This window comes from Paenibacillus sp. KS1, assembly GCF_001680695.1.
Classification (GTDB): Bacteria; Bacillota; Bacilli; order Paenibacillales; family Paenibacillaceae; genus Paenibacillus_B; species Paenibacillus_B suaedae.
The window spans coordinates 1-42,773 of sequence record NZ_MAIS01000053.1; the positions used below are offsets into that span (position 1 = coordinate 1).

Here is a 42,773-nt window from a genome sequence, read left to right on the forward strand (position 1 = left end):
GGGACTACTACCCGGTGTCCTCGGCGCAGAAACGGATGTACATTTTGCAGCAGATCGACGGGGCAGAGCGGAGCTACAACATGCCGGGCGTTCTAATACTTGAAGGAGCATTGAATCGCAATCGCTTGGAAGAGGCATTCCGCAGTCTCATTGCACGTCATGAGACGCTGCGTACAGCCTTTGAGCTGGTCGATGGTGAACCAGTACAGCGTGTGCACCGGGACGTGGAATTTGCCATAGCGTATGCATGGGTACAAGAAGGGGAAGAGAAGGCGCATATTCAAGAGTTCGTGCGGCCGTTTGATCTTCGCCAGGCGCCACTTTTGCGGGTGGGACTTCTCGAACTGAAACCGGATCGCCATCTGTTGCTCTTGGATATGCATCATATCATCTCTGACGGAGCTTCCATGAGCATCCTCACTCAGGAGCTTGTTCAGTTGTATGAGGGAGCGGAGCTGCCGCCTCTACGCATTCAGTACAAGGATTATGCAGCATGGCAGCAAACGGAAGCTCAAAGTGAGCGGATGAGCAAGCAGGAAAGGTACTGGCTGGGTGTGTTTGCGGGAGAAATCCCGGTGCTCGATCTGCCAACAGACGATGCCCGGCCGCCGGTCAGAAGCTTTCAAGGAAATCGACTTGACTTCGTGATCGACGAGCGAAGAAGCGATGGATTAAGACAGCTGGCCTCGCAAACGGGAACGACGTTGTATATGGTATTGCTGGCGGTATATACGACCTTGCTGTCCAAGTACAGCGGACAGGAAGATATTGTCGTAGGAACGCCAATTGCAGGCAGGTCGCATACGGAACTGGAGCCGATTCTGGGGATGTTTGTGAATACGCTGGCGATCCGCAACACCCCGGTGGGGGAGAAGACGTTCCGAGAGTATCTGCAGGAAGTCAAAGAAAATACGTTAAGCGCCTATGAGAACCAGGATTACCCGTTTGAAGATTTGGTGAGCAAGCTGGATGTACCAAGAGATGTAAGTCGCAATCCGATCTTTGACACGATGTTTGTACTGCAAAACATAGAGCGAAGAGAACTGAGCCTGGAAGGCTTGAGATTTAGTTCCTATCCGTTCGAGTATAACTTGGCCAAGTTTGACCTGACATTCAGTGCGGCGGAGGAATCGGAAGGGATTGTATGCGGCATCGAGTATGCCACCTCCCTGTACAAGAAAGAAACGATCGAGCGGATGGCGGGGCATTTCAAACAGGTGATCGATGTCATCGTGAATGAACCGCAGACGAAACTGTCATGGATCGAGATCGTGAGCAAAGAAGAGAAGGCGCAGATTGTGGAGATATTCAACGATACGGCGGCAGACTCTCCGAGAGACAAGACGATTCACCAGTTATTTGAGGAACAGGTGGAGTGGACACCGAATCAAGTGGCTGTTGTATACGAGGGCAGCCAATTAACATACCGTGAATTGAATGAAAGAGCAAATCATCTGGCAAGAACGCTGCAAGCGGAGGGCGTAGAGCCGGATCAACTGGTAGGCATCCTGGTTGAGCGTTCGCTGGAGATGATTGTGGGTATTTTCGGGATCTTGAAAGCCGGTGGGGCGTATGTGCCGATTGACCCGGAATATCCAGCGGAACGGATTGACTATATGCTAAAGGATTCGGGTGCGAAGCTGCTGCTGACACAAAGTCATTTGGTAGAGCGTGTGACTTTTGCCGGCCAGTGTTTGATGCTGGATGACGAACAACTGTACATGGAAGACGGTTCGAATGTGGAATCGGGCGCAACAGCGGATCATCTGGCCTACGTGATCTACACGTCGGGAACGACGGGCAAACCGAAAGGGGTTATGGTTGAGCATCGCGGTTTGTGTAATTTGAAACAGATGTTTGCAAACACACTACAACTCGGAGAACAGGATCATGTAATCCAATTCGCGAGTTTGTCTTTTGATGCGTCGTGCTGGGAGATCATTCAGGCGTTATTTTTGGGTGGAACGCTCCATATTCCTACCAAATCGACGATTTTGGATCATCAATTATTTAAGAGCTATATGAACGACCATCAAATTACGACAGCAACTTTGCCCCCAACGTATGCAGCCTACTTACAACCAGATGATCTGCCGAGTTTAAAGAAATTGATCACGGCGGGCTCCGCTAGTTCGGTTCAACTTGTCAAGCAGTGGCAAGACAGCGTGATGTACTTTAATGCTTACGGTCCGACAGAAGACTCGATTGCAGCAACGATATGGCCAGCATCTACTGGCGCTTCTACCGGCAAGCTGGTACCTATCGGTCGTCCAATTCTGAACCATCGGATCTATATCGTGGATGAGAACGATCAGTTACAACCGATTGGCGTAGCCGGGGAATTATGCATTGCGGGCGTAGGATTGGCGAGGGGGTACTTGAATCTTCCAGAGCTGACGGCGAAGAAGTTTGTGAGCAACCCATTCGAACCAGGTACGCGGATGTACCGGACAGGCGATTTGGCCAAGTGGTTGCCAGATGGGAACATTGAGTACTTGGAGCGTATCGACGATCAGGTGAAGATTCGGGGTTACCGGATTGAGCTCGGTGAGGTGGAAGGTCAGCTGTTGAAGGTGTCGTCGGTTCAAGAAGTGGTCGTAGTCGCACGGGAGGATGCGGGCGGACAAGATCAGCTATGTGCGTACGTTGTATCCGATCGGAAACTGGCTGCAGGCGAACTGAGAGAACACTTGGCTCAGCGATTGCCGAATTATATGATTCCTGCGCACTTCGTGCAGATCGAAAGGATACCGCTGACGGCAAATGGTAAAATCGATCGAAAAGCGCTGCCGGCGCCGGAAGAAAACCTTCTAGCCGCGGCTGAATATGCAGCGCCCCGAACTCGCGTCGAAGCGCAGCTTGTGTACATTTGGCAAGAAATACTTGGTCTTGACCGTGTAGGTGTACGCGACAACTTCTTTGAAATCGGCGGTCACTCTTTGCGCGCTACGGCCATGGTGAGCCGTCTGCATAAAGAGCTGCAAGTGAACGTACCGTTGCGGGACGTATTCCGTTTCTCCACCATCGAGCTGCTGGCCGAATCCATTGCGGATAGAAAGCAGCAGACATTCATTGCTATCGAACCTGTCGAAGAGAAGAGGTATTATGCAGTGTCTTCCGCGCAAAAGCGGCTGTATATCTTGCACCAGCTCGAAGAAACGGGTTTGAGCTACAATTTGCCTATAGTGCTGGAACTCAATGGGGCGCTTGACCGGCAGCGGTTTGAATCCGCGCTTCACAAGCTTATTGCCCGTCACGAGACGCTGCGCACAAGCTTTCACATGGAAGAAGGCGAGCCTGTACAATGTGTGCATCATGAGGTTGGCTTCACTCCGGAATATGTGCAAGCAAGCGAATCGGAAGCCGCGGAAGCCGTTCGGACATTTATTCGCGCCTTTCATCTGGAGCAGCCGCCGATCTTACGCGTCGGGCTGATAGAGCTTACGTCTGAACGCTATTTGTTCGTGCTCGACATGCATCACATCATTTCCGATGGCGTATCGATAGGCATTTTGGTAGATGAATTTGCTCGCTTGTATGAAGGGGAAGAACTTCCGCCTCTGCGTATTCAGTACAAAGACTACGCGGCATGGCAGCAGTCCGAGACGCAAAAAAGGCGCAAGCAGCAGGAGGAGACCTATTGGTTGAACAGGTTCTGTGGACCTATTCCTGTTCTGGAGCTGCCAACCGATTATGTCCGGCCTGTGGTGCAAAGCTTCCAGGGAGAAGCGATGTCATTTATGCTTGGGACTCCGCTCCGCCGGAGCTTGAAACGAATAGCGGCAGAAACCGGAGCGTCTCTGTATATGGTACTGCTGGCGGTATATACAACTTTACTGCATAAATATTCAGGGCAGGATGATATTGTTGTCGGCACGCCGATTGCAGGCAGATCACATAGCGACTTGGAGTCACTGGTGGGGATGTTTGTAGGCACACTAGCGATACGCAGCTATCCGGCAGGCAACAAAACATTTTTATCGTATGTAGAAGAAGTAAAAGAAACGATGCTTGATGCATACGAGCACCAAGGCTATCCATTTGAAGAATTGGTCGAGAAGGTGCAGATCAAAAGGGATAGAAGCCGCAACCCAATTTTCGATACGATGTTCGTTCTACAAAATGTGGAGCAAAGAGATGTGCAAATCCAAGGTTTGCACATCCAGCCTTATACAATCGAACATTCCGTAGCGAAGTTTGACCTCACCTTCCAACTGGCAGAGATGGAGAACGGAATTTCGTGCAGCATCGAGTACGCTTCTTCCTTGTTCAAACGAGAGACCATTGAGCGGATGGCGAAACACTTCGAGCAGTTGATTCATGCGGTTACGGCAAATCCGCAGGCACAGATTGCGTCGTTAGAGATCCTAACTGCGAAAGAGCGCGCACAGCTTGCGGCAGGAAATGCAACAGCTTCGGAATATCCTCGGGAAGCAACGGTGTACCAATTGTTCGAGCGGCAGGCGGAAAAAACGCCAGAGGCGGTAGCCATCGTTCATGAAGAGGAGCAAGTGACATACAGCGAGCTGAATACCCGTTCCAATCGTTTGGCAAGGACATTGCGGGCAGCTGGCGTACGAGCAGATCAATTGGTCGGCATTTTGGCGGATCGGTCGGTGGAAATGATCGTCGGCATACTAGGTGTGCTAAAAGCCGGAGGAGCTTACGTGCCGATTGATCCGGAGTACCCGGATCAACGCATTCGTTACATGTTGGAGGACTCCGGTTCGCAGGTGCTTCTCACACAGCATCATTTACTGGCTCGCGTACAGTTTGAAGGAAAGCTTATCGATCTGAACGATCAGGCTGTCTACAGCGAAGAAGAATGGAATCTCGAGCCGGTATCAAGCGCCAACGACCTTGCTTATGTGATTTATACATCGGGAACGACAGGAAATCCGAAGGGAGCAATGATTACTCATCAGGGCCTAACGAATTATTTATGGTGGGCGAAAAACGTATATGCTGCTGGGGAAAGGCTGGATTTCCCGCTGTACTCTTCCATTTCCTTCGACTTGACGGTGACATCCGTATTTACGCCTTTGCTTACAGGCAGTCTGATTCGGATTTATAGCGGGGAAGACAAAGCGTTATTAATTGAGCGGATTGTAACCGATAATCAAGTCAACATTGTCAAGCTGACGCCTGCTCATTTACGTTTGATTAAGGAATTGAAGGTCACGCCCGGATCGAACATCCGCAAGCTGATTGTCGGTGGAGAGAATCTTGCCACGGATCTGGCGAGAAGCATCTATGAACAATTTGGCGGAGAAATCGAGATATTCAATGAATACGGCCCGACAGAAACGGTTGTCGGCTGCATGATTTATCGATACGATCCGGCAACAGATACGAGCGGGTCGGTTCCCATTGGCGTACCGGCTGCGAATGTTAGCATCTATTTGCTCAATTCTGATGGCAAGCAAGTTCCGATAGGGGTACCAGGAGAAATCTATATTGCTGGAGATGGGGTCGCGAGAGGGTACTTTAACCGCTCCGACTTGACGGCAGAGAAGTTCGTAGACCATCCATTCGCCCCTGGAAAGCGGATGTATCGCACAGGAGACTTGGCAAAAATGCAGTCTAACGGAAACATGGAGTATTTGGGGCGTGCAGACGACCAAGTGAAAATAAATGGCTTCCGTATAGAGCTGGGCGAAGTGGAAGCAGCTCTGGCGAAAGTGAAGGAAGTGAAGGAAGCGGCGGTCATCGCTCGCGAAAATGAAGCGAAGGAGAAGCTTCTATTCGCATATGTCGTAGCGGATACCGAGCTTGTGGCCGGAGAACTGCGGAGAGCCTTATCCAAGCAGCTCCCAGCCTATATGATTCCGTCGAGATTCGTGCAACTGGATATGCTGCCGCTTACAGCTAATGGCAAAGTCGATCGCAGACGCTTAGCTCATATACAGCTCAATGAGCCTCTTCAAGCGAATTATACAGCGCCAAGAAATACGTTAGAACAAGCGCTTGCCGACATTTGGAAGGAGATTCTCAGCTTAGAGAGGATTGGCATTCACGATAACTTCTTCGATATAGGCGGACATTCTTTGATGCTGATTCAGATGATTAGTGAAGCTCGCCGGAGATTGGAAGTGGACATATCGTTCAGTGCCGCCTTCGCTTACCCGACGGTTATGGAACTCGCTGATCACCTTCAAAGCGGAAGCAGCCCAGACGATCTAGCGAAGCAGCCAACGGAAGGAGTGTCCGTGTGGAATGAAAACAATGCAAACGGCATAATCTTGCATTGTTTCCCGCCTATCGTCGGTTTTGGTCAAGTATTTACGATGCTGGCGACATTGCTGCGAGATACGGCTGCTATATATGCCTATGATTTTATTAGCTGCGAAGATGTAGCCTCATACTTTGCACAAAGCGTTCACAAGCTGCAGCCTCAGGGTTCGCTCTATTTGTTGGGCTACTCTGCAGGAGGTAATCTGGCGTTTGAAGTGGCCAAGCAGCTGGAACAACAAAATCGCGAAGTAGCCGGCATCATTATGCTTGATGCCTACCCAAGAGATTCGCATTCCTTGAACATGCTGCAAGAAGAGTACCTGCAGACGCTGCAAGAAGAAATTTCTCTATTTCTTCGTTATGTTCCAGGACTAGACGAAGAAGAAGTTAGACAAAACATTATAGCTTACAAAAATTGGGTCGATAATAGGGAAACGACAGGAGAAGTTCGGGCAGACATCTATCTGATCCAATCGTCGGAAGCAATAGGCGAAGTAGAACGCGGATGGACGTCCTGGAGCGAGTTAACAACTGGACAGTTGCACTTCTATTCAGGAAACGGCAAGCACGAGCAGATGCTGGAAAGAGACTATGCTCCAGCAAACGCATCGCTCGTAAAAGCGATTTTGGAAAAATCCAAAGCTTACAAGTAAAGAAAAAAAGGGGCGTGCTTCTTCTATTTGGTGGCGGGCTGGCGGTTTCCTTACACATTCATCCGTTCGCATTATACAGTAACATGATTTTTTGGGTCTTTCCTTTGTCAACTTTCGTGATTTATCATAATCAAATATGTAATAGTAAGTGAATCTCAATCTTGCGAAAAAGAGTGATGGCGGCCCCTACATTGAAAAGTAGGGGCCGCTGTTCTGTTTACATTACATTTCTTTTATTTCTAGAATTCAATCTATAGGACAACTACTCCCCAATCAATCTCCAATCGTTTGTGAACAATTGATCGAGTCCACTACGAGACCATGGTATCACTACTTTTTAGTCAACTCGGTTGCATGTTTCCATAAATGACAAAGGTCAAAATTTTACCCACACTAGGTCATAATCCATCCTTTGTTCTCCCTTGCCTGCGGCTTATGATGAAGTCAACAAATTATAAGCTGAGGTGACATAAAAAGTGGAAGAGACAAAATCAAGTTATCAGCTTCCAAAGCAGCAGGCGGAGCGCGTAGTGAAAAAATTTTGGTCGCCACGGAGAAAGGAAGCATTAGTTGGTTGGCTGTTTTTACTGCCAGAAATAGTGGGCATGTTGATGCTTAATGTATTTGCCCTTGGGTTTTCATTGTACTTAAGTTTTACAGATTGGGATTTATTATCTGGGGTATCAGGTATTAAATTTGCTGGTCTGCAAAACTTCATTCATTTATTTCAAGACCCAACGATTTGGAAGGCATTATATAACAACTTAGTATATACGGTGTTAACCGTGCCAATTCCGATTGCGCTTGCGCTTGTATTAGCAGTTGTTATTCATAGTAAAGTCTACTTTAAGGATTACTTTAAAGTCGTATTCTTTATACCTTACATTTCTTCGATTATCGCTGTGGCAGCAGTGTGGAGCATCTTGTTCCACCCTTCACTAGGCCCTATCAATCAATTTCTAATGGATCTTGGTATATCGAATCCTCCGAAATGGCTCGTTGATCCGAAAACATCACTAATTGCGGTCGCTATTATTAGTGCGTGGGCAGGGCTCGGTTACACGATTATTATATACATGGCGGGATTGTCCAATATCTCCGAAGAATTATATGAGGCGGCAGAAATTGATGGGGCGACGGGGCTGAAGAAGTTTTTCAATATCACGATCCCGCTGCTCCGTCCAACGACGTTCTTCTTGCTTATTACGATGCTAATTGGTTCATTTAAAGTGTTCGATATTATTTCGTATTTGACCGAAGGCGGTCCTGATAATTCATCAACGGTAATTGTATTCCGCATCTATCAAGAAGGTTTCGTCAACTACAATATGGGCTATGCATCTGCAATCTCTTGGCTGTTATTTGCGATTATCGGTCTGATTACTGCGGCAACGTGGAAGATGCGCCAAGAAGAATCATTTTAATAGAAAGGGAGAATACGATGCTAACCTTACGTAATAAGATTACTAAAATTATCGCTACCGTGTTAATGGGGGCATTGTCTATACTTTTTATCTTTCCATTATTATGGATGGTGTCGTCAGCGTTTAAATTTGAAAAAGATGTTATGCGCTTCCCGATTGAATGGATTCCGTCTGCAACCAACTTTGTAAATAACTTCAAGGCAGTATGGATGCAAAAGGTACCGTTCGGTCAGATTTACTTTAACTCAATTAAAGTGGCAATTATCGTTACTTTACTCTCGCTACTTATATCAACGATGGCAGCCTATTCCTTTACGAAACTACAATTTCGCGGTCGAAACCTTGTATTTGCCGGGCTGTTAGCCATGATGATTATTCCTGATCAAGCGACGCTCATTCCTCGCTTCATGCTTATTCGTTGGCTGGGACTATATGACACCCATGCAGCGCTAATATTGATGGGTATGTTTTCGATTTACTTTACATTCTTGTTGCGTCAATTTATGGCCGGTGTGAGTGATGATATTTTGGAAGCTGCTAAAATTGACGGTGCAGGGCACCTTCGCAGCTTCACTTCGATTATGCTTCCGCTCTGTCAGCCTGTGATCGCGACGGTGGCGATTATTAAGTTCATCTGGTCGTGGAATGATTATCAAAATCCGTTAATCTTCTTGCAATCGAAATCTTTGTATACCGTTCCGCTGGGCATGACATTGTTTAGGGACGATTATACGACCAACGATGCGATTATGATGATGGCGGCAGTGTCAGCGATTATTCCTCTGCTGATTGTGTTTATTGTTTTGCAGAGACAAGTTATTAGTGGGATTGCTCTTGGTGGTGTGAAAGGGTAAGCAATACGGACTCATGATAAATCTGTAGACATTTCTAGTTGAGAGTCTTCTAATAAGTCAAAATCGTTATCGCACAAGCACAAAATTATACACGCAGGCAATTTGCAAACATTATATACTGTCTGTAAGCGCTAACAAGGCCTTGACTCAAAGCTTACTATCATTCATTTTAGGGGGAAGTTGCACATGGCAACTAAAAGTAAACGTTATTTTCTTCTGTCCACATGCCTACTACTAGCATTAATGATGTTTACAAGCGCTTGTGGAAACAAAGCTGACGAATCCGCACAATCGAACGGTACAGAGAAGAAGGAAGTGACCCTTAAGTACTATAACTGGGATAATGAGGCTCAACAAGAGGGTACAGACGCAATGCTGCGTGAGTTTGAAGCTGCCAACCCTGGTATTAAAGTGGAACATGTCGTGCTCGTTCCAGGTAATTCATTGGAAATGTTGAAGAAACTGGACTTCCTTATTTCGTCAGGAGATGAAGTTGACGTCGTTCAATTGCCAAGTACTTCAGCGGTTGTTGAAAGAGCGGTTCGCAGTGCATTTACGCCACTAAATGAATTCTATGATAAAGAAGGTTTGAAAGCGGAAGATGAGTATTATGTAAATCCGCAAATAGACGGCAAATATTACGGGATGCCATATACATCAGGTTATACCTATGTAATGCTCAATAAGAATGCGTTGGATGAAGCGGGACTGCCTGTTCCTAAATTCGGCTGGACATGGGATGACTATCGTGACTATGCGAAGAAGCTAACAAAAGGCGAAGGCGTAGACAAACGATACGGAACATACTTCCATACGTGGGAGTTGTATATGAATGCCCCAGCGCAAACGGTAATGAAAGATCCGTTCCGCTATGACGATGGCAGTACAATTCTGTCTGACCCAACCTATCCGTACTTCTTCCAACTGCGCAAGGACATGGAAAATTTTGACAAGTCAGCGAAACCATATGCGGATGTGCTAGCATCTAAGCTTAACTATCGCAGTGAATTTTTCGGTGGTAGTGCAGCGATGATCATGTCAGGCAGCTTCACGATTCCAGATCCAGGGAATCTTGAGCAGTACCCACATGATTTTGTGACTGCTTTCGCGCCAGTTCCTTTGCCTCCAAAGAATGCTTTGCCTAAAGATTATGAGGGCGGTAAATACTTTGTTGGCAGTTCACAATTAGCAATGGGTTCAACAACGAAGCACAAGGAAGAGTCATATAAGCTGATGCGCTTTATGTCTACAGCTGATTCAGCTAATAGACAAGAATTTTCCGGTTGGAAGAAAGCAGATCAGACAGCACTATTGGAGCGCATGATCGGCAAAAACAAGGACAAGTACGATGTAGAGTCGTTAAAGAACACGCTGTTTGGCGACGATATTAAGTATTTGGATGCTTCCAAGGTGCTTACCATTTCAAGTGCTGACTTAACAAAAGTTATCGACGATGGCTTCAGCAAATTTATGCTTAGCTCCGAGCCAATTGAGAAAGTACAAGCATGGATGGTTGAAGAAGCGACGAAGATAATTAATGAGAAAGAGAAGAAGTAACAATTCGTAAGTAACATAATAACTAGCAACGCTGAAACAAGGCGTCTCTATATTCCATGCTATATAAAGTGCAGATAGTGGGAAGAGGGACGCCTTTTCTGTATGGTGCTGAGAGAAGGGGTGAAGAGTGATGAAAAGAATACTAAGTTGGATACTAGCAGTTGCAATAGTAGTCACATTCTTGCCGGTTGGCACAGGTGTAGCGATGACATCAAATGTTAATAATTTATTTCCAAATGGCGATTTCGAATCAACTGCAGCGCCGAGCGGTACTTGGACTCAATATACGGATACGAACCCTGCGCCTGTTAATTGGGACACATGGATTCCTGTAGGTTCTGGTAAACCAGCTGGCAGGACAGTAAGTGTAACGGTCGCTACCTATCATTCTTATAGTGGTCAGCAATCGATGCTGATTGATGCTTCCCAAACAAGCCGCGTGTCAATTAATGCAAAGGCACCTGTTGCATCCGGTAAATCATACCGCTTGCAAGTTTGGTACAAAACCGAAAATATTGCAGGTGGCAGCGGCGCTTATTTCCGCACTTCTGTGCTGAATGCTTCTAACACAAAATTAATCGATGGACCTACTTCAACGAAGGTGTATGGTACGAACGATTGGGCGATGCAGCAAGTTTTTATAACGGTGCCGGCTGGTGGTGCCAAATTTTTTGTTGAATTGTTTTTAGAAAATAGCACCGGCAAAGTGTGGTTTGATAACATTCGACTGGAGGAATATGACGGCATAACGGGGTTAGCTCTTGAACCGACGGCAAGGATGATGACGGTTGGGGAGACGAAGCCGCTCACATTAACCGTCACTCCAAATAACCTGCCCTCTCCCAAAGTAATATGGAGTACTAGTGATGAGAACGTAGCTGCTGTTGATCAAGATGGCAATGTAACAGCAGTTGCTGCGGGTGTGGCAACAATCACTGTTGCAACAGAAGACCAGATGATAAAGGCACAAAGTACCATTGGTGTAGACTCCACAGAGACAGCAGCTGCTTACGACCAATTGCGTGAACGCTGGAAGCAGAAGTTAGTAGGTGCTGTAGACGATAACCTCGCTTCTGATCCCGCTATTCAGGGACTAGTAGCTGAGATGGACAATAGTGTATCCAATGCCGCTAAGACTGGTTATCTCGATACGCTTAGTGCTAATGATAGCAGCCGCAGATACTTATGGTCGGATCTTGTCGATAATGCTGACACGAAGGAGCAGCATGCCAACAACATCGTTAGCGAGTTTACTCGTATTAAAACACTTGCAACCGCTTACAACACAAGAGCTTCCCGTTTCTATCACGATCCACAGCTGCGGGATGTAATTATAGGTGCCCTGGATTGGATGTACGCTAAGCGTTATAACGAGCGTTTATCCTACAGCAGCGCCAGCAGCTGGTGGGGATTTGAAATCGGTGCACCGCAGCTGTTAAATGATTGTTTGATCCTTATGTATGATGAGTTGAACGATCAGCAAATAGGCAACTTCATGCGGACAATTGATAAGTATTGTCCTAATCCAACAAAGCGGGTGCAAAATAGCTCCGTGATCGAAACCGGTGGCAATTTGCTGGACAAAGCACTTGTTGTAACTCTTCGCGGCGTAATTGGTAGAAATAGCGCTAAAATTACGCAAGGACGGGATTCGATTGGTTCCGAATTTAACTATGTCACGAAAGGTGATGGTGTATATGAGGATGGTTCACTGGTGCAGCATGCGAATATCGCTTACACTGCTGGCTATGGTGCAGTCTGGCTCAGCCGCACGGCGGACATCACTTATTTGCTCAACACTTCACCATGGCCTGTGACTGATCCACGTGTGGCTAACATTTATAAGTGGGCAAGTGATACATTCGAACCAGTTATTTACAAAGGGCTGTACATGGATATGGTTAACGGGCGGGGGATCTCCAGAAAAGACTCGGGTACGGCTCGCGGCACGATTGTAGCTTTAGCAAGTTTAGCAGAGGGTGCACCACCAGAGGTTAGCGCTAATATTCGCAGTATGGTTAAGGAATGGGTAAGCAAAGATACAACCTTAGATGATTATTATAAAGGCTTGCCGATTTATAGTGTGATGTTGTTGAAGAAAGTAATGAACGATGATACTGTCGCACCGCGCGGTGAATTGTCGCGCAGTTATATGTTCAACAGTATGGCCCGTGTCGCGCATCATCGTCCGGACTACGCTTTTGGGCTAAGCATGTTCTCAGATCGCATTTCTGCCTTTGAAATGGGTAACAAAGAAAATATAAAAGGATGGGATACTGGCCTTGGCATGACCTATATCTATAACGGAGACTTATTGCAATATCGCGATGGATATTGGGCAACGGTTAATAGTTTCCGCTTGCCAGGCACGACGACAGACGGTTCTGGAGAAGGAAAGATGCCGGGCGAATGGGCGTACTATTACAATACGAAAAGTCATGTTGGCGGCGCAACTCTAGATCATTTGTATAGCGCTAGCGGCATGGATTTCTCATTAACGAAAGTAACGGGTAGTGATTTAAGTGGTAAGAAATCATGGTTTATGTTCGATGATGAAATTGTTGCCCTCGGTACAGATATTAGTAAAACATCGGCCGCTACAAAAACGGTAGAAACGATTGTTGATAATCGGAAGTTGAATAGCAGCGGTGATAACGCATTTGTGATTAACGGTGTACAGGTGCCTACAGCATTGGATTATGCAGCAGATATTAATGATGTAAACTGGGTGCACCTGGCGGGCAATGGTGCAGGTTCTGGTGCGGATATGGGCTATTACTTCCCAACTGCACCCACACTCCATGTCGTACGCGAGGCGAGAACAGGCTCTTGGTATGACATAAACAACGGTCAATCGCAAGATAAGCTGACGCGCAACTATGCCAGCATTGCCTTTGATCATGGGAATAATCCACAAGCCGCTAGTTACGAATATGTGTTGCTTCCAGGTAAGACAACGGTACAAACACAAGCTTATAGTGAACAACCGGCAGTAGAAGTGCTAAGCAATACATCAACAGTACAGGCTGTTAGCAATAAGCAGCTTGGCATCACAGCTGCGAACTTCTGGAGTGCGGATACTGCAGGAAGCATCCAAGCTAAATCTGCAGCTACGGTCATCATGAAAGAAGAGCGTGGCGAAATGACAATTGTGATATCCGATCCAACGCAAAAGCAAAACACAGTGACAATTGAAGTCCATCAACCGAACTTGACATTGCTAACTGCAGATACGGGGATGAAAGTTACACCGATACAAGATGGAGTTAGCATTGAAGTCAATACTTCGGGATCGCTCAGTAAGACGTACACAGCAACATTTGATCTCGGCAAGACTTACACCGTAACCATGGAAGGTGTAACAGCAGATAAACAGACTGCTAAGAAAGGTGAAACCGTAACTGTAGTACTAGATACGCCTGTGGGTAAAGTGTTCGACAAGTGGATCGTTACGCCAGCAAGCTTGACGTTAACCCAAGATACAACGAATAACAACATGTATACGTTCATCATGCCAGGTGAAGCAGTTAAAGTAACAGCAACGTATAAAGACGATGCACCGGTAGGTGGCGGATCGACGCCATCAGCGGATCCAACACCAACATCGCCGACACCAACACCTAAACCTAAACCAACTGAACCTGTGAATCCAGTGAAACCTACTGATCCAGTACCCCCTAAAGTAGATTTGTCTGATATCGCAGCTCATTGGGCTAAGGCTGCCATTAAAAAATCAGTTGAGCTTGGTTTTGTAAGTGGCTATGAGGATGGAACCTTTAGGCCGAATGGTACGATAACTCGCGGTGAGATTTCCGCAATGTTAGCTAGAGCGCTAAAGTTGGAACCAGTCAATACAGGGTTTATTTTTGCGGATCAAAGTCAAACACCAGTATGGGCACAGCCATACATTCAAGCGCTTGCTAAAGCGGGATATATATCAGGCTATGAAGATGGTACATTCCGTGCGAATAAAGAAATCACCAGAAGTGAACTCGTTGTTATGATTGTTCGTGCACGGGGTCTTGAAGTACATCCAAATGCAACTCTGACGTTTACAGATGCGGATCAAGTGCCAGCATGGGCTAAGCCTTATGTGGCAACTGCAGAAGAAGCAGGCCTGATTAAAGGAAATGGAGTTGGAAAATTCAATCCTAATGCTGCTGCAACCAGAGCTGAAGCACTTACTTTGATTCTAGGCATGTTAAATGATTTGAAATAAGAGATGCTGTCTATTCAAGCCATCTGCATTAGTCACGTCTTAAGGTCAACGACTTAAGTAGGTGCCAAACTGTATCATCTAAGTGAAGGTGGCTTCCCAGCAGGCTTGAGTTTAGATGAACATATTTCCAGTTTACAGTTAGTAGAGGTTAAAATAACCAATCGAGAGCCAAGGTCCGATTTTTAGGATCTTGGCTTTCGATGTTAAGGTCAAAATATTGCATATATATAAAAAAATAATGCGTGTTTCTACCTATCTTTGATTTGCTATTATTAGCCTAAGTTAGGTTGGGTTTTTAATTTCCATATAGATATGTATGATATCTTTTTATATTTTTCAAGATGTTGCAGCGGGAAAATGAGAGGGGGGAAATGGTAATGAACAGCAGTGGAGTTATAAAAACAGAGCAAGTTAAAGCGGCAGCGTTGGTGCGGCCGTCTGAGCGGCAGTTGGCGATACAAGAGATGGAGTTTTACGCTTTTGTACATTTTACAGTAAATACGTTTACGGACCAGGAATGGGGCAGTGGGCAGGAGCAGCCGGATATTTTTAATCCGACACAGCTGGATGCAAGGCAGTGGGTACGCGCTTGTAAGGCCGCAGGGATGAAAGGGCTGATTCTGACTTGCAAGCATCACGATGGGTTTTGTTTGTGGCCGAGTGAGTATACAGAGCATTCGGTGAAGAATAGCCCATGGAAAGATGGCAAGGGTGATGTCGTTCTTGAGGTGGCAGATGCTTGTCGTGAAGGCGGGTTGAAGTTTGGGATTTATTTATCGCCTTGGGATCGTCATGAGCCGTGTTATGGGGATTCGCCAGCTTATAATGAGTACTTCACCAATCAACTGCGCGAGCTGTTGACTAGGTATGGGGATATTTTCTGTGTGTGGTTTGATGGGGCTTGTGGTGAAGGTCCTAACGGCAAACGGCAAATATATGATTGGAATGGCTATTATGCACTGATTCGTGAATTGCAGCCAGAAGCGAGTATTTCGGTATGTGGGCCGGATGTGCGCTGGTGTGGCAATGAGGCGGGGCATTGTCGCAAGTCGGAGTGGAGCGTAGTACCTGCGCAGCTGCAGGATAAGGAGAGAATTCAGGAACATTCACAGCAGGAAGATAATGCTGAATTCGCCAAGCGTTTCACTTCAGAGGATGAAGACTTGGGTAGCCGCGACATTATCGCCTATGTATCGGAGCTTGTCTGGTATCCAGCGGAAGTGGATACGTCGATTCGTCCGGGATGGTTCTATCATGCGAGTCAAGATGATCAAGTCAAGTCGCTGGATGAGCTGCGGAATGTGTACTATGGTTCGGTCGGAGGCAATGCTACGCTCTTGCTTAATATTCCTGCTGATACGCGCGGTCTGCTCCACGAGAATGATGTGCAGCGGTTGGAGGAGCTCGGGGCTTGGATTAGCAATACGTTTGAGACGAATGTGGCACGCGATGCTGCTGCTACGGCTAGTGAAGCGATGGCTGGATATGAAGCGGCCAATATACTGGATGGCAATCGAGATACGTTTTGGGCTCCTGAGCAAGGTACAGAGGTGGCGAGTATCACTGTCGACCTAGGAACAGAGCAAACGTTTGACCATATCGTACTGCAGGAGTATCGCTATACGCAGAGGATTGAGAGTTTCAGCTTGGAGTATTGGCAAGCCGATGCTGCTGCAACGACAGAGGATTGTACGGATACTGCTGCAGGCAGAGGGACGTGGCAGCCCATTCTGGAGGGTACCATTATCGGTCACAAGCGGATCTGCCATTTCCCAGCCATAAGCAGCAGTCGCTTGCGTCTTCAGATCACTGGCTCCCGCTGGTGGCCAAACTTGTCCACATTCGAAGTGTACAACAGTCAGGATCAGGGTGGTGAAGGGGAATGAATAATCGAAATGCTCATCCGGAAGTGGTCACCTTCGGGGAAAGTATGGCCCTATTGATCGCCGAGGGGGGGAAAGGTCTTGAATATACATCGAATTTGACGCCTTCCTTTGGAGGAGCTGAGACGAATGTAGCGATCGGTTTGTCAAGGCTTGGACATTCCGTAGGCTGGTGCGGTCGGCTTGGAGATGATCCGTTCGGGCAGCGGATTTATAAGATGGTGCGGGGCGAAGGCGTAGATGTTACACGCGCTTCATTCACAGATGAAGCTCCAACTGGACTAATGATTCGAGAGAATGCGGCTGGAAGAAGCTCTGTCTATTATTACCGCAAGCTATCGGCGGCAAGTAAAATGACTCCTGAGCATTTGGATGAGGAATATATTGCTGGAGCAAAGATTTTACATATTACCGGGATTACACCTGCGTTAAGCGCATCCTGCGCGGAGACGGCGGCAGCGGCGATGGACATCGCGAAGCAGCACGGCGTCAAAGTGAGCTTCGATCCGAATTTGCGTTTGAAGCTATGGGATGTGAAAGCAGCCCAAAAGGTTCTGTTGCCATTGGCGCTAAAAGCGGATTATTTCTTACCGGGATTAGATGAATTGAAACTGCTGTATGAGACGGAATCGATGAATGAGATCGTTGCCAAGCTCAGTGAGCTGTCCGCGGTAAGCATTATTAAAGGTGGCGAGGACAAAACCTATATTCTGGAGAACGGTAAACTGTCATCAGTTCCTTACTATAAGGTTGATCATGTAGTCGATACGGTAGGAGCAGGAGATGGCTTTTGTGCTGGATTTCTAGCTGGTTTGCTGCGGGAATATAGCCTTGAAGAGGCGGTTCGTCTCGGTAATTTGATAGGCTCGCAGGTAATCCAGACGGTTGGCGATTGGGAAGGCCTCCCTAGTGGAGCACAAATCGAGCAATTTCTAGCTGGTAAGGTACATGTTGAGCGATAAGATGTGTTTAATTGAGAACTATTAATAGAAACGATATTCGATAAATGGGGAGGAGAACAATATGAAGAAAATGCAGATTATTCAGAAGATTATGCAGGAAGGTGTCGTTGCCGTACTTCGCGGGGAGACGGCAGAAGAAGTTGTTGCAATGGCCGAGGAAGCGATACGCGGCGGAATTAAAGTGATAGAGATTACGATGACAGTTCCGTTTGCATTGAAAGCGATTGAGACACTAGCTCAAAAATATAAATGGGATTCGTCGGATGAATCTACTTATGCGATTATTGGCGTAGGAACCGTACTGGATGCTGAAACGGCACGCGCGGCGATTCTTAGCGGCGCTCAATTCGTAGTGTCCCCTTTCCTTAGCGCTGAGACCGTAACCATGTGCAACCGATATCGCGTACCGGTAATGCCAGGAACGATGACCATCAAGGAAATTAATGAAGCGCTTGAGCTTGGAGCCGATATCGTCAAGCTGTTCCCAGGCAACCTGTATGAGCCATCCGTAATCAAGGCAATCAAAGGCCCATTGCCGCAGGCTAACATTATGCCAACCGGCGGTGTGTCGTTGGATAACCTTGGTGAGTGGGTGAAAGCCGGAGCGGTAGCGGTAGGGATCGGCTCCGATTTGACGAATGAAGCAGTTAAGAACAACGATTTATCGTTGATTCGGAAGAAAGCTGCCGCTTATGTAAATGCCTATCGTCAGGCAAAAGGGATCTAAAATATTCGAAATGATATACGCAGATCGGACGATTCAACATGTATGAATCGTCCGATTTTTTTGTGCGGCATGACCAGCAAATCGAGTGACAAGTATAGGTTGTTGCACGATTCGAATGGATCAGGATGTAAGCAACTGAAGCGTACGATATGTCAATAAACGACACATACATGGTCATAATCGTGCATCTATTTTTAAGTAGATTGTCGATATAATGGTGCGAAGTACGGTATAGGATAGGGGATAAGATACAAGCTATTACACATGATTCTTTGCAGAAATGAGGGTAGCTTAATGAATCATATAAGCAACTATTATTTGCTTGAGCGGACAGCGGCTAGTAAATGGACGGAAGCATTTCCGATCGGTAATGGGCGCTTAGGGGGCGTTGTATATGGTGGGATACAGCGCGAGCAGATTCAATTGAATGAAGATTCGATTTGGTATGGTGGTCCAAGGGATAACGATAATAGAGGTGCGCAAGCGGCGTTGCCGGAAATTAAAAACTTGTTGCTGCAGGGCAACGTGCGCAAGGCAGAAAAGTTAGTGTTGAAGCATATGACGAACGTACCACAATATTTCCACCCTTATCAGACATTAGGCAACTTGTTCTTGGATTTTGATACGGATATAGATGTTCATTCAATTCAGGATTATTGTCGTGAGCTAGATTTGGATAATGCTTTAGTTCAGGTGAATTATGAAGTGGGACGGCAAGACGCAATTCAGTACAGCCGTGAGATATTTTCTAGTGCCGCTGATCAAGTGCTGGTAATCCGGATGACTACGACCGACGCCGCAGGTTTAACCTTTGCAGCTAAATTTGACCGTAGACCATTCACCGGTGAAATCGTTCAGACAGATGATGGACAGGCTATTGCCATGAAAGGACAATTAGGAGCAGATGGTGTACGTTATGCCGTTGTGCTGCGGGCAGTAGTTGAGGGTGGACAATGTCAGACGGCGGGCAGTTATCTTGATATTCGTCAAGCTCGCGCAGTCACGCTTTTTGTAGCAGCGCAGACTTCATTTCGCTGCGCTGATGCTTATGCTGTTGCTTGGCAACAGGCAAAACAGGCAGCTCAAGTGCCATATGAGACATTGAAGCAGCGGCACTTGGATGATTATAAGCCGCTGTTTAACCGTGTGACGTTGGATTTGGAGGCGGGGGAAGGAGAGAGAACTGAGCCACCACAGCAGAAGATTACTAGAGAGCAATGCTTGTCCACGTCGCAGCGACTAGAACGATACCGGCAAGGTACCGCTGATAATGGGCTGGAGGCTCTGTTTTATCAGTACGGGCGTTATTTGCTGCTTGCCAGCTCCAGACCAGGAACTCTGCCAGCTAACTTGCAAGGAATTTGGAACGATAGTTTTACTCCTCCATGGGAATCGGACTATCATCTTAACATTAACTTGCAAATGAACTACTGGCTTGCCGAGACGGGGAATTTAGCGGAATGTCACCTGCCGCTATTTGATTATATTGAACGCTTGGTCATCAATGGACGCCAGACAGCGCGCAACATTTATGGTGCACGTGGATTTGTTGCTCACACGAGCAGCAATCTGTGGGCGGATACAGGCATTTACGGTGAATATGTGAGCGCCAATATGTGGCCGATGGGTGGCGCATGGATTGCGCTGCATATGTGGGAGCACTATTGTTATAACGGCTCACTTTCGTTCTTGCGCGAACGTGCGTATCCCGTGTTGAAAGAAGCGTCGTTATTTTTCATAGATTTCTTATTGGAGCTGCCATCAGGACAGCTGGTGACCGTACCATCACTATCTCCAGAAAACTCGTATCGTAGTGAACAGGGTGAAGTCGGGGCGCTATGCTATGGTCCATCGATGGACTCGCAAATTTTGTATGCGTTGTTTACAGCATGCATCCGTGCTGGTGAGCTGTTGCAACTGGATGAAGGGTATATGGAACAGGTGTGCCAAGAGGACAAAGATTTATTGGCACAGTGGAAGCAAGTACGCAGTAAGCTGCCACAGCCGCAAATCGGCCGCCATGGACAAATTATGGAGTGGGCGGTTGATTATGAGGAAGTAGAGCTGGGGCATCGCCATATTTCTCATCTGTTCGCTTTGCATCCAGGGGAACAGATCATTCCTCATCGCAGCCCTGAACTTGGACAAGCTGCTAAGTTCACGCTGCAGCGGCGCCTAGCCCATGGAGGCGGACATACGGGTTGGAGTCAAGCGTGGATTGCAAACTTCTGGTCAAGGCTGGATGAAGGAGAACAGGCACATCTGAGTTTACGCAATCTATTAAGCAAAGCGGTACATCCGAACTTGTTCGGCGACCATCCTCCATTCCAAATTGATGCCAACTTTGGTGGAGCAGCAGCGATGCAAGAGATGCTATTGCAGTCGCATGGGGATGAAATCCGGCTACTGCCAGCTCTTCCGCTTGCATGGCGGCAGGGTCATGTGACTGGCTTACGTGCCCGCGGTGGATTTACCGTTGATATGGCTTGGAAGGAAGGCAAGCTGCAGCAGGCGCAGATAACGTCTACGCTTGGTAAGCCTTGTGTTATTTATAGTATGGTTCCGCTTACTTTTTGTACTGGTAAGCCATCAATGGCGGTGGCCGTAACACAGCCCGCGCCACATATGTATCAGCTGGATATCCCGCTTGGAGCTACGGTTATAGCAAGCTTAGCGTAGGTTACTATTGAACTAATAACATAAAAAGGAAAAAGTAAAGTCAATTAAGCAAGAAAGTCAAAATTGTTCACAATCGAGCAAAATAATTGACTTACTATTGTTGGGTGCATTCACTATGATGGTTGTAGATCCAATATCGAATGATCGCATTGTTTATTGTGATGATTCCAAGTCTATGAAATCGGGAGGAATTAGAAAAAATGCAAACTATGGAGACGCGCTACGCGTATGCGCCACAATCGATCGCACGCATGACAACAGAAGAATTGCGCAAGGAGTTTCTAGTGGAGCAGGTGTTTGTTCCCGGTGAAATTCGCTTGACTTACTCGCATAATGACCGTTTGATTTTTGGTGGCGTAACACCTACGAAAGAGCAGTTGGAGATTAAGCTTAATAAAGATTTGGGTGTTGAGTATTTTCTAGAGCGTCGTGAACTAGGTGTCATTAATATAGGTGGTCCAGGGTTTATTACGATTGATGGTGTGCGTGAATCGATGAACAATCAGGATGGCTATTATATCGGCAAAGAAACGAAAGAAGTGCTGTTTGCTAGTGCAGATGCTAGTAATCCAGCGAAATTTTACATTGCTTCTAGCCCGGCTCATCACAAATATCCGAATGTACGTATTTCCATTGATAACATTAAGCCAATGGAGACAGGTGCAGATAACACAATGAATAAGCGTAAAATTTATCAGTACATTCATCCGAATGTGTGTCAGTCATGCCAGTTGCAAATGGGCTATACGCACCTAGAAGAAGGAAACGCTTGGAATACGATGCCATGCCACACGCATGAGCGACGCATGGAAGCGTATGTATACTTCGATATGGAAGGGGACAACAAGGTATTTCATTTCATGGGCAAACCTGATGAGACGAAGCATCTCGTTGTCGGCAATGAGCAAGCGGTTATCAGTCCAAGCTGGTCCATTCACACCGGTGTTGGCACTAGCAACTATACGTTTATTTGGGCAATGTGCGGCGAGAATATCACATACACCGATATGGATATGGTCGCTATGGACGATCTAAAGTAGATAGATGAATAGATAGGGTTTATAGAGAGGGGAGTATGAAGAGTTGTCACAATTTTCGGTAGATCAATTTCGCCTTGATGGCAAGGTAGCTCTCGTTACAGGTGCAGTGTATGGGATCGGATTGGAAATGGCATGCGCTATGGCGCGTGCGGGTGCAAAAATTGTATTTAATGCTCGTGAGCCAGAAACGGTAGAGATCGGTATGGCTGCTTATAAGGAAGCCGGCATTGAGGCGCATGGATATGTATGCGACGTGACCGACGAGCCAGGTGTACAAGCGATGGTGCAACAGATTGAAGCGGAAGTTGGAGTCATTGATATTCTAGTCAACAATGCTGGAATTATTAAGCGGATTCCAATGACAGAAATGACTGCGGAAGAGTTCCGTGAAGTCATTGATATTGACTTGAACGGACCATTTATAGTTTCCAAAGCGGTTATTCCAGGCATGATTAAAAAAGGTGGCGGTAAAATAATTAATATTTGCTCGATGATGAGTGAATTAGGACGGGAAACGGTGTCTGCTTATGCTGCTGCCAAAGGCGGCCTCAAGATGCTAACCCGCAATATCGCTTCTGAGTATGGCCAATATAACATCCAATGTAATGGTATCGGACCAGGCTACATTGCTACGCCACAAACAGCGCCGTTGCGTGAGCTTCAAGCTGATGGCAGCCGTCATCCGTTCGATTCATTTATTATTGCGAAGACACCTGCAGAGCGTTGGGGAGAAACTCAGGATTTAGCAGGTCCTGCGGTATTCTTAGCTTCGCCAGCTAGTGACTTTGTCAATGGACATATTTTATATGTTGACGGTGGAATCCTTGCCTATATTGGTAAGCAGCCTTAATTTCGAATAGTAAGATGAAAATATAGAGACTAACAGGAGTACGTTGCTGTTAGTCTTTGTAATTTATCTGATGTGTACGATGTGAGTTATGAGGTTTGTTGTGCTGTGAAAACTGTTGAAGGAAGCGTGAGTAATCGTGAAGGAGAAAATACGTAGCATGCAGTGGAATCATCGTGATGATGTTGCGGAAGCCCTGTTGATGTTAGTACAGCCGCTAAGGTCGCGGGCGGCAGAGCAGCCTGGACACTTAGCATTAGGAAGCCACGGCACGGTCTATACCGAAAATCGCAGAGATGCCGAAGGATTCTTACGAATCCTGTGGGGATTGGGGCCTTTCCTCGTTCATTATGATGACGAGCAGCTTCAGCATCAATGGATGCGTGGACTAGCGGAGGGGTGCAACCCACACAGCGAGCATTATTATGGCAAGACGATGGATGGCGATCAGCTGCTGGTCGAGATGGCTTCTATCGCGACTACACTGCTGCTTGCACCACACAAAACTTGGGATACTCTTTCGAAGACAGAACAGCAGCATTTGGCGGACTGGTTATGGCAAATTAATGAACGCCGTTTGGCACCGAATAACTGGCACTTCTTTCGCATCTTAGTGAATGTGGCACTGAAGCGACTTGGCATGAAGTATTCTCAGGAGAAGATCGAAGAAGATTTTGCCCTGATTGAGTCTTGCTATGTTGGCGATGGCTGGTACTTTGACGGTGTGGATCAGCAGTTTGATTATTACATCCCATGGGCGTTCCATTATTATAGTTTAATCTACGTTGCGTTTATGGCGGATGAAGATCCGGAGCGGGCAGCTAGGTTGAAAGAGCGGGCTATACTTTTTGCGCGCAGCTATCAGTATTGGTTCGATAGCAAGGGAGAGGCGATTCCTTTCGGTCGCAGTCTAGCGTATCGATTTGCGCAAGCAAGCTTCTGGAGCGCGCTTGTGCTGGCCGATGTTGAAGCGCTGCCATGGGGCGTCATTAAAGGATTGTATGCGCGCAATATGCGAAGCTGGATGAATCATGATATTTTTACGACAGATGGCGTGCTAAGCGTAGGCTATCACTATCAGAACTTGGTGATGGGCGAGGGCTATAACGGTGCGGGTTCCCCGTATTGGGCGTTCAAAAGTTTCTTATTGCTTGCAGTTTCGGATGAACATCCTTATTGGCAGGCAGAGGAAGTAGAGCAAGAGGTATCACCAGGCCGACTGCCGCTGCCGAGCATGAAGGCGATGATTGAACATACGCATCATTCACAACATGTGCTTATGTATCCAGTAGGTCAATTTATTGGCTATCAGAACCATGCTTGCGCCAAGTACTCTAAATTTGCCTATTCGACTGTATTTGGCTTTAGTGTGCCGCGCAGTAATTATTACTACTATGAAGGTGCTTTTGATAGTGTGCTTGCTGTTAGTGAGGATGGCGTACATTTTCGTGATAAGCCGCTCGATTCGAGCTATGAGCTGCATGAAGATCGACTTATACATAACTGGAAGCCGCAAGTCGGAGTTAAAATTCGCAGTACGATTATCCCTTGTGGCGACAGCCATGTACGCATACACGAATTGGAAACTAGCCGTGCCTTAATTGCCTATGATGCCAGTTTCTCAGCGCCGTTCGCCACGGTTAGCAGTGATGACGCAGCCGTTGTCAAGACAAGCTGGGCAAGTTACGATTCGCCTGTCGGGAGCACCATCGCCAAGGCGGTTAGAGGATTCACACAAGCGGAGATGATCCGAACCGAGCCTAACACCAATGTATTCTATGAGCGTACTCTGATGCCTGCACTGCGAGCTGAACTTCAGCCAGGGACACATTTATTAGTTAGTGTGATGGCAGGAGTTCCTGCTGGCTGTGAGTCGCAGCTGCCTGAGGTAAGGCTGACATCGGATCGCGTAATTGTGCACCATAACGAGCAGACGACAACGGTTAAGGTGAAGTAGAAGGCAAGCGAATACAACAAAAAAGTCAAAATTGTTCACATTTCACACAAATTAAGGCGTACATTCTGCGGAATGTATCCGCTATCATAAGGAATGCATTGAGTTATTTTTCTGGGAGAGGGCTGAAATGCAGATGTCTACAGAGGGAACGCAAACAACGGTCATGCAAGCAAATAAACTTTACACACAAGCAATTGAAAATATTCTAGCGAAAACGCTGAACAATATGGATAAGTTTGGAACTCAGTTTCCGCATGTTAGCCTTGATGGGAAATATCAACTGAATGATAACAACGACTGGACCAATGGCTTCTGGTCGGGAATATTGTGGTTATGCTATGAATATTCACAAGATGAACGTTATCGGCAGGCAGCAGAAGCTACAGTGGCTAGTTTCCATCAGCGGTTTGAGCAAAAAGTTGTATTGGATCATCATGATATTGGCTTCCTATTCAGCTTGTCTTCCAAAGCGCAGTGGATCATAACAGGCGATGAACGTGCTCGTGAGTTGACACTGGATGCAGCTGATCATTTATTGAAGCGTTGGCGTGATACGATCGATGGAAGCGGATACATTCAAGCTTGGGGAACGAGAGATAACGAGCAAGAAGCGGGTCGTATCATTATCGACTGTTTGCTTAATCTGCCATTGTTGTATTGGGCAAGCGAACAGACGGGTGATCCGAAGTATCGAGAGATTGCAGAAATCCAAGCAGAGAAAACGCGGCGCTATATCGTTCGTGGAGATGATAGCTCATACCATACGTTCTTCTTCGATACCGAGACGGGGGTTCCAATCGGCGGCGCGACTCATCAGGGCTATAGCAACGGTTCGACGTGGACGCGGGGGCAAGCTTGGGGCGTATATGGCTTTGCACTTTCCTATCGTTATACGGGAAATACAGCATTTTTGGAGACATCTAAGCGTATGGCGCGCTACTTCCTTGAGCATTTGCCTGAGGACAGTGTTGCTTATTGGGATTTCAATGCGCCTGTAACGGCTGATACATATCGCGATAGTTCAGCTTCAGCGATTGTAGCTGCCGGACTGGCAGAGCTTATCTCACATTTGGATACAGCTGACCCCGATCGTCCTTATTTCGAGAAGATGCTATCAACCAGTATGGAGTCGCTGATTACCAACTATGCTACGATTGGTGACGATGCAGCGGAAGGTTTGCTTAAGCATGGCTCGTACTATGTCCATGGTGGGTTGTCCCCTGATGATTATATGATTTGGGGCGATTATTACTACTTGGAAGCGCTCATGCGTCTTACACGCGGTATTCCTGGCTACTGGTATGAGCGTAAATAGAAATAGGAAATAAAGTCGATGATTTGGCTTGAACAGTAACGGAAATGATGAAGGATTGAAGGAAGGGAAGTGACGCTAACCTCATGTTCCATTTAACTTACTATAAACGAATGTTACTTTCCTTCATGCTATTTATTATCGTACCGATGGTTGCTGTATCTGTGCAATCTTTTTATCTAATTAAAGAATCGATGCTGGATAAGCTGCATGCAACGAATGAAAACATGTTGAACGTAATCGGTGCAGAATTTAGCAAAACGATCGATGATGCTACATTTGCCTCCCATTTCATTGTAAACGATGAAGGCTTCAAAACTAGCTTACGTAATTTCGCTGATGTGAAGCAATTAAATAGTTATGCTGATTATGAGAATTTCTCACAAATCAAAGCTGTATTTTCGCTTATCAATTCGAAAACGTTGAATAGGCAGACGCAGATGTACTTAATTAACCGCCAGCAGTTTATTATCCCTTCAGGAGATGATGAACCGGCGAAACTACTACCACATTTACCTGAATTGTATAGCAAAATTAATTTCCAGCAGCCAGAAAGGCTGCAGTGGTTAGGACTACTCGAGGACAAGGGAGCTAGTAAATATTATATTGCTCGTGTCATCTATGATCGCGTTAGTAAAGAGCATACGGCCGTGCTGCTGATTGGAATTGAACAGTCCTATTTCGAAAAAGCATTACAATCTGTGAAGTCATGGGATGTTGCTCTCTTGGATGAGCATGGTGACCGGATTGCTGGCTCAACACAATTGCTTGCATCCGATTCAAATAAGGTGGACGATCGAATGCGCTCGGAAGTCGTGCTGAGCAAAAACGGGTGGAAGCTTGTGTATGAGATGAGCAACAACACGTTTAGAGGCATCATTTCAAAGACGCTTTATATCGGTTCTGCTGAAGTCATGCTTTTTGTCATTATATTCTCTTTGTTTGCACTGCTGATCTCTAAACGATTGCATCGTCCAATTGAGCAATTACAGCAGGTTGCAGGACAATTTGGCAACGGTAAGCTAGATGTTAGGCTGCAAGTTAAGGGAGATGATGAGCTAGCAGCGGTTAGCAAGACGATTAACTTGATGTTGGATCAGCTGCAACAGTCCATTCATGACATGGAACGGCAACAGGAGCAGAGACGAGTGTTGGAGCTTGAGGCGCTGTTTATGCAAATTCGTCCCCACTTTCTGTTGAATACGCTTAACTCAATTAAGTGTAGCTTAATGTTGCAGAAAGATCGCCTGCATAGCGGCATGATTGACTCTTTAATGAGCTTACTGCGTGCCTATATGAATTTCAATGCACTAGCAACACTGCAAGAAGAGTGTGAGTTAATGGGTCACTACATTGATATTATGCAAATGCGCAGTGATATTCCAATCCAACTGCAAGTCGATGTAGAGCCGCAATTGCAGATGCTTAAGTTTCCAAAGTTATTACTACAACCGTTAGTTGAAAATGCAATTTTACATGGGTTTGTCGATACTGATGTAGATATAGAGGGCAATGATAGTGGGCGCCAGCAATCTCAAATTTGGATTTCCGTCTATCAGGACGCGGATACCATCGTCATTGAGGTTGCCGACAACGGAGCAGGTATGGATGAGTCTTTGTTGCATCGCCTGAATGAAAGTGTGTTGCGTTGCAGTGATGAACCTGATCCTAGTTATAAGCGGGTCGGATTGGTTAATGTTGCTCAACGCTTGAAACTATCTTTTGGTTCAGAGGCTGCGCTTTCTTTTGCTCCTAACAGGTATGACGGTATAACGGCACGAATGCAGATTCCAGTGACATCAAGCGGGGGGACCACCAGTGATATACAAAGTGATGCTTATTGATGATGATGTGCCAATGCTCAAGCTATTGCAGCAAATGATTGATTGGGAACAATTACAGTTGAAAGTTGTAGCTGCCACCTATTCCAGCGTAAAAGCAGTACACCTATTTCAGCAGACCGTTCCAGATATTGTGATAACAGATATTGGCTTGCCACAAAAAAATGGGATTGAGTTAGCCGAACAGTTTCGCCAACTCAAACCTGACGTGCGCGTCATTTTCTTAACCTGTCATGAAGACTTCAACTACGCGAGACAAGCACTTAAGCTTCAAGCTGACGATTATTTAATTAAAGATCAGTTAACAGAAGAGCAGTTGCAACAAAGTCTGCATAAGTCGCTGCGCTTACTGAAAAAACAATCATCGTCTGTCAGTGTACAACCTTCAAGCTACAATCAACAGTTGCTCAAACAAGGTTTACTACAGAGTGTGCTTGATCGAACGAATGTTGACGAAATCCTTAAATATGCTGCTGGCATTGGAGTAAGGTGGAACTGTCCTTGGTATATGCTCAGTCTTGTGCATGTACAATATGCTAGTTACGATGAACATTACTCACAGCAATCGTTATCGTTAATTTGCTATGCCGTCTACAATATTGCGGAAGAATTAGCACGCAAGTTTGAAGGGATCACACCATTTTTGCAGCAACAGCATCTAGTTATTGTGTATAACTATCACGATAATTTAGCAGATAACACCGTGTTGCACTTCAACAGCTATTTGCAAAAATTGAAAGAACGAGTTGCCCAATATATGAAATTGCAGCTTGTAAGCGTCATGGTAAGTGATAAGCTGCAACTTAAGCAAATGGGTACTTGTTATCACTCCTTATTGCGCCATAAATATGAGTTCTATGTTGGGGAGTCGATGCAGATTGCCGATCGCCAGCAGGCGATGGGATCAACATGGCTGCAATTGCCTGCAGGGGAGTTGGACAACTATAAAGTTGAACTGAAGCAGGCGCTCGCTATTCATGATATAGATGGTATACAACGTATTATCGGGAGTATGAAGCAACATTTTCAAGCAAGGATGATTGAACCTGCTTCATTCATGCATGAGCTGCAAGTCTGCTTACGCGAGCTGACGATTGCAGCTTCGGTTAGACTTGATGAAGCGATCTTCAATTATATGGAGCAGTCACGAACCCTTGTTGATGTGCTTGCATTAGCGGAACGCACGCTAACCGCGATGGCTTTGCCTAGCGATAAACAGGGGAAACAAGGGCAAGGTACACTAGCTAATAGCTATGAACCTAAGTTACAGCAAATTCAACATTATATCGAACAAAATTTAGCTGATAGTATTACTTCCATTGATATTGCGCGCTATCTGTATTTGAATCCAAGTTACTTCTCACGCTATTTCAAACGCATGACTGGCAGCAATTTCACGGATTATGTACATCAGTATAAGATGAACATTGCTTCACAAATGTTGAAGACATCTGGGCATACGCTGGAACAGATCGCATTGACACTAGGTTACTCAGACCGTACCTATTTCTCTAAAGTGTTCAAAAAGTATATGGGCGTAACACCGAGTGAGTATAAGAACGAATGCTCGTAAATCTATCAAAAATAACGGAAGAAAGAGATGATCATCTTATGACACCACTAACGCAGTTTACGATTGAAATTCACGATGCAAATCATACCGTATTGGCAGCTACTTCTGATCACGGGCAAGCCCAGCTTGTATATCATCAGCCCTATCAAGAGGGTGACCAAATTGTTGTAAAGAGCGAGCATCCCAATCAATATGTAATGTTGCAGCTTGATGATACGATGCCAGAAACGTTCGTATATTTAGCGACAACTTGCTATCGGCTTACGATTCCATTTGGAGAGAAGAAAATCTCCTATAATCCGAAATCATATAGTGGTGACATCCATGCCCTTAGTGTGCGTCTAGCGACTGAAGCGGAAATCTCCAGTTACAAAAATGTAGCCCTGAATCCATTCGACCAACACGAGAATGACAGTTGTTATCCGCATGCGGTTGCGAATGTGGAAACACGCGGTGAGTCCGTGTTTGCCGCACGCAATGCCATTAATGGCAACTGCTTTAATGCAGGTCACGGGGCATGGCCATTTGAGTCGTGGGGAATTAACCAGCAAGATGACGCTGAAATGAGCGTGCAATTTGGACGCACTGTAGAAATTGACTGCATTGCTCTTACGCTGCGAGCAGACTTTCCCCATGATAACTATTGGGAGCAAGTAACCGTCTGCTTCTCCAATGGTGATTGTGAGACGATTCATCTCACGAAAACAAATGCGAAGCAGGTCTTTAAGCTTACGCCGCGTCAGGTGGAGTCATTGACAGTAAAGAACTTAATCAAGTCCGCTGACCCGTCGCCGTTTCCTGCACTAACGCAAATTGAAGCTTATGGCTATGAAGTAAAGTGAGCGAATAAAAGATATAGATCTGAGCCTGCTGTGGGCAGGGAGGTCTATATCTTTTTTTTTGTGATGTTTTAAAACAATGTTGAAACTATATAACTTTTAAGGGAAGCCATTTTGACTTCCCTTAATTCGCTTTTATTATCATTTAACGTATATATGTTTTTTCAGCCATTGTCTGAAATACTGCAACTGTTCCTCAGTATGGAAATAGTGTTCTCCATTCTCCATTACTTGCAAATTACAGTTAAAACGTTTATTAAATTCAGATACAACGTCAAATTCACATACGCTATCTTCTGAACCATAGAGAATGGAAGTTGGAATATTCCAAGCAACAATAGGATGTTCTTTCACATAACAGTAGTAATCCCAATAGAGAGTCTGTCCAATAGGTGTAGCAATTTCTTTCTCTATTTTTAGTCTACTCTCACTTACGTTAAACCATGTCATCATATTATTTATAATACGTTCCATATTTACCACAGGAGAGAGAAACAAGCACTGCTTCAACGGCTCATGGCTATATGCTAATAGGCTAAAATATGCTCCCATGCTACAAGCAAATAGGCTTATATGATTTGATAACGATTTTGCATAGGTCATAATTGTATGAAGGTCTTGAACACAGTTTTGAACGTTGCAAAGATAAGGTTCATCCTTACGATCACCATGTTGAGGTAAATCAAAACTAAGTACTTGATATCCTAATGCTGTTGCTTCTTCTGCAAATACAATAATCGAGTCATCTGCCTTGTTTGACATGTTACCATGCACCACCACAAATAACTTATCTGATTTGTCACCCCACAAAATCGCTGGAATATTTTTTATTTTCAAATTATTTTTTATCATTATAATTTATCCTCCATTTTCTAATTCTTGTTGTGTCATTCTACCTCTACATAGTAACTCCCTAATTAGTTTTGAATGAAGTCAAATAAATTGATTTTCCATATAATACCTCCAAACCTGTATATATGGCTTAATTATACTATGTGTTTTCTATTAATATATTAATTTTCAACATCTATTTAAACGTAGCCATTTTTTTAAGCAAAGGTCAAAATTTTACCCGTGGAAGGTCATAATCCGTCCTTGGGTCTCTCCTTCTCGCTGAGTATGATGGAATCAACAATCAGTTATTTGGAAGGAGCATGTTTCAAATGGTCGAGCAGAACCAGAACAAACAAGGCAGAGGGCGCCTCACCATCCCTACCGACCTTGATGTCGTAGGTGAAACGCTGAAAACGATGGAATTGTGGGGCGCTGATGCTGTGCGCGATGCAGACGGCACCACTTTTCCGCAAGAGCTAGCTGAATGTGGAGCGAAAGTATACGCTACTTACTATACAACCCGTAAAGACAACAATTGGGCGAAAGCAAACCCTGACGAAGTGCAGCAATGCTATATTTCAACGAAATTTGTTCCTGCCACAGGCGCTGAACTTTCCATTCGTTTATTAGAAGGGATTAGCGAAGACTTATTGCAAGTCAACAACCGCGATGATATTTACCGCTGGTGGGAAGTTATCGATCGTACCACTGGCGAGGTCGTACCTACGAATCTCTGGAGCTATGATGAAGCTAGCGGCTGTGTAATGATTACGAACACGATACCTTACCATGAGTATAGCGTGAGCTTCTTAACCTATCTGATTTGGGATCCCGTTCATATGTACAACGCCGTCGTGAACGATTGGAAAGATTTCGAACGACAAATTACGTTTGACGTACGTCAGCCTAAGACACGGGAATACTCCAAAGGCAGACTTCGTGAATTTTTGCTGGACAAGCCTTATGTAAATGTAGTGCGGTTCACAACGTTCTTCCATCAGTTCACACTCATTTTCGATGAACTGCGTCGTGAGAAATATGTGGATTGGTACGGCTATTCCGCGAGCGTCAGCCCTTATATTCTCGAACAGTTCGAGCGTGAAGTTGGCTATAAGTTCCGTCCGGAATATATTATTGACGAAGGGTACTACAACAACCAGTATCGGATTCCTTCCCAACAATACTTGGACTTTATGGCCTTCCAACGGCGCGAAGTGGCGGGGTTAGCCAAAGAGCTCGTTGATATTACCCATGAAGAAGGTCGCGAAGCGATGATGTTCTTAGGGGACCACTTTATTGGTACTGAGCCTTATATGGATGAGTTTAAAACCATCGGGCTGGATGCAGTCGTGGGCAGTGTCGGCAATGGTTCGACATTGCGTTTAATTAGCGATATTCCTGGGGTGAAATATACAGAAGGGCGCTTCCTGCCATACTTCTTCCCGGATACGTTCCATCCTGGCGGGAATCCAACGGCAGAAGCTCAAGAGAACTGGTTAACGGCAAGACGAGCTATTTTGCGTAAGCCTGTAGATCGCATTGGCTATGGCGGTTACTTGAAGCTGGCGCTGGACTTCCCAGACTTTGTTGATTATGTAACGCAAGTTGCCGATGAATTCCGCGATTTATATGAGAAGGCACGCACGAAGCCAATGTGCTTAGCTAAAGTTGCTGTACTGAACTGCTGGGGGAAAATGCGCTCTTGGGGCTGTCATATGGTGCATCATGCGCTGTACCAGAAACAAAACTACAGCTATGCGGGCATTATTGAAATTTTGAGCGGAGCTCCTTTTGATGTATCGTTCATTAGCTTTGACGACATTCGTGAGCAGCCGCAGCTGCTCAATGATATCGATGTCATTATTAATGTCGGTGACGCTGACACCGCACATACCGGCGGTGACAACTGGAAAGACCCATATATTGTTGAGCAAATCCGTGCATTTATTGCTGGCGGAGGCGGCTTTATCGGGGTAGGTGAACCTTCTGCGGTTCAACATCAAGGTCGTTTCTTCCAGCTGGGCGATGCTCTTGGCGTTGAGCTGGAGCGCGGCTTTACCCTCGGCTACGATAAATATAATTGGGACGAAAAGCCGTCTCACTTTATTACCGCCGATATGAATGGTGACATTAACTTTGGTGAAGGCAAGAAAAATGTATACGCAACGAACGCTGATATTTTAGCTTGCAAGGATAAAGAAGTGCAGTTTGCAGTCAATAACTACTTCGGCGGTCGATCTGTCTATATCGGTGGACTGCCGTATAGTGCGGAGAACGCCCGCTTGCTGCATCGTGCAATATTATGGTCATGCAGCAAGGATCACGAATTGTACAATTGGTTTAGTTCGGATGCCCATACGGAAATCCATGTCTACCCAGAAACAGGTACGTATTGCGTTGTCAATAACACGGCAGAGCCGCGCAACACGACTGTGTACGCGAATGGCAAGAGCTTCGAATTGGAGCTCAAGGGCGGCGAATTGCGTTGGTTTGATATGTAAGTTTACGTCGCATTACAATTGAATAACAATTAGATTAGGCTGGGCAATTAGTGAGATAATTGTTCCAGCCTAATCCTGTTTTTGGCTGACATCGAATACGTATTAGCAAATGTTCTTATTCTTCTATTGTGATACGAACAGAACGTATAATAGAATCCAGATATGTGAAACCCTTAAAAGCATACCGTCGATCCTCAATCGAATTTCTACGTTAATATTATCACCTATTGCTACATTCATTACAGCCATTCTATTTAAAACCAGATCGCTTGATTCTATAATATTTTTATGAAGTCTATAATTTTGAAAATGCGAATTCATCGAAAGAAAGGGATGGACATGATGGAAGGTAGGAGTGAAGAGCGCGGTAGATATATGGAAGCCTATCATATATGCGACAATGTAAAGTTATACAGTAAATATTCGGGAAACAGCACGCCGAGCGTCATTTTTATCGCCGGATTAGGTGATAGCTGTGAGACATGGGAGGTGGTGCAGAACAGAATATCAGAGGTAGCGTCAACGTTTTCTTATGACAGGGCAGGTATTGGCAGGAGCCAATCCGTATCAGGAACACGAACATGTCGCTGTTTAGTCGAAGAACTTTCCGAATTGCTGCGAGTGCTTAACGTAGAACCTCCTTATGTATTGGTGGGGCATTCCTTCGGCGGCTTAGTCGCTAGATTATATGCAGGCCTTTATCCGCAAGACATATGTGGAATCGTGCTGGTAGATGCAGCACCTGAATACAAAGAGTTGGCATACGAAAAGGTGATTCCGAAAGAACGGATTGCGGAAAATAGGGAATATCTGTTGAACCCATTGCAGAATAGTGAGCGAATCGACAAGATACGAAGCTATGAGCAAATTGCCGAACATGTACAACTATATGACATTCCACTTTCTATTATCATAAGAGGGTTGCCCGATGAGTACCATGAAGGATGGCCTCACATGGAAATATTAGAAATGGAACAAAAGCTGCAAGCCGAGTTTCAGCGATTGTCGACGTCAAGCAGGATTCGAATAGCCAATCAGAGCGGACATTACATTCATCATGATGAACCTGAGATCGTAGTAGAAGAAATCATGAATATGCTAGAGGAGAGTAGAAGTTGAGCAATTCTCTCTCAAATCCCCGTAGAATCGGCATGAACGAGCCACTCTACGGGGATTTTTATGTACATAAATTATAAAAATGGCACAGAATGCGACTCCAATATCAAAACTCTATGCAATATCGAATTTCCTCAGCCTTTTGCTGAAATCCGAGTGACTCGTACAATCGCAATGCCGTTCGATTATCGGTTAATACCTCTAAACCTGCACGTGGAATGTCATGAGACTTTGTATATTGGAGTGCTTGAGCAAGCAGGAACTTCGCAAGGCCCTGCCCACGCCATTGCTCGCGAACGAATACATTTTCGATGTGAGCTGTCTCGTCTTCTCTCCATGTCAATAGACCGGCTACGACCGTATCCCCTTGGCGGACAACCATGGATGCCCAAAGAGGATTCTTCTGAAATTGAATAAGTCTGTCAAACCCAAGCGGATTATCTGGCCAAATTTCTGTATCGATATCCAGATAGGCAAGAGTTTCTTCAGACGTATCCAAATTCCAATGGGAAAATTGATAAGCTTCTGGCAATTGCAGCTTTGGAATTGGTGCTTCTATCATTCGTTCCATATGATATAGACTAATCAGATGACGGAATCCACGCTGCAGGAAGAATTGATTATTCGCCTCTTCTGTTGAATCATGGCCAACACAGAGTCTCGTTCCGTATTCGGTAGAAAGTGTTGCCTTCAATTCGATGGCTCTTGCGTACAGCAGCTCATAAATGCGGTCAAGCAACACATAGTCATGCTCACGTTCTGGGATAGCCTTGATATTGACGTAAATAGCATGCTTGTTCTCCTGTGCGCGGCCGGGCGGTACAATATTAATGATACCGACTTGCCCCTTGGCAACCATCTTGCCATGTTCAAAGGCACAATATACGTTGCTCCAGTTTGCTTCCTCGCCTACCCACCAAAATATCGCATTCGGACGCGATGTAACAGCTTGATATAACTCCCCCAATAATGGCATGTCCTCTTGTTGAAAATGACGAGTCTGCAATTCAGTCGTTGTATGCTCCATTCGTTACCTCTCTCTGTAAGTAATAATTTCGTGCTGGCAAGGTTGTTCTGCTCCTTTTCCACTATAGTATACAAAAACTCGGTTGACAATATATTCCTCAATTGTGTATTATCTATTTTAACATCCATCTAATTTGATGGTTATCTAATTTGATTGTTGTTTAATTCGCGCATGTTCTGCGATTATCGCATCATTACTTAAATAAGCTGAGGAGGAGTGAATGCCTGTATGCAGTTAGACAAGGTGGTTGCCTATCATAAGGCGTTGGCAGATCCAACACGTGTCAAGATGCTCATCTTGCTTGCGGAAGGTGAGCGGAATGGTCAGGTGTTAGCGGAGAAGCTGTCGGTTACTCCTGCCACGATTACTCATCATGCGGCCAAGCTTCGCGAAGCGAGCCTTATCAACGAACGAAGAGAGAAGAACACGATTTATTTTTCATTAAATGATTATCTTCTAAAGAATAATGCTGCTGCGGCTATCAATCTCATTTACCGTGGAGCTGATGGAGGTATAGGGATGTTGAATGAGGAACAGAAGCGTTTGAGGGATTCGGTGATTCGAAATTTCTTCTCGAAAGAGGGCAAGCTCAAAAATATCCCGTCGCAGTTGAAGAAGAAGCTTATCATCCTGGAGCATATGGTGACTAATCTGGAGGCGGGACGCAGATATAGCGAGAAGGAAATCAACGAATACATTATGACCTACCATGAGGATTTCGCAACGATTCGCCGGGAGTTCATTATGCATCAATTTTTATTCCGAGAAAAGGAGATTTACGAGCTGAACCCGCAGGAAATGTGGGCAAAGTGGGTGAATCTTGCTTGAGAACGAGAAGCGACTGTTCTGCTGGATACCGTGGGAAATCCGCGAGTATCCAGCGATTTTTCAAGCAGATCGAGCAAGACGAATTGCCGGTTCATAGTTTGATCGTGTGTCACCATGGTTCTACGATTGCAGAGTTCTGGCGCGAGCCGTATCGCAAGGATTGCCCGCAACTGTTGTATTCCGTAAGCAAAAGTGTGACCTCCATTGCGGTTGGCATTGCATGGGACATGGGGCTTATCTGTCTGGACGAATCGGTCATTTCATTCTTTCCCGAGCGGCTGCCAGAGCGAGTATCCGACAAACTATCCACGATGACGATCCATCATCTGCTATCTATGACAGCAGGTCATGAGGGTGATATTTACCCTGTTGTGGCTAAGGAACAGGACTGGGTCAAGGCATTTCTAGCGCAAGAGGTGGATCATGAGCCAGGTACTCAATTTCAATATAGTACACATTCGACCTATATGCTGTCTGCCATATTGGAGCGGGTAACGGAGCAGAATCTAGTCGACTTTCTCATGCCTCGATTATTCGAGCCGTTAGGCATCGCTAGACCTGTATGGGAAACCTGTCCGATGGGAGTTACTGCTGGGGGGATGGGGCTGAGTCTAACGACGAGTGACGTAGCGGCATTCGGTCAGATGCTGCTGAACAAGGGCATGTTCAAGGGAGAGCGCATCGTGTCAGAACAATATATTCAGATGGCGACAAGCGAGCAAAGCGATAATCGCAAAGGAGCCAATCGAATCGATTGGGCTCAGGGCTATGGCTATCAGTTCCATCGCTGTCGAGATGGCTGCTTTCGGGCAGACGGGGCTTTTGGTCAGTTATGCTTCGTCTCTACGAAGGATGGGATTGTTATTGCTGCGACGGCTAGCTATCCGACTATGGATATGCTGCAGACACTTCTGAATCTCATTTATGAACATCTCCTTGACGAAGTTGACAGCAGTGGTGATACTCGGGAGCATCCGCATGAAGGCGTGGAGCAAGAGGGTCATCCATTAAATATTGATTATTCCAGTCAGTGGCCTTCCGTTGAGTCTTGGTCTTGGACGGTTCCGTTGCACAGAGAAGCGCGGCATACAGTAGGGGGAAAGCATGCCCAACAAGTACTGGAACTGCCGGAACTACATCAGCATGTGTACGTCATGCAACCAAATGCAAGTGGATTGAAGCAGGTCAGCTTCGATGCTCAAGGTGAGACGATGCAGCTTCATTTGTTCTATGGAGATGAGCGGGATATTGCTGTGCCTATAAACGCAGCGCAGCCGATGCGTACGAAGGCTGTATTTTACAAAGATCTATCCATGTCCCTGCAGGAAGTCGTTGTATACGCATCGTGGGTGAACGAATGTACGCTGCAAGCCAAGCTATTTTATATCGAAACGCCTTATGTGGTGACCTATATCATGAAGTTCCATCCGGGGTCGATCGACTTGGAGTTTGCTATCAATGTGTCTTTTCATTTATCCAGTTTCACAGCCGTAGGGTACAAGGTAAACTTGTAGTATGTAGGAAGTGTATTGTGTATTCCATATCGAATGTAAGCCATGTCAAAGTGCGGGTAGTCATTTGGCATCTGTGGTTTTGTAGCGTGGTATTATAGCATGATTAGGGTGTAGCTTGAGATACGGATGGCATAACGTTTGCATCATGGATGTGATTGCGTATAATTATGGACAGCACGATAAGGGAAGGAAATGACACGATATGAACCAGAACTCCAAGAAGAGCATCATTGATAAATTAAATTTGAACAAATACCCGATGAAATTAATCTTAAACAAACCTGACGATATGTCGGACTTCGATGGGTTGGATTATGACACTGCGATCAAGCGGGACAGCTATGATCTTATTTTTGCCTTCATCTACTCGCTAGAGCAATTTACAGAGCTGGTACAAATAGTTATCGATAAGCAGTTGCTGAACAACAAGGGATATCTATTTACCGCTTATCCGAAGAAAAATAATCCTAAATACGAGCAATATATTGAACGCGACAGCTTCTTCAGCATCGGATTCGTTAATGAAGACGGCTATGTAGGAAGCAGCGATATTAAATTCGCACGGATGGTCAGCTTGGATGACGTCTTTACCGTAATCGGCTTGAAGTCCGAAGCCAAAAAAGCAGCCAAATCAGCATCTTCGAAAAAGAGCCAATGCGTTGATGATTATGTTGAGCATGTTGCAGATATTCAGGCATATTTAGCAGGCAGTGCGGAACTGGAGTTTTACAACAGCCTGACACCGGGATATCAAAAGGACTGGGCGCGTTACGTGTACAGTGCTAAGCGGAAGGAAACACAGGACAAAAGGCTTGAAGAAATGAAGGCGATCTTGGCCGAAGGATATAAATCTTTTGATTTGTATCGCAGACGGGATAAGTAGTGCATCATGTGTTTGTGGGGGAGAGACAATGAGCCACGCTTTTGCAAAAGAGATTCACAACTGGGATTCATGGGGAGCGGTGTATCAATCGATTGAGGATTTTCGTCAGCTCATTGAAGTCATTTACCGAAAAGAAAACCTGAGCGGGGCAGAGCACATATTCCAGTTGACGCCGGGTACAAATGCGGTATTTCGTGCCGGCAGCTATGTGATTAAAATCTTTGCACCCAAGGAATCTGGAGCAAATACAGATGCTGAATATCAAGCAGAAATAAGTGCCATGGAGCGCGCTATCCAGCAGGGCATCCACGCACCGAATGTGATCGCAGCGTCCTATATTCAAGATAATTATTTGTTCCGATACATCATCATGGACTTTATTCAAGGTCAGGAAGCGGGTAAGGTGCTCTCAGGTTGGACATTCCCCCAGAAGGAAGCGTTCGTCAAGCAGTTGCTTGCTAATTTGGACAAGCTGAATACGTTGCCTTCGGAGCATGTTGATGCAAGTGCAATAAAGCAAAGGGTTGCACGCAATACGAGATGGAACTTCTTTTCAGAGTCTATCCGGGCGCAAATTGCTGAAATCGTGACAGAAAGCCCGATATCCCAACCCGTATACGTACATGGAGATATTACAGCGGAAAATGTGATGGTGGATGATGGAGGTCAATTGTTCATTATCGACTTTGCGGACAGTACGATCGCTCCTGCCGAGTATGAGTACCCGCCAATCCTGTTCTCCTTGTTTGATTTTGATGCTGATCTGATTCAATTGTTTAGGAGAGAGATAGGATGCAGTCGTGAAGTATTTATCGATAAGTTGTTTCTCGCGATATTGCTGCATGAATTCGGATTTGTATTCGTAAAAATGATTTGTGAGAAATATTCGGATCAGGATGCACACGCCTTAACGGATATTTACGAAGTGAAGAGAATGCTGCAGGCGCATTTGCCAATGTGATGGTGTCAACGACAATCAAAGATGTGCATTAAAGATGAGCAATAAACAAAAGAGAGCGCACCGAACCCGTAGGGGAGCCGGATGTGCTCTCTTCTTCGTATATTTAGAAATAGTCAGAGAAGTAAGGGATCTGCCGAATAATGAGCTTCTCCAGCAGGTCGATGGTGGCCTCGTTGGCTTGGAATCGACCGATTTTCGCCAAGTAGGATGGGCGCTTGTATCCCATAAGCATCGTCGTCAAGGTTTGAATATCGAATTCGGCATCCCGCTGATTCCCGCCTTTGGTAAGATGCCCGTTGCCCTGCTTATCTACGGTTAATGTAAATACGCCCTGATTCCATTCCAGCATCGGGTCATGAAGTACGAAGGTGAAACTGCATTCAGCTTCTTGCGGCTGGAACGGATACTGCTCTAGGAACAATCCGATATCCACGATTCGTGCCATATAGTATGGCGCAATAATTTCTTTAATATCGCTGTCCTCGAGCAGGAACGCAAGCGGCTCATCCGTATATATATGTCCCTTCACACGGGTCACCATGGAGAAATGCGCGCTAATAAAGTTCCATAACCCGTTGCGTGCCTCTTGATTGACATACACCATTTCTTTCATATAGAACACTTCTTCAGCGATCCAATAGAGCAAATATCCTGTCGGTTCATGGTTGCTGTCATAATAGACTGCGACCGTCATGTCATCGAGATCCCATCGGAGATATTCTTCCCATGCCAGATCGTTGCGCAGCATAGCGCCGTGTGTCAGCAGGGCGAAGCGATGATAGACTTGCCGTACATCCGGATGCTCAATGGTGACGCGTTCGACATTGCCAGGAACCGTCTTGAGCTTTGGCAGTTGAGTGTCCTTCACATCGAATGAGATTTTATCAGAGATGATTTCCCAGCCTTTGCGACGGTAATACGGGATGGAGTAAGGATATAAATAGGACACGGATTGCTTGCGCTTGCGCATGTTCGTCAGGGCTTGACGCATTAATTTATTCATTAAGCCAAGATTGGCGTATTCTGGGTAGGTTCCGACACCTGTTAGTCCACCCATTTCGTAGATTTGACCGAATATATTCACTTGGAATGGATACACGGCGAGTTGGGATATCAGCTTGTCTCCATCGAACCATCCTAGTACATCGGCCTGCTTCAGTATGGGCAGCTTCGCTTGCGCGATTTCGCGATTCTCCCATCCAAGCGCCTGTAGGTCATGATTGGTCACTTGGAATACATAGCGCAGCAGAGCGTTGAATTGCTCGCCGTGACGAATTTCAACGTCCCTCATTTTCAGTCTCTCTTGCAGCTCTTGGCGGCTCATGAATGAGAACCTCCCTTTCATGGATGAATCACCTTATATTATCTTACACTAATTTCCCATGCTTCAATCATGCGATGGTGTGCTTTTTAGAATGCTGCCGTACGAGCAAAAACGCCACCACAGGATGTGATGGCGCTGCATTCTGCGACATATCGCTTACTTTCGTTCCATAACGGCAAAGTAGTTATTCTCATCGTCAGCAAAGTTGAATACCCTGGCACTAGGCATTGTCACTACCTCACCAACTGTAATGCCTTTGTTCTTGAAATCTTCATACAGTGCATCGAGATTGTCGGAGAATAGCATGATCGAAGGTGTCCCTAGGTTGAGTTCTGGCTGCATTTCGGCAATAAGCTGCTTATTGTGGAGCACGAAGGATGTCTGTGCGCCTTGTGCAGGAGCAATTTCAATCCACTTCATTCCATGCCCGTTGTTATCTTCCGACACGACAATGAATCCGACTTTTTCTGTCCAGAATTGCACCGCTTGGTCTTGATCATTGACATACAGCATAACTTGTCCGATTTGATTGATCATGGATCATTCTCCAATTCTAACGTTTTGTGATTGAATTCTTATCGATCGTACAATTTTTAGGCAATGAATGCAAGCGGAGGTGAGTAAGTGAGCAGCCCATCTATCGAGGGTCGATATATTTGGCTATTCTTTAATGTGATTAGAATCACAAGGCATTTAAACATGTCCAATATAATAGAAGTACGTGGGGATGAAGTCTAAAAAGTCAAAAGGGAAGCCATGAGATAAATGTATACTTTCGTGATAATTGAAGGATTGGCTTTGTGTGGAATGGGGTAAGAAGGAACTACAACGAAAATCCAGGAGAGTGAGAGCTCATGCAGAAAAATCACGTGACCGAGTATCAAGAATATGTAGAGAACAAATTTACGAAACGAATTATTCATAAGGATGAGGAAAATGTGATATTCGTACTGAACTTCAGTCCAGGAGCCGAATTGCCGACACATCGTCATCCGGGCGCAAACGTCAATATTCTAGTTCTGGATGGAAACGGGATCGTGAATAGTGATGGGATGGAGACAGGAGTTGCCGAAGGTGACATCCTTCATATTAGTGGTGACGAGAGCTTCTCTTACCGCAGCGGAACAGATGCCGTTTCCTGTCTATATGTCGTGTTGACGAAAATGCCAAGTGAGCGCTATGCC

The 42,773-nt window shown here is 45.6% G+C and carries 27 protein-coding genes; 23 read left to right on the plus strand and 4 right to left on the minus strand.

Translation table 11 applies throughout. The features are described from left to right. The 16 genes from BBG47_RS17610 to BBG47_RS17685 all read left to right on the plus strand — a co-directional run. Positions 1-6,887 (plus strand): non-ribosomal peptide synthetase (locus BBG47_RS17610; RefSeq protein ID WP_083189409.1); only part of this gene is annotated, 6,887 nt, incomplete at its 5' end. A gap of 476 nt (positions 6,888-7,363) precedes the next feature. Next, positions 7,364-8,311: a carbohydrate ABC transporter permease gene (locus BBG47_RS17615; protein ID WP_254659853.1), complete on the plus strand. Its 948-nt coding sequence runs from the start codon at positions 7,364-7,366 to the stop codon at positions 8,309-8,311. A gap of 17 nt (positions 8,312-8,328) precedes the next feature. Next, a complete protein-coding gene (locus tag BBG47_RS17620; protein WP_021254837.1) occupies positions 8,329-9,165 on the plus strand; it encodes a carbohydrate ABC transporter permease in 837 nt (278 codons plus the stop codon). 186 nt (positions 9,166-9,351) lie between these two features. After that, positions 9,352-10,722 (plus strand): ABC transporter substrate-binding protein, encoded by a 1,371-nt coding sequence (locus BBG47_RS17625; RefSeq protein ID WP_065292785.1) that lies wholly within the window; start codon positions 9,352-9,354, stop codon positions 10,720-10,722. A gap of 130 nt (positions 10,723-10,852) precedes the next feature. Then, a complete protein-coding gene (locus BBG47_RS17630) occupies positions 10,853-14,941 on the plus strand; it encodes a polysaccharide lyase family 8 super-sandwich domain-containing protein (protein ID WP_065292786.1) in 4,089 nt (1,362 codons plus the stop codon). A gap of 371 nt (positions 14,942-15,312) precedes the next feature. Beyond that, complete coding sequence (locus BBG47_RS17635; RefSeq protein ID WP_065292787.1) at positions 15,313-16,827, plus strand: alpha-L-fucosidase; 1,515 nt, start codon at positions 15,313-15,315, stop codon at positions 16,825-16,827. Next, positions 16,824-17,786 carry a sugar kinase gene (locus BBG47_RS17640; protein WP_065292788.1) on the plus strand — a complete coding sequence of 321 codons (963 nt, stop codon included), beginning with the start codon at positions 16,824-16,826 and terminating at the stop codon, positions 17,784-17,786. The genes BBG47_RS17635 and BBG47_RS17640 overlap by 4 nt, the downstream gene beginning before the upstream one ends. Before the next feature lie 61 nt (positions 17,787-17,847). Then, positions 17,848-18,513, plus strand: coding sequence for a bifunctional 2-keto-4-hydroxyglutarate aldolase/2-keto-3-deoxy-6-phosphogluconate aldolase (locus tag BBG47_RS17645; RefSeq protein WP_065292789.1), 666 nt, complete (start codon positions 17,848-17,850; stop codon positions 18,511-18,513). 294 nt (positions 18,514-18,807) lie between these two features. Continuing rightward, positions 18,808-21,192 carry a glycoside hydrolase family 95 protein gene (locus tag BBG47_RS17650; RefSeq protein WP_065292790.1) on the plus strand — a complete coding sequence of 795 codons (2,385 nt, stop codon included), beginning with the start codon at positions 18,808-18,810 and terminating at the stop codon, positions 21,190-21,192. 209 nt (positions 21,193-21,401) lie between these two features. After that, positions 21,402-22,232, plus strand: a complete 831-nt coding sequence (kduI, locus tag BBG47_RS17655; protein ID WP_094183182.1) for a 5-dehydro-4-deoxy-D-glucuronate isomerase — start codon at positions 21,402-21,404, stop codon at positions 22,230-22,232. A gap of 43 nt (positions 22,233-22,275) precedes the next feature. Continuing rightward, a complete protein-coding gene (locus BBG47_RS17660) occupies positions 22,276-23,082 on the plus strand; it encodes a gluconate 5-dehydrogenase (protein WP_021254845.1) in 807 nt (268 codons plus the stop codon). A gap of 157 nt (positions 23,083-23,239) precedes the next feature. Beyond that, positions 23,240-25,036: a DUF2264 domain-containing protein gene (locus BBG47_RS17665; protein WP_083189410.1), complete on the plus strand. Its 1,797-nt coding sequence runs from the start codon at positions 23,240-23,242 to the stop codon at positions 25,034-25,036. 127 nt (positions 25,037-25,163) lie between these two features. Continuing rightward, a complete protein-coding gene (locus BBG47_RS17670; RefSeq protein ID WP_175400566.1) occupies positions 25,164-26,351 on the plus strand; it encodes a glycoside hydrolase family 88 protein in 1,188 nt (395 codons plus the stop codon). Positions 26,352-26,434: 83 nt separating this feature from the next. Beyond that, positions 26,435-28,192 (plus strand): sensor histidine kinase, encoded by a 1,758-nt coding sequence (locus tag BBG47_RS17675; protein WP_065292793.1) that lies wholly within the window; start codon positions 26,435-26,437, stop codon positions 28,190-28,192. Beyond that, positions 28,167-29,762, plus strand: coding sequence for a response regulator transcription factor (locus BBG47_RS17680; protein ID WP_083189412.1), 1,596 nt, complete (start codon positions 28,167-28,169; stop codon positions 29,760-29,762). Before BBG47_RS17675 ends, BBG47_RS17680 begins: the two co-directional genes overlap by 26 nt. A 38-nt stretch (positions 29,763-29,800) precedes the next feature. Further along, on the plus strand, positions 29,801-30,604 hold the full coding sequence (locus BBG47_RS17685) for a carbohydrate-binding protein (RefSeq protein WP_065292794.1): 804 nt from the start codon (positions 29,801-29,803) through the stop codon (positions 30,602-30,604). 138 nt (positions 30,605-30,742) lie between these two features. Here BBG47_RS17685 and BBG47_RS17690 read toward each other — a convergent pair whose 3' ends face one another. Then, positions 30,743-31,453 carry an alpha/beta hydrolase gene (locus BBG47_RS17690; protein ID WP_065292795.1) on the minus strand — a complete coding sequence of 237 codons (711 nt, stop codon included), beginning with the start codon at positions 31,451-31,453 and terminating at the stop codon, positions 30,743-30,745. Positions 31,454-31,764: 311 nt separating this feature from the next. Here BBG47_RS17690 and gnpA point away from each other — a divergent pair, with 311 nt between their 5' ends. Then, entirely contained in the window at positions 31,765-33,936 is a 2,172-nt protein-coding gene (gnpA, locus tag BBG47_RS17695) for a 1,3-beta-galactosyl-N-acetylhexosamine phosphorylase (protein WP_065292796.1), read from the plus strand. 375 nt (positions 33,937-34,311) lie between these two features. After that, entirely contained in the window at positions 34,312-35,055 is a 744-nt protein-coding gene (locus BBG47_RS17700; protein WP_094183183.1) for an alpha/beta fold hydrolase, read from the plus strand. A gap of 103 nt (positions 35,056-35,158) precedes the next feature. On the opposite strand, the gene BBG47_RS17705 is transcribed toward BBG47_RS17700, so the two are convergent. Then, positions 35,159-36,079 (minus strand): GNAT family N-acetyltransferase, encoded by a 921-nt coding sequence (locus tag BBG47_RS17705; RefSeq protein ID WP_065292797.1) that lies wholly within the window; start codon positions 36,077-36,079, stop codon positions 35,159-35,161. Between the two features lie 228 nt (positions 36,080-36,307). On the opposite strand from BBG47_RS17705, the gene BBG47_RS17710 reads away from it, so the two are divergent. The 4 genes from BBG47_RS17710 to BBG47_RS17725 all read left to right on the plus strand — a co-directional run bounded on the left by BBG47_RS17710 (position 36,308) and on the right by BBG47_RS17725 (position 40,265). Then, the gene (locus BBG47_RS17710; RefSeq protein WP_065292798.1) at positions 36,308-36,907 is read left to right on the plus strand and encodes a DUF2087 domain-containing protein; all 600 of its coding nucleotides are present in this window, start codon (positions 36,308-36,310) and stop codon (positions 36,905-36,907) included. After that, a complete protein-coding gene (locus BBG47_RS17715; RefSeq protein WP_065292808.1) occupies positions 36,904-38,421 on the plus strand; it encodes a serine hydrolase domain-containing protein in 1,518 nt (505 codons plus the stop codon). The genes BBG47_RS17710 and BBG47_RS17715 overlap by 4 nt, the downstream gene beginning before the upstream one ends. A gap of 202 nt (positions 38,422-38,623) precedes the next feature. Further along, positions 38,624-39,304, plus strand: a complete 681-nt coding sequence (locus BBG47_RS17720) for a YdeI/OmpD-associated family protein (RefSeq protein WP_065292799.1) — start codon at positions 38,624-38,626, stop codon at positions 39,302-39,304. Positions 39,305-39,332: 28 nt separating this feature from the next. After that, complete coding sequence (locus BBG47_RS17725) at positions 39,333-40,265, plus strand: phosphotransferase (RefSeq protein WP_065292800.1); 933 nt, start codon at positions 39,333-39,335, stop codon at positions 40,263-40,265. A 103-nt stretch (positions 40,266-40,368) separates the two neighbouring features. Here BBG47_RS17725 and BBG47_RS17730 read toward each other — a convergent pair whose 3' ends face one another. Next, positions 40,369-41,589, minus strand: a complete 1,221-nt coding sequence (locus BBG47_RS17730; protein ID WP_065292801.1) for a GNAT family N-acetyltransferase — start codon at positions 41,587-41,589, stop codon at positions 40,369-40,371. Between the two features lie 156 nt (positions 41,590-41,745). Further along, positions 41,746-42,126 (minus strand): VOC family protein, encoded by a 381-nt coding sequence (locus BBG47_RS17735; protein WP_065292802.1) that lies wholly within the window; start codon positions 42,124-42,126, stop codon positions 41,746-41,748. Between the two features lie 317 nt (positions 42,127-42,443). Here BBG47_RS17735 and BBG47_RS17740 point away from each other — a divergent pair. Then, a partial coding sequence (locus tag BBG47_RS17740; RefSeq protein WP_065292803.1) for a cupin domain-containing protein occupies positions 42,444-42,773 on the plus strand: 330 nt, incomplete at its 3' end.

What these genes read in the sequence shown, in the direction of transcription:
- BBG47_RS17620 (WP_021254837.1), top strand. Translation starts at nt 8,329, where the DNA reads ATGCTAACCTTACGTAATAAGATTACTAAAATTATCGCTACCGTGTTA.
- BBG47_RS17625 (WP_065292785.1), top strand. Translation starts at nt 9,352, where the DNA reads ATGGCAACTAAAAGTAAACGTTATTTTCTTCTGTCCACATGCCTACTA.
- BBG47_RS17630 (WP_065292786.1), top strand. Translation starts at nt 10,853, where the DNA reads ATGAAAAGAATACTAAGTTGGATACTAGCAGTTGCAATAGTAGTCACA.
- BBG47_RS17635 (WP_065292787.1), top strand. Translation starts at nt 15,313, where the DNA reads ATGGTAATGAACAGCAGTGGAGTTATAAAAACAGAGCAAGTTAAAGCG.
- BBG47_RS17640 (WP_065292788.1), top strand. Translation starts at nt 16,824, where the DNA reads ATGAATAATCGAAATGCTCATCCGGAAGTGGTCACCTTCGGGGAAAGT.
- BBG47_RS17645 (WP_065292789.1), top strand. Translation starts at nt 17,848, where the DNA reads ATGAAGAAAATGCAGATTATTCAGAAGATTATGCAGGAAGGTGTCGTT.
- BBG47_RS17650 (WP_065292790.1), top strand. Translation starts at nt 18,808, where the DNA reads ATGAATCATATAAGCAACTATTATTTGCTTGAGCGGACAGCGGCTAGT.
- kduI (WP_094183182.1), top strand. Translation starts at nt 21,402, where the DNA reads ATGGAGACGCGCTACGCGTATGCGCCACAATCGATCGCACGCATGACA.
- BBG47_RS17665 (WP_083189410.1), top strand. Translation starts at nt 23,240, where the DNA reads ATGCAGTGGAATCATCGTGATGATGTTGCGGAAGCCCTGTTGATGTTA.
- BBG47_RS17670 (WP_175400566.1), top strand. Translation starts at nt 25,164, where the DNA reads ATGCAGATGTCTACAGAGGGAACGCAAACAACGGTCATGCAAGCAAAT.
- BBG47_RS17675 (WP_065292793.1), top strand. Translation starts at nt 26,435, where the DNA reads ATGTTCCATTTAACTTACTATAAACGAATGTTACTTTCCTTCATGCTA.
- BBG47_RS17685 (WP_065292794.1), top strand. Translation starts at nt 29,801, where the DNA reads ATGACACCACTAACGCAGTTTACGATTGAAATTCACGATGCAAATCAT.
- BBG47_RS17690 (WP_065292795.1), bottom strand. Translation starts at nt 31,453, where the DNA reads ATGATAAAAAATAATTTGAAAATAAAAAATATTCCAGCGATTTTGTGG.
- gnpA (WP_065292796.1), top strand. Translation starts at nt 31,765, where the DNA reads ATGGTCGAGCAGAACCAGAACAAACAAGGCAGAGGGCGCCTCACCATC.
- BBG47_RS17700 (WP_094183183.1), top strand. Translation starts at nt 34,312, where the DNA reads ATGGAAGCCTATCATATATGCGACAATGTAAAGTTATACAGTAAATAT.
- BBG47_RS17705 (WP_065292797.1), bottom strand. Translation starts at nt 36,079, where the DNA reads ATGGAGCATACAACGACTGAATTGCAGACTCGTCATTTTCAACAAGAG.
- BBG47_RS17710 (WP_065292798.1), top strand. Translation starts at nt 36,308, where the DNA reads ATGCAGTTAGACAAGGTGGTTGCCTATCATAAGGCGTTGGCAGATCCA.
- BBG47_RS17720 (WP_065292799.1), top strand. Translation starts at nt 38,624, where the DNA reads ATGAACCAGAACTCCAAGAAGAGCATCATTGATAAATTAAATTTGAAC.
- BBG47_RS17725 (WP_065292800.1), top strand. Translation starts at nt 39,333, where the DNA reads ATGAGCCACGCTTTTGCAAAAGAGATTCACAACTGGGATTCATGGGGA.
- BBG47_RS17730 (WP_065292801.1), bottom strand. Translation starts at nt 41,589, where the DNA reads ATGAGCCGCCAAGAGCTGCAAGAGAGACTGAAAATGAGGGACGTTGAA.
- BBG47_RS17735 (WP_065292802.1), bottom strand. Translation starts at nt 42,126, where the DNA reads ATGATCAATCAAATCGGACAAGTTATGCTGTATGTCAATGATCAAGAC.